We start from the raw sequence: 57,188 nt of genomic DNA, 5'->3' as shown, positions 1-57,188 counted from the left end.
CAACTCCTTCTGCAGGCGGTCCCAGATCTGGCGGCTGGTGACGTACTTGCCTTCGCGGCCGGCCAGCGGGCTGGTGTTGACGCAGAAGTTCATCGTCAGCGTCGGCTCGTCGACCTTCAGCATGGGCAGCGGCGCCGGGTTGAGCGGGTCGGTCACGGTCACGCCGATGCCGATGTCCTCGATGCCGTTGATCAGCACGATGTTGCCCGGGCCGGCTTCGGTGACCTGCACGCGGTCCAGGCCGTGGAAGGTCAGCACCTGGTTGATGCGGCCGTTGACGGTCTTGCCGTCCGGGCCTTCCATGACGGCGACCTGCATACCGGGCTTGATGGTGCCCTGGCTGATGCGGCCCACGCCGATGCGGCCGACGAAGGTGGAGAAGTCCAGCGCCGAGATCTGCAGCTGCAGCGGGGCGGCCGGGTCACCGGACTGGGCCGGCACGTGCTTCAGCACGGTGTCGAACAGCGCCGACATGTCGGGGCCCCACTGCTCGCCCGGCGCGCCTTCGGTCAGCGACGTCCAGCCATTGATGCCGGAGGCGTAGACGACCGGGAAGTCCAGCTGCTCGTCGGTGGCGCCCAGCTTGTCGAACAGGTCGAACGCGGCGTTGATGACGGCGTCGGGCTTGGCGCCCGGCTTGTCGACCTTGTTGACGACGACGATGGGCTTGAGGCCCAGGGCCAGCGCCTTCTTGGTCACGAAGCGCGTCTGCGGCATCGGGCCTTCCTGTGCGTCGATCAGCAGCACCACGCCGTCCACCATGGACAGCGCGCGCTCGACTTCACCGCCGAAGTCCGCGTGGCCGGGGGTGTCGACGATGTTGATGTGCGTGCCACCCCACGACACGGCGCAGTTCTTGGCCAGGATGGTGATGCCGCGCTCGCGCTCGATGGCGTTGCTGTCCATGACGGTGTCGACGACCTTTTCGTGGTCGGCGAAGGTACCGCTCTGGCGCAGCAGTTGGTCGACCATGGTGGTTTTGCCGTGGTCGACGTGGGCAATGATGGCAATGTTGCGGATCGGGGTGGTCATGGTGATGCTTTGGAAAAAACCGGTTCAGGCGGAGAGCAGAGCCTGGACCTCCGGCGGGGTCAACAGGCGGTCGGCGATCAACTCGCCAGAGGTGATGTGGGCGCTGCCGAGGAAGGCACGCGATTCGGGGCCGTAGACGCGCACGCGACCGGCATCGGGCGCGTCGACACGGCGGCGCAGCCCGGACAGGAAACGGGCCGCTTCAGCCGCGGGCAGGCGCAGTTCGGGCGCGTCGGCCAGCAGGCGGTCGGGCGAGGTCAGCAGCGCGGCGCGTTGCTCTTCGGGCATCGCCTCCAGGCCGCTGAGCGTGATGCTGCCGTCCAACGTCAGGCTGCCGGAGCCCGTGCGGCGCAGCGCGGCCAGCGACGCGCCCACGCCCAGCTTCGCGCCGATGTCTTCGGCCAGCGTGCGGATGTAGGTGCCTTTGGTGCAACGGACGTCGAGGGTCACGGTGCCAGCCTGCACGCTGACGATGTCGATGGCATGAATCGTCACGCGACGGCTCTTGCGTTCGATCTCGACGCCGGCGCGCGCGTATTCGTACAGCGCCTTGCCCTCGTGCTTCAGTGCCGAGTACATCGGCGGCATCTGGTCGATCTCGCCCGTGAAGGCGGCACAGGCGGCCGCGATCTGCTCGGGCGTGATGTGATCGGCGTCCAGGCGCTCCAGCACCTCGCCTTCGGCATCGCCGGTGGTCGTGCGGATACCCAAGGCCAGCGTCGCGAGGTAGCGCTTGTCTGCGTCCAGGCTCAATTGGCTGAACTTGGTCGCCGCGCCAAAGCACAGCGGCAGCAGGCCGGTCGCCAGCGGGTCCAGCGTGCCGGTGTGGCCGGCCTTCTCGGCGCGCAGCAGCCACTTGGCCTTCTGCAATGCGTCGTTGCTCGACAGGCCCAGCGGCTTGTCGAGCAACAACACGCCGTGCAGCGCGCGGCGTTGGATGCGTACCCGGGGCGGGCGCTGGAGCTCAGTCGTTGGGCTCATCGGCATCCAGCGCGCGCGTCGCGTTGGCCTTGTTGATCAGCGCACTCATCTCGGCCGCACGCTCGATGGTGCGGTCGAACTGGAAGTGCAGCGTCGGCACCGTGTGGATCTGCAGGCGCTTGAACAGCCCGTTGCGCAGGAAACCGGCCGCCTCGTTCAGCGCTTCCTGCGTCTCGGCCGGGTCGCCGATCAGCACGGAGAAGAACACCTTCGCGTGAGCGTAGTCCGGCGTGACTTCGATCGCATTGATCGTCGCCATGCCGATGCGCGGATCCTTGAGCTCGCGGATCAGCTCCGCCAGATCGCGCTGGATCTGGTCGGCGACGCGGAAGGCTCGGTTGGGGATGGCGCGTTTGTGTCTCATGGCAGGTTTCCTGAAAGAACAAACCCCGCCCCGAGGGGCGGGGTTAACCCTCGGGATTGGAGGTCAGAGCGTGCGGGCCACTTCCTTGATCTCGAAGAATTCGAGCTGATCACCTTCTTTGATGTCGCTGTAGTTCTTGAGCTTGATACCGCACTCGAAGCCTTCCTTGACTTCGCGGACGTCGTCCTTCTCCCGGCGCACCGAGTCCACCTCACCCGTGAAGATGACGGTGTTCTCACGCAGCAGGCGGAAGCGAGCACCACGACGCACCAGGCCGCTGGTGACCATGGAGCCGGCCACCGTGCCGATCTTGGAGGCGACGAACACGACGCGGATCTCGGCCGTGCCCAGCGCTTCTTCGCGCTGCTCAGGCGCCAGCATGCCGGACATCGCCTTGGTCACGTCATCCACAGCGTCGTAAATGATGCTGTAGTAACGCAGATCGACGGCGTTACCTTCGGCCAGCTTGCGCGCACCGGCGTCAGCCCGCACGTTGAAGCCGATGATGACGGCCTTGGAGGCGATGGCGAGGTTGATGTCGCTCTCGCTGATGCCGCCAACCGCCGCGTGGACGATCTGCACCTTGACCTCGGCGTTGCTGAGCTTGAGCAGCGAGGCGGCCAGCGCTTCCTGCGAACCCTGCACGTCGGACTTGATGATCAGCGGCAGCGTCTGCACGTCGCCGGCGCCCATCTCGCTGAACATGTTCTCCAGCTTGGCGGCCTGCTGCTTGGCCAGCTTGACGTCGCGGTACTTGCCTTGGCGGAAGGTCGCGACCTCGCGGGCGCGGCGCTCATCGCCCAGCACCATGAACTCGTCACCCGCCTGCGGCACTTCGGTCAGGCCCTGGATCTCGACCGGGATGGACGGGCCAGCCTCGGTACAGGCCTTGCCGTCTTCGTCCAGCATGGCGCGCACGCGGCCGAAGGTGGAACCCGCCAGCACGACGTCGCCACGCTTGAGCGTGCCGCTCTGCACCAGCACCGTGGCCACCGGGCCGCGGCCCTTGTCCAGCTTGGCTTCGATGACGATGCCCTTGGCCATGGACTCGACCGGCGCCTTCAGCTCCAGCACTTCGGCCTGCAGCAGCACCTGCTCCAGCAGTTCGTCCACGCCCTGGCCGGTCTTGGACGACACGCCGATGAACGGCGACTCGCCACCGAACTCTTCCGGCACGACCTGTTCGGCCACCAACTCGCTCTTGACGCGCTCGACGTTGGCGTCGGGCTTGTCGATCTTGGTCATCGCGACCACGATGGGCACGCCAGCGGCCTTCGCATGGTGGATGGCTTCCTTGGTCTGCGGCATGACGCCGTCGTCGGCCGCGCAAACCAGGATGACGATGTCCGTCGCCTTGGCGCCGCGGGCACGCATGGCCGTGAAGGCCGCGTGACCGGGAGTGTCCAGGAAGGTGATCATGCCGCGCGGCGTGTCGACGTGATAGGCGCCGATGTGCTGCGTGATGCCACCGGCTTCGCCCGCGGCCACACGGGCACGGCGGATGTAGTCCAGCAGCGAGGTCTTGCCGTGGTCGACGTGGCCCATGACGGTGACGACTGGGGCGCGCGACAGCGACTCGTGCTGCTGCTCGGTGATGCCTTCTTCTTCGAGGAAGGCGTCCGGATCGTCCAGCTTGGCGGGGAAGGCCTTGTGGCCCATTTCCTCGACCAGGATCATGGCCGTCTCTTGATCGAGCTGCTGATTGATCGTGACCATCTGGCCCAGCTTCATCAACTGCTTGATGACCTCGGCAGCCTTGACGGACATCTTGTGCGCCAGATCGGCCACGGAAATGGTCTCGGGCACGTGCACTTCCTGGATCTGCATCTCTGCAGGGGCCTGGAAGTTGGACGCATTGCCGCCATTGCGATCGCCGCGGCGGCCGCCGGCACCTCCACGCGCCGGAGCGCGCCAGTTGCCACCGCCACCCGGGCGGTTGGCGCCGGCGGGGCCGGCACCGATGGTCTTGAGGCCGCGCTTCTTGGCGGCGTCATCGGCCCAGCTGGACGACAGCTTCTCGGACTTGACCGACTTCTTGTCGCCCGGCTTGCCGGCACCGGCCGCCGGTGCGGCAGGTGCCGCGCCAGGCGCGCCGGCCTTCTTGTGGATAGTGCCCTTGATGCCAGCACCTTCGACGGGCTTGGGCTCTTCCTTCTTGGCCGCGATCAAGACCTTCTTGGGCGCGTTCATCATCGCGCGGATCTTGGCGGCCTCGTCCTCGGCAGCCTTGCGGCGACGAGCCAGATCGTCCTGCTTCTGCTTCTCTTCGGCAGCGGCGTCGACGGCCTTGACGACGCGCAGCGCCGGCTTGGCAGCCTCGACGGGTGTGGGCGGCGGCGGCGCGACGATTTCAGGCGCGGGCGGCGGCGGGGCCACGACCTCGGGGGCCTCGGGCACGGGCGCGGCCTTGGGCGCACGCTTGGCAGCGGCGGCCTTGTTGATGGCGGCGGCTTCGGCAGCGGCAGCGGCGGCGTTGCGCTGACGCGCCTCGACCTGCTCGCTGCTCTTTTCGGCGCCCTTCTCGGCACCCTTTTCCGCGGGCTTGGCGGCAGCGACAGCCGCAGCGGCTTCGGCTGCAGCCTTGGCGGCAGCTTCGGCGGCGGCCTGCTCCTCGGCACGGCGCTGCTCGGCAGCCTCGCGCGCAGCGCGCTCGGCTTCCTCGCGGGCCTTCACCTTGGCGGCGAGTTCCTCTTCCTGGGCGCGCAATGCGGCGGCCTGGGCCTGGGCTTCTTCCTCGCGGCGCAGCAGATCGGCATCGTCCGGACCGGCCGACGCCTCGTCGGAGGCGTCGTCACGCTTGACGAAGGTGCGCTTCTTGCGCACTTCGACCTGGATGGTGCGGGCCTTGCCACTGGCATCGGCCTGCTTGATCTCGGTGGTCGACTTCTTGACGAGCGTGATCTTCTTGCGATCGGTCGCGGCAGTGCCGTGAGAGAGGCGCAGGTGGTCGAGCAGGCGTTCCTTGTCGGACTCGCTCAGCGAGTCGTCAACGGAAGACTTCTTGACGCCCGCGGCTTGCAGCTGCTCCAGCAGCGTGCCCGCCGGCTTACTCAGCTCGGCGGCGAATTGGGCGACGGTAGTCACGGCCATGTGGGGATCCTTCAAATTACTTTTGGTGCGGCGCGGCGTGTCGAGATCGATCAATCGTTGAACCAGTGTTCACGGGCCTTCATGATCAGCGCACGTGCGCTGTCTTCGCCCAGTCCGGTCAAGTCGACCAATTCGTCCACGGCCAGGTCGGCCAGGTCATCGCGGGTATTGATGCCGCCCTCGGCGAGCTTGCTGAGCAGCTCGGGCGTGACGCCTTCGAGATCGCGCAGGTCTTGCGAGACCTCCTCGACCTTCTCTTCGCGGGCGATTTCCATCGTCAGCAGCGCGTCCTTGGCACGGGTGCGCAGCTCGTTGACCGTGTCCTCGTCAAAGGCCTCGATCTCCAGCATTTCCTGCATCGGCACGTAGGCGACTTCTTCCAGGCTGGTGAAGCCCTCGGCGATCAGGATGTCGGCGACTTCGGCGTCCACGTCGAGCTTGTCGACGAAGAGCTTGCGCACCGATTCGCTTTCCTGCTCGTGCTTGGCGGCCGATTCCTCGGCCGACATGATGTTGATGCGCCAGCCGGTCAGCTCGGACGCCAGGCGCACGTTCTGGCCGCCACGGCCGATCGCGATCGCGAGGTTTTCCTCGTCGACGACGACATCCATCGCATGGCGCTCTTCATCCACGACGATGGATTGCACGTTGGCCGGGGCCAGCGCGCCAATGACGAACTGAGCCGGGTCTTCGCTCCACAGCACGATGTCCACGCGCTCACCGGCCAGCTCGGTCGTCACGCCGTTGACGCGCGAACCGCGCACGCCGACGCACGTGCCGATGGGGTCGACACGGCGGTCATGGCTGACGACGGCGATCTTGGCGCGGCTGCCGCTGTCTCGGGCGCAGCTCTTGATCTCCAGCAGGCCTTGCTCAATTTCCGGCACTTCCTGCGCGAAGAGTTCCTTCATGAACTCGGGGCTGGAGCGCGACAGCATGATCTGCGGGCCGCGCTGCGTCGGGTCCACGCCGAGGATGACGGCGCGCACGCGGTCACCGGTGCGCAGGTTCTCTTTCGAGATCATCTCGCTGCGCTTCAGGCGGCCTTCGACGCGGCCGCTCTCGACAATGATGTCGCCCTTGTCCAGGCGCTTGACGGTACCGACGAAGATTCGCTCGCCGCGCGACATGAAGTCGTTCAGCAGCTGCTCGCGCTCGGCGTCACGGATCTTCTGCAGGATGACCTGCTTGGCGGCTTGCGCGCCGATGCGGCCGATCGGCACTGACTCGACCGGCTCCTCGATGTGGTCGTCCACCTCGATGTCGCCGATTTGCTCCTGCGCTTCGAACAGCAGGATCTCGGCATCGGCGTTCTGCAGGCCAGCCTCGTTCGGCACGACGTGCCAGCGGCGGAAGGTCTCGTACTCGCCGGATTCCCTATCCACGCTGACGCGGATGTCGGCCTCAGCGCCGTAAATCTTCTTGGTGGCCGATGCCAGCGCGGCTTCCACCGCACCGAACACAACATCGCGCTCCACGCTCTTCTCGCGCGAGATTGCGTCCACCAGCATCAACATTTCGCGGTTCATTGCTTGAGACCTCCGTCAACCTTGTCTTGGCCGGGCGCCGCCTGCTGGGGCTCGCCCGCTTGTTTCTTAGTCGCTGCCTTTTTCGGCTTGATGACACCACGCTGACCCGGCTTGCGGTCGGGCGCCGGCTCACCGCCGCGACCCTTGAAGCTGATCACCGGCACCAGGCGCGCTTCGCGCACCTCGTCAAGCGTGAAGTCCAACGCCTGCTCGGCTTCGCCGTCGTCAAAGACCAGACGCCAAGCCTGGTCGCTCGCCGCATCCGGCTGGGCGCTGACGACGCCGCGGTACTTCTTGCGGCCCTGGAAGGGCGTGCGCAGCGTGATGTCGATTTCCTGGCCGGCAAATCGCGCGTAATGCGCGGCATTTTTCAGCGGCCGATCCAGACCCGGCGAGGACACCTCAAGCCGGGAATATTCCAAACCCTCGACCTCCAGCACATACTGCAGCTGGCGCGTGACCTTTTCGCAGTCATCCACGTCGATCAGCTCACCGGCCAGCGCCTGCGCTGCCAGCTTGTCGATCATCACGCGCAGCGTTCCACCACTGGCACTGCGTTCGCAGTCCACGAGTTCGTAACCAAGACCGGTCACGGTCGTTTCCACAGCGGCTTGCCAACTCATGCGGGGATGGGCTTCGGGTCCAGAGAAAATCGAAAAAGCAAAAAAAATGGGCTGGATGAATCCGCCCAACTCGTTCACCAAGCCAGCCCCGGGGGATGTCGTCCGGGGCGGTTTTCAATTCTGGTGAAAGTCGGATTGTACTGTGCAAGTCTCATGCCGGCAAGGTGCCGGGGCGTGCGCGTGCCAGAATCTGAGGCTGTTTGAGACCTCACAGGAGACAAGAATGGGCTTTCTCGCCGGCAAGCGGCTGCTGATCACGGGCGTGCTGTCCAACCGCTCCATCGCCTACGGCATTGCCCGTGCCTGCCACCGCGAAGGCGCCGAGCTGGCGTTCAGCTACCAGGGCGAGCGCTTCAAGGAGCGCATCAGCGAGTTCGCCGCCGAATTCGGCTCGACGCTTATCTACGACTGCGACGTGAGCAGCGACGAGCAGATGGCCGCGCTGTTCGAGCAGCTCGGCGAGGTCTGGCCGGAGTTCGACGGCTTCGTCCATTCCATCGGTTTTGCGCCGCGCGAGGCCATTGCCGGTGATTTTCTCGACGGCATGACCCGCGAGAACTTCCGCATCGCCCACGATATTTCGGCCTACAGCTTCCCGGCCATGGCCAAACTGGCCGCGCCGCGGTTGCGTGCCAACGCCGCGCTGCTGACGCTGAGTTATCTCGGCGCGCTGCGCATCGTGCCCAACTACAACACCATGGGCCTGGCCAAGGCCAGCCTGGAAGCCAGCGTGCGCTACCTGGCCCAGGCGCTCGGCCCCAAGGGCGTGCGGGTCAACGGCATCTCGGCCGGCCCGATCAAGACGCTGGCGGCCTCCGGCATCAAGGACTTCGGCAAGCTGCTGGGCCAGTTCGCGGCCCAGGCGCCCATCCGCCGCAACGTGACCATCGACGACGTCGGCAACACCGCCGCCTTCCTGCTGTCCGACCTCGCGGCCGGCATCAGCGCCGAGATCACCTACGTCGACGGCGGCTTCAGCCAGACCGCGATGGCGATGGAGTCCTGAGGACCCCGGCGGCTGCCGCTCAGGCGCGGCGGCGCCGCCACATGGCCAGGCCCGCCGTGGCCAGGCCCAGCAGGCCCAGGCCCGCAGGTTCCGGCACGGCGGTCGTCTCACGCACGATGACGGCGCCGGCGGCGACCTCACCGTTGTCGCCCACCTCGCCGATGTAGAGGAAAAGGCCGGCCGTCGACGTGGCGCTGGTCAGGTTGAAATCGATCTGGCCGTTGTCGCCCATGCTCAGGAACCCGGCCGGGGTGACGGTTGAGGACTCGGCATCGAAAAGACCCAGCGTCGCCACCGAATTGTCGGCCGCGGTACCCGTGCCATCGGTGCCAAACAACTTGGCGTCGACCGGTGGGCGCTGCGTGCCGGGTGTGAAGAAGGTGCCCGACGAGAAGTCGAACACCGCGAGGCCTACGGCCGCCGCGGCGCACGCGGCGGTGGCGCAATCCGTCGTCGACAGCTTGATCGCATCGAGATCGAAGCCGGAGAACTGGCCGGTGGCGCCGCCCAGCAGGCCGCTGTTGTCACGGATGCCGATGGACAGGATGGTGGCCAGGCCGATGGTGGACAGGTCGGCCTTGAAGACCGCCGTGCCAGCCGCGGAGCCGCCCGTCAGACCGGTCAGCTCGGTCAGCGCGACCGGGACGGCGTGGGCCGCAGTGGCCGCAGCCAAGGCCGCCGCCGCGGCCAACATTCTGTAAGTGGATCTCATGGGGATGCTCCTGCACGGTGGTTGACAACACACCCGTTCGCATCGGCCGTGCCACGCACTCCCCCTAGATTGCGCAAGCCATTGATCCGTCATCGTTTTTTCATGCACGTGAAAATCAACTATGAGCGATCAATCAGAAATGGGTTCGCGACTGTCATTCCCGCCGACACCCTAGTTCTAGGCGGGCAGGAATGCGTCAGTTACGTGGCACACATGCAGTGACATTTGCAGGGATCGGACACCGCCACGGTCAGATCTGACACATCCCGTCAGGCGTGAACAAATAACGTCAGCCCGAAGGTCAAGCTGGCGGCATTTGCGACCTGCCGCGTCAGCTTTCGGCACGGATTGCCATGGCATGGGCGTTGCTGCTGCGGGTGTTCTCGACGTGGAGACTTCCCATGCCCGCTCACATTCCGTTGCGCCTGGCCGTGCTGACCCTGGCGGGCGGCCTCGGGGCCAGCCCGCTGGTCGCCCAGACCATCACCGTCTACAGCAGCGGCAGCCTGCCCATCGGCACCAGCCGCCAGCTGACAGCCTATGTGCCGCTGTCGCCCAACACCGTCAGCTGGACGGTCAACGGCATTCCGGGCGGCAACGCCAGCGTGGGCACCGTGGACGCGAGCGGGCGCTACACCGCCCCGCCCGCCGTGCCCACGGCCAACAACGTCGTCGTGACGGCGACCAGCACGGCCTACCCCGCCAAGGCCGGCAGTGTCACGTTGACGGTCACGCAGGTGCAGCCGCGGCTGTGGAGCGTCAGCCCCACCAGCGTGCCGGCCGGCGCATTCACGATCCGCCTCAACGGCGCGTCCTTCCCGGTCAACGTGGCCGTGAAGATCGGCGACGTGCAGGCGACGGTGACGCGGCTGTCGACGACGCAGTTGCAGGCGTCGGCTGTCGCGCCGAGCACCTGGCTGGGCAAGAGCCAGCCGGTGCAGGTCTGGGCCACGGGCGCAGGCGCCATCGGCTCGGGCATCGTCACGCTGGGCGTGGCGGCGCCCGCGCCCGCGCCCAGCCCGACACCCGCTCCCTCCCCTGCACCAGCACCAGCACCAGCACCGACGCCAGCACCGCCCTCCTCCCCGGCACCCGGCCCCGGCCAGGGCACGGCCAACGTGCCGGCCGCGCGAATGCTGGAGCAGTCGACGTTCGGCCCGAATGCCGCCGCCATCGCCCGCCTGCAGAGCCTGGGCACCGAAGCCTGGCTGAGCGAGCAATTCGCGCTGGCCGAGACGCCCATTGCCTTGCCGACCGACAACGGCATGTCCACCGTCTCGGCCCAGATGCTGAACCGGCTCACGGACGCCCCCGACCAGTTGCGCCAGCGCGTGGCCTATGCGCTGGCCCAGGTCCTCGTCGTCTCCGCCAACAAGAACATCTACCCCAATGAGCTGGTGCCGCACCTGCGCACGTTGAGCAAGCACGCCTTCGGCAACTACCGCGGCCTGCTGGAGGAGGTGGCGCGCAGCCCGCAGATGGGCAAGTACCTGGACCTCGCCAATAGCAACAAGCCCCTGGGCGGCTCGTCGGCGAACGAGAACTTCGCACGCGAACTGCTGCAGCTGTTCACCATCGGCCTCGTCAAGCTGAACGCCGACAGCAGCCCGCAACTGGATTTGTCCGGCCGCACGGTGCCGACCTATGACCAGGCGACCATCCAGCAGGTCGCGCTGGCGCTGACCGGCTGGACCTATGTCGGCACCGGCACCAACAACTGGGAGAACTTCAGCGGGCCGCTGGTCTCGCGCGAGATCAACCATGACCAGCGCGCAAAGAGCTTCCTGGGCTGCACGCTGCCTGCCAACCAAGGTGCCGACGCTGACCTGAAGGCCACGCTGGACTGCCTGTTCCAGCATCCCAACACGCCGCCCTTCGTCGCGCAGCGGCTGATCCGCCAACTGGTCAAGAGCAACCCCAGCCCGGCCTACGTGCAGCGCGTCGCCGCCGTGTTCATCAACAACGGCAGCGGCGTGCGCGGCGACCTGCGCGCCGTCGTGCGGGCCATCCTGCTCGATGCCGAGGCGCGCAATGACACGGCCGGCACGAACGACGGCCGGCTGCGCGACCCGCTGCAGCACATCGCCGCCACGTTGCGCGCGCTGAACGGCGGCTTCCAGCCCGGCAACAACCTCGGTTGGGAGATCGGCCGCACCGGCCAGACGCCACTGACGCCGCCGTCAGTCTTCGGCCACTACGCGCAGTTGTTCCGGCTGCCGCAGACGACGCTGGCCGCGCCCGAATTCCAGATCTACACGCCCACCGAGGCCACGCTGCGCGGCAACTTCCTGTGGAGCCTGCTGACCCAGCCGGGCAGCAACATGCGCATCAACCTGCAGCCCTTCACCGCCGTTGCGGGCGACACGACGGCGCTGATCAACGCGGTCGACCAGGCGCTGCTGTGGGGGCGCATGTCCAGCGCGATGCGCCAGAGCCTGGCCAATGCGATCAACGCCCAGCCCGACGCGACCCAGCGCGTGCAGACGGCGCTGTACCTGACGCTGCTGTCCGGCCAGCATGCCATCCAACATTGAGGAGCGCCCAGCGATGACCGCCCACAACACCACCCGCCGCGCGCTGCTGCGCGCCGCCTGCGCCCTCACCGCCGCACCGGCCCTGCCCAGCCTGGCGCAAGGGACCGAGGACTACCGCGCGCTGGTCTGCATCTTCCTGGCCGGCGGCTGCGACGGGCACAACGTGCTGGTCCCGCAGAGCACGGCGGCCTACGCGGCCTATCGCAGCCTGCGTGGCGGCCTGGCATTGCCCGACCAGTCCGCCAGCCTGCTGCCCATCACGACCACCGATGGCGTGACCTATGCGCTGAACTCCGGCCTGCAGACCATTCACCCGCTGTGGGCCCAGCGCAAGCTTGCGGCCATCGCCAACGTGGGCCCGCTGCTCGCACCGACCACGCGCTCGCAGATCCTGGCCGGCACGGCGACGCTGCCCGCCAACCTGTTCTCGCATTCCGACCAGATGCAGCAGACGCAGGCCGGCAACGGCAGCGGTGGCGGCACGGGCTGGGGCGGACGCACGGCCGACGCCATGGTGGCGCGCAACGGCACGTCGCGCTTCCCGGCCGCCGTGTCCATGGCCGGCGGCGCGCTGTTCGCGAACGGCGCGCAAGTGCCCAGCGCCAGCCTCGTGCCGGGCTTCAACCTGGACGTCAGCGGCATGAGCACCTGGCCGGCCTCGGCCACCACGGCGCGCAGCCAGGCGCTCAACGAGATCCTGGCGCTGGATGGCGGCGTGCGGCTGATCCAGGCCGCCAACCAGGTCAGGCGCGATGCGCTCAGCCTGGGCGCGCTGCTGCGCAGCAGCGGCGCAGGCACGGTCAACACGGTGTTCCCGGGCACCGACCTCGGCCGGCAACTGCAGCAGGTCGCGCGCGTCATCGCGCTGCGCGGCAGCGTCGGCGTGCGGCGGCAAGTGTTCTTGGTGCAGCTGGGTGGCTTTGACACGCACAGCGGCCAGAGCTGGCAGCAATGGGACTTGCTGCGCCAGCTGGGCGACGCGATGGGCGCCTTCTACAACGCGACAGTGGAGCTGGGCGTCGCGCCGCTGGTGACCAGCTTCACGCAGAGCGAGTTCGGCCGATCGCTGCAGCCCAGCGGCTCGGGCACGGACCATGGCTGGGGTAACCACCACCTCATCCTCGGCGGTGCGGTCAACGGCGGCCAGGTCTACGGCCGCTTCCCCTACCCGGCGCTGGGCGGCGCGGACGATGCCGGCAGCCGCGGCGCGCTGATCCCGAGCACGTCGCTGGAGCAGTTCGGCGCGACACTGGCGCGCTGGTTCGGCCTGGACGCCGCCGCACTCAACACGGCCTTCCCGGCGCTGGCCGCCTTCACGCCACAGGACCTTGGATTCATGAGCTGATGCCCTGCAGCCGCACCCAGTTGCTGCCGCCAAGCCTGGCGCTGGCGCCCTATGTCCAGGCGATCGCCGTGCGCCGGCCCAGCCTGCAGGGCCCGGCGCTGCCGGCGATGCAATGCTTTCCGGCCAACGCACTGGGCGCGCTGACGGTGCTGCACCGGGGCGACTGGCTGGACGCCGACAACGGCCGCTCACTCGGCCATCTGGAGCTTGCCGGCCCGCGGTTGAAGCCGGCCCGGCGCCGCTATGCCAACGACCCGGCCATCACGACGGTGCTGCTGCGCCCCGGCGTGCTGAACTGGTTGTTCGGCATGTCGGCGCCGGACTGGGTGGCGCAGCGGCGGCCCGCGCAAGCGGTGATCGGCGCCGCACCGGCGCGCGAGTTGTCGTGCCGCCTGCAACGCGCCGAAGGCACGGCGGCCCAGGTCTGGGTCATCGAGCAGCAACTGCAGGCCTGGGTCGATCAGGCCCTGGCTCGCGAGCCCTGGGCGCCACCACCCGATGTGCCGGCTGCCGACAGCGTCGGCGACTGGGCCGACGCGGCGCTTTGGAGCGCGCGGCACCTTCAGCGCCTCGTCAGCAGCCGACTGGGCTTGCCGCCCAAAGCCCTGCTGCGCATTGAACGGCTGCAGCAGAGCCTCGCGCAACTGGCCGGCGGCGCGCCGCTGGCCGACGTGGCCGCGGGCTGCGGTTTCAGCCATGCGGCCCACATGGTGCGCGAGTTCCGCGCGCTCACGGGCCTGAGCCCCGCTGGCGTGCGCCGCGACCTGGCCCGCCACGAAGGCCTGCCTTGGCGCCTGGGCAACCGCCTCGCCTGACCCGCGCACGCGCCCAGGGCTGGCCCGCTGCGGCGGCGCCTTGAAAGCGCTTACATTGCGGCCGACTCTAGCGAGGAGACTTCATGAAGACGGCCATCTTCTACGCCGCCGGCCTGCTGGCCCTTTCATCGCTGACCGCCCGGGCCGAGCCGGCGACACCGCCACTGTCGGTGGCCGCTGCCGACACCGTGCCCTGGCAGCCCGCGGCCGTCATCGCGCTGGCAGAGAAGGTGGGCCGCTGGCAGTTGCAGGCGCTCGAACGCGGCGAGCATCCGCGCTCGGTCAAGTCCATGCCCGACCCCAGGGGCTGGGAACAAGGCGCGCTCTTTGTCGGCCTCGTTGCGCTGGCCGACCACAGCAAACGGCCCGAGTTCGCCCAGGCCATCCAGCAACGCGGCAAGGACGCCGGCTATCAGCCCGGCAGCCGCCTCTATCACGCCGACGACCACACCATCGGCACGGCCTATCTGTGGGCGGCGCGCCATGGGGCAGGCGCCGCAGCGATGGCGCCGCTGCGCGAGCGCTTCGACGAGATCCTGGCGCGCCCCAGCGACGTTGACCTGCACTTCGTCGAACTGGCCGACCGCAGCGTCCCCTCCGTGGATCGCTGGTCCTGGTGCGACGCGCTCTTCATGGCACCGGCCGTGTGGCGCGAGATGGCCAAGCTGACCGGCGAGGCCAAGTACGCCGACTTCGCCAAGAAGGAGTTCTGGGCGACGACGGCGCTGCTCTACGACAGGGACGAGCATCTCTACTACCGCGACAGCCGCTTCTTCGAACGCCGCGACATCAACGGCCGCAAGGTCTTCTGGTCACGCGGCAACGGCTGGGTCTTCGCCGGCCTGGCGCGCATGCTGGCACTGCTGCCGAAGAGCGACCCCGACCACGCCCGAATCGCCGCCATCTTCCGGGACATGGCCGCCAAGCTGAAGGCCATCCAGAAGCCCGACGGTTTCTGGGCGCCGTCACTGCTGGGCGACCCCGAGACGGCACTGCCCGAGTCGAGCGGCACGGGCTTCTACACACACGGCTTCGCCTGGGGCATCAAGGCCGGGCTGCTGGACCGCAAGACCTACGAACCCGTCGTGCGCCTGGGCTGGGCGGCACTGACGCGCGCGGTGCGCGCCGATGGCAGGGTCGGCTATGTGCAGCCGATCGGCGACCGCCCGGACGCCGTCGAGTACGACGACACCCAGCACTACGGCGTCGGCGCCTTCCTGCTGGCCGCCACCGCGGTCGCCGACCTGAACCTGGCGCCTTGACCCAGGCCATCCTCAACGGTCGCGATGGCGGCACGCTGCAGGGCAAGGCCTTCAAGGGCGGTGTGTTCCATCTCCGCAAGGACTATCAGGTGCCGGCCGGGGCACACCGGCAGTCCGAACAGGCCGGCCGCGGCTGGGCCATCTCGCCACCTGCTCGATGGCTTGAACCACCCGGTCCGCGTCCTGCCCGCGGACCGGAAGAGGTAAAGCCGCTCAGGCCTTCACGCAGTCCACGTAGTAGTGGCCGCGGCCGGTCTCTTCGTCGATCTCGTGCACGAGGCCGTGCACGTCGGTCGCAAAGCCCGGGAACTTGGCGTTGAAGCTGCGCGTGAACTTCAGGTAGTCGACGATCTTCTTGTTGAAGCCTTCGCCCGGGATCAGCAGCGGGATGCCGGGCGGGTAAGGCGTCAGCAGCGAAGTCGTGATGCGGCCTTCGAGGTCGTCGATGCCTACGCGCTCGGTCTTGCGCTGCGCGATGTGGGCGTAGGCGTCCGTGGGCGTCATCAGCGGCTGCAGGTTGGACAGGTACATGTCCGTCGTCAGGCGCGCGATGTCGCCCTCGGCGTAGGCCTGGTGGATGCTCTGGCACAGGTCACGCAGGCCCATGCGCTCGTACTTCGGGAACTTCGCGCAGAACTCCGGCAGGATGCGCCACAGCGGCGCGTTCTTGTCGTAGTCGTCCTTGAACTGCTGCAGCGCGGTCAGCAGCGTGTTCCAGCGGCCCTTGGTGATGCCGATGGTGAACATGATGAAGAACGAGTAGAGGCCCGTCTTCTCGACGACGACGCCATGCTCGACCAGGAACTTGGTCACCACCGACGCCGGGATGCCCGTCGCGTCGAAGCGGCCGTCCATGTCCAGCCCGGGCGTGATGATGGTGGACTTGATCGGGTCCAGCATGTTGAAGCCTTCGGCGAGACCGCCGAAGCCATGCCAGTCCTCATCGGCATGCAGCATCCAGTCGGCCGACACGGGCTCGCTGCCCTCCTCGGCCCGCAGGTAGTCCGGCCCCCAGACCTTGAACCACCAGTCGTCGCCGTAGTCGCCCTCGACCTTGCGCATCGCGCGGCGGAAGTCCAGCGACTCGCGGATGCTCTCCTCCACCAGCGCCGTGCCGCCAGGCGGCTCCATCATCGCGGCGGCCACGTCGCAGCTCGCAATGATGGAGTACTGTGGGCTGGTGCTGGTGTGCATCAGGTATGCCTCGTTGAAGAGGTGCTTGTCGAGCTTGACGCTCTGCGAGTCCTGCACGAGCACCTGCGAGGCCTGCGAGATGCCGGCCAGCAGCTTGTGCGTGGACTGGGTCGCGTAGACCATCGCCTCCTTGGGGCGCACGCGGTTCTTGCCCATCGCGTGGAACTGGCCGTAGAAGTCGTGGAAGGCCGCGTGCGGCAGCCAGGCCTCGTCGAAATGCAGCGTCGGGATGTAGCCGTCCAGCTTCTTCTTGATGGTCTCGGTGTTGTAGAGCACGCCGTCGTAGGTGCTTTGCGTCAGCGTGACGATGGCGGGCCTGACAGTCGCGGGGTCGACGTGCGCCAGCAGCGGGTTGGCGGCGATCTTGGCGCGGATGGCCTCGGGGCTGAACTCGCTCTCCGGGATGGGGCCGATGATGCCGTAGTGGTTGCGCGTCGGCGTCATGAAGACGGGAATGGCGCCGCACATGATGATGGCGTGCAGGTTGCTCTTGTGGCAGTTGCGGTCGATGACGACCACGTCGCCCGGCGCCACCGTGTGGTGCCAGACCATCTTGTTGGACGTGGACGTGCCGTTGGTGACGAAGAAGCAGTGGTCCGCATTGAAGATGCGCGCCGCATTCTTCTCGCTGGCCGCGACCGGACCGGTGTGGTCCAGCAACTGGCCGAGTTCCTCGACGGCGTTGCACACGTCGGCGCGCAGCATGTTCTCGCCGAAGAACTGGTGGAACATCTGGCCGACCGGGCTCTTCAGGAAGGCGACGCCGCCCGAATGGCCGGGGCAGTGCCACGAATACGAGCCGTCCTGCGCGTAGTCCATCAACGCCTTGAAGAACGGCGGCGCCAGGCCGTCGAGGTAGCTCTTGGCCTCGCGGATGATGTGGCGGGCCACGAACTCCGGCGTGTCCTCGAACATGTGGATGAAGCCGTGCAGCTCACGCAGCACGTCGTTAGGCAGATGCTGGCTGGTGCGCGTCTCGCCGTAGACGTAGATGGGGATGTCCGGGTTGCGGTTGCGGATCTCCTGGATGAACTTGCGCAGGTTCAGCACCACCGGGTCCATCTCGGGACCGGCCGTGAACTCCTCGTCGTCGATGGACAGGATGAACGCCGAGGCACGGCTCTGCTGCTGGGCGAACTGCGACAGGTCGCCGTAGCTCGTCACACCCAGCACTTCCATGCCCTCTTTCTGAATGGCCTCGGCCAGCGCGCGTATGCCCAGACCCGAGGTGTTCTCTGAACGGTAGTCCTCGTCAATGATGACTATCGGGAAATGGAAACGGATCATCGGGGCCTCCAGCGGGCGGGCATCAAAAACGAAGCGGCGAAGTGTAGGGCCGCAGCGTGTCCTCGCCATGTCGCTGCGGCCCTCCGCTGCGCTCTAAACTGACCCACAGCCAAGACAGGGAGGCAAGATGGATTGGAACTGGACCACCCTCTGGTGGATTGCGGCGGGCGTGCTGATCGCGGCCGAGCTGGCGACCGGCACCTTCTATCTGCTCATGCTGGCCGTGGGCGCGGCTGCAGGTGCCCTCGCGGCTCATCTGGGGCTGTCGCCCACCGGGCAGATGCTGACGGCGGCCCTCGTCGGCGGCGCGGCCATCGTCGCCTGGCACAGCCGCCGCAGCCGGGCGCCTCAAGCGGCGCCGGCCTCGCGCAACCCCGATGTCAATCTCGACATCGGCCAGCAGGTGCAGGTCGACGCCTGGTCGGCCGACGGCCTGGCACAGGTGCACTACCGCGGCGCGGCCTGGCAGGCCCGCTTCATCGGCAGCGCGCCGGCACAGAGTGGCCGCCATGTGATCCGCGCGGTCGAAGGCAGCTGCCTGCTGCTGGACTGTTGAACGCCTCATCTCAAGATTCGGAGCCCTGCTCATGGAATTTCCCATCGCACTCGTCATCCTGGCCATCGCGGCCATCTTCGTGGTCCGCTCGATCAAGGTCGTGCCCCAGCAGAACGCCTGGGTCGTCGAGCGGCTTGGCAAGTACCACGCCACGCTGACGCCGGGCCTGAATTTCCTCGTGCCGTTTGTCGACCGGCTGGCCTACAAGCATTCGCTGAAGGAAATCCCGCTGGATGTGCCCAGCCAGGTCTGCATCACCAAGGACAACACGCAGCTGACCGTCGATGGCATCCTCTACTTCCAGGTCACCGACCCGACGCGCGCCAGCTACGGCGCGAGCAACTACGTCGTCGCGATCACGCAGCTGGCGCAGACGACGCTGCGCTCGGTCATCGGCCGCATGGAGCTGGACCGCACCTTCGAGGAGCGCGCGGTCATCAACACCTCGGTCGTCGAGGCGCTGGACGAAGCCGCGCTGAACTGGGGCGTCAAGGTGCTGCGCTATGAGATCAAGGACCTGACACCGCCGCCGGCGATCCTGCATTCCATGCAAGCCCAGATCACGGCCGAGCGCGAGAAGCGCGCGCTGATCGCGGCCTCCGAAGGCCGCCGCCAGGAGCAGATCAACATCGCCACCGGCGAGCGCGAGGCGGCGATTGCCCGCTCAGAGGGCGAGAAGCAGGCCGACATCAACCAGGCCCAGGGCGAGGCCGCTGCCATCACCGCGGTGGCCGATGCCACGGCCGACGCCATCCGCAAGATCGCCGCGGCGATCCAGCAGCCGGGCGGCGACCAGGCCGTGCAGCTCAAGGTCGCCGAGAAGGCCGTCGAGGCCTATGCCCAGCTCGCCCAGAAGAACAACACCATGATCGTGCCGGGCAACATGACCGAAGTCGCCGGCTTGATCGGCACGGCGATGGGCCTGATCAAGGGCGGTAGCAAGGCCTGACTGCGCAAAAACAAAAAAGCCCGCGAGGGCCCTGAATCAGGGCGGTCGCGGGCGCAAGACGTCCGGGGGGCGCCGAACGAAAGCGATGGAGGAGTCGCTTTTCCTGATGACCTCCTCGGATGGATCGGCTCAGCCGCCCGTGAACGGAAAGCCAAACAGTTCAGCGACGACTTCCCAAAACGAGACTTTTTCCATTTGCGCCATCCATCCAGCGGTGTTGAGATGACACGCAGTTTGGAGGAGGCGGGAATTCTGGAGAACTACAAACCCTGGTAGTGGCGGCCAGCCGAAGGGTCAGAGCAGGCCCAGCTCCATCGCTTTCAGCACCGCATGGTGCTTGGTCGAGACGTCGAGCTTCTGGAACAGTTGCTTGAGGTGATAGTTCACCGTGTTCTCGCTGATACCCAACAGGCTGCCAACGACCCAGGCACTCTTGCCCTCCATCGTCAGCTTCAGGATTTCCAACTGCCGAGCCGGCAGCTTGGGTCGGGTATCTGCCCCTTTCTTGGACAACAGCAGTCGCGCTGCCGCATCCTGCGCATGCACCGCCAGCAACTGCAGGTCCGCGATCATGCGATTGAGCTTGACCGGATCCTTGGGCAAAGGATCCTCGCGATCCATACCCAGCAACAGCCTGCGATAGCCCGGCATATGAACGCCGACGGCAACGCCCGTCCTGTAGCCAAAGGGCGCAACCATTTCCCAGAGCTCGCCCGCACCGGCTTCGACGTAGAAGCTCTGGTCGTAGATGAGTGGCGTCGATTGCCGCATCAATCTCTGGTGCACCGGGTCGCGCCTGGCGAAGTCGGGATCCCTGGACGCGTCAACAAATTTTTGAGGCGTGTTGCCCACCGAGATGTACTCGGTCTGGGCGCCAGGTCCGCGATGCTCGATGGCCAGCACGCCGACCACCAGACCAAAGTCCAGGTCGTGCGCGAAGTCGATCAGCCCCTGTCGGAAAGATGAGAGATCTTCCGCATGACTGACTTGTTCGTATCGCTGCAGGTTCATCGGGCACCGGGGCGCTACTAGGGTTGGTAGGCGCAGCCCGACGTCAACGAACGCAAACTGCAAACCATCCAAATGACTGGAGACCCGAATGCAGATAGCAGCGTGGCAACTGATGGCCTGCGAAACGGTCGTTAAGACTGTAAACGAGTTTGAATTGGCGACCCATGAGCTGCGGCAGGTCGGCAGCAGCGTCAGAGTGGAGGATGCACGCACGGGCCTGCATTCGGGCCAGGAAGTCTGGGCCACCGACATCAATGGCGAGCCCATCCAGATCGCCTGGGAGTGGACCGAGATTCAGCCCGATGTCATCGCGCTGTTCGACCCGATGAACATTCTCTGCAACGTGTCGCTGATCGACGGACAAGGCCACGCACTGGCGCGCTCGCGACGCATGCTGCATCTGAACAATGTCGTCCATCAGCTCAATTGGCGCCCAATGCTCGGTGGGCGCCGCAGCGGCCGAGGTGGCGCCAGCTTGGCCGCATGAGCGCCGCAATAGGCTATGATGGCAGGCTTGCAGGAGAGGTGGATGAGCGGTTTAAGTCGCACGCCTGGAAAGCGTGTGTGGGCTAATACCCACCGCGGGTTCGAATCCCGCCCTCTCCGCCAAGAACGCATGATCGGGCCCTCTGGGGCCCTTTTTGCGTTTTGGCCCGCCCTCGACGGCGCCTTGCCGTCCGCAATTCATCCCCCGGAAAGCGCAATTCGTCGCGCGGCACTGGTCCGGCACAGCCGCTTGCTGAACACTTCCATCGGTGCCTTGCCGTCCGCGAGGCTGGAGCCAGAGATGTTGCGACTGCGAAAGGGATGGATGGGGTTGAGTCTGGCGCTGGGCCTGTTGGCCGGCGGGATGCCGGCCGAGGCCAGCGAGGTGGTCAAGCTGGCTCGCCTCGTCGTCAGCGGCAAGCGCGGCCCCAACGAAGCGCCGCGCACGACGCCACCCGAGACCCGTCCCGCTGGCGCCGGCCCGCAGGCCCACGGCAGCGGCGGCAACGATGACGCGGGCACCGCACCGGCACCGTCGCGCGGCGTCTCCTGAACACCCCAAAACAAAATGCGCCGAACCCGCAAGGGTTTCGGCGCATTTGCTATTTTGGCGGAGTGGACGGGGCTCGAACCCGCGACCCCCGGCGTGACAGGCCGGTATTCTAACCAACTGAACTACCACTCCATGTGGGATGCATTCCGAGTATCTTTCGATACTCGCAAGCCACATCAAACTTGTGCGTCATGCGACGCAACTACCAATCGGATTCCCGTCTTGCGACGAGATTGCCAATAACTTGGCGTCCCCTAGGGGATTCGAACCCCTGTAATCACCGTGAAAGGGTGGTGTCCTAGGCCTCTAGACGAAGGGGACAAACTTGCAAATCAAACTCAAAAAACAAACGGCCAACGAATTGGCCGTTTGCGTATCGGGCGACCCAACAGTGGGATCATCCGATGGAATCCTTGGCGGAGTGGACGGGGCTCGAACCCGCGACCCCCGGCGTGACAGGCCGGTATTCTAACCAACTGAACTACCACTCCGCGTGGGATGAATTCGGCACTGTCTTTCGACAACGCCCAAGCTCATCAAACTTGGCGTCCCCTAGGGGATTCGAACCCCTGTAATCACCGTGAAAGGGTGGTGTCCTAGGCCTCTAGACGAAGGGGACTAAACCTTCGCGACTTGAACTGCGCGCCACTCAAAAACCCTTTTCAGGAAATTTGGTGGAGGTAAGCGGGATCGAACCGCTGACCTCTTGCATGCCATGCAAGCGCTCTCCCAGCTGAGCTATACCCCCGTTTTGATTTTCGATTTAGTCGTTACCGACTTTGTCGCCAATCGCTTCGTTTGCGGCGCTGTTCAAGCGAGACCAAGAGTATATGACGAATTTCAGACCGATTGCAAGCGTTCGAGCACTTTTTTCTGATCGAAGTGCTCGAGCACCGCATCCAGCGACGGTGTTTGTGCGCGACCGCACACGATGACACGCACGGGCACGGCCAGTTGCGGCATCTTCAAACCCGTTGCTGCCAGCGTTTCCTTCAAGGCTTGCTGGATACCGGCCTTGTTCCAATCCGCCAGCGCCGCCAGCCGCTCGGCCAGTGCAGTCAGCGCCGGGCGCACGGCGTCTGTGACATGCGCCGCCAGATCCTCTGCGGAAGGCGTGACCGGCACGAAGTACATCGCCAGCCAATCGGCCAGCGCGGCGACGGTCGCGCAGCGGTCCTTGAAGAGGCCGACCTTGGGCTGGATCTGTTCCACCGTCACGGTGATGTCCTTGGCGGCGAGTTGCGCGACCACGAGAGCGGCCAGGCGGGCCTCGTCGATGTGCTTCACGTAGTGGCCATTGACCCAGTCCAGCTTGGCCGGGTCCCACTGGGCCGGGCTCTTGGACAGGTGGGCGCCGTCGAACCACGACACCATCTGCTCGGCCGAGAACAGCTCGTCGTCGCCGTGGCTCCAGCCCAGGCGGGCCAGGTAGTTCAGCATCGCCTCGGGCAGGTAGCCGTTGGCGGCGTAGTCCATCACGCTGACGGCGCCGCGGCGCTTGGAAAGCTTCAGGCCGTCATCGCCCAGGATGATGGGCAGGTGGCCGAAGGCCGGCAGCGGTGCGCCCAGCGCGTTGAAGATGTTGATCTGCCAGGGCGTGTTGTTGACGTGCTCGTCGCCGCGGAAGACGTGGCTGATGCGCATGTCCCAATCGTCGACGACGACGGCGAAGTTGTACGTCGGCACGCCATCCGTGCGGGCGATGATGAGGTCGTCGATCTCGCGGTTGTTGATCGTGATCGGGCCCTTGACGAGGTCGGTCCAGGTCACGTCGCCGGCCACGGGGTTGGCGAAGCGCACGACCGGCTTCACGCCCTCGGGCGGCGCCGGCAGCGTCTTGCCGGGCTCCGGCCGCCAGCGGCGGTCGTAGAGCGTCTTCTCGCCGCGGGCACGCTGCGCTTCACGCATCGCGTCCAGCTCCTCGGGCGTCGCGTAGCAGCGGTAGGCCTTGCCAGCCGCGATCAACTGCTCGATGACGGCCGTGTAGCGCTCCAGGCGCTGCATCTGGTAGATCGGGCCTTCGTCGTAGCTCAGGCCCAGCCAGTTCATCGCCGCGATGATTTGGTCGACCGAGTCCTGCGTCGAACGCGCGACATCGGTGTCCTCGATGCGCAGCACGAACTCGCCACCGTGGTGGCGGGCATAGGCCCAGGAGTACAGCGCCGTGCGGGCCGTGCCCAGGTGCAGGAAGCCGGTCGGCGACGGCGCGATGCGCGTGCGGATCTTGTCGAAGGAACTCATCGGATGGTCAAGGTGGAGAGGCCGCGCAGCAGGTCGTCGGTGATGTCGTCGACATGCTCAAGGCCGACGGCCAGACGGATCAGGCCCTGGCCGATGCCGGCGGCCTGGCGCTGGGCCTCGGTGAGGCGGCCGTGCGAGGTGGTCGCCGGGTGGGTGATGATGGACTTGGTGTCGCCCAGGTTCGTCGCGATCGACAGCACGCGCGTGCTGTCGATGACGTGGAAGGCGGCAGCGCGGGCGGCTTCGGGGGAGTCGGCGCGCAGGTCAAAGGACAGCACCGCCCCGCCCTGCCCCGACTGCTGGCGCATGGCCAGGTCGTGCTGCGGGTGCGAGGCGAGCGATGGGTAGTAGACCTGGTCGACCTCGGGCTGCGCCTGAAGCCAGAGCGCGACGGCCAGCGCCTGTTCGCTTTGCGCCTTCATGCGCAGCGACAGCGTCTCCAAGCCCTTCAGCACGACCCAGGCATTGAACGGCGCCAGCGTCATGCCCACCGTGCGCAGGATGGGGCCGAAGACGTCGCGAATGAGCTTGTTCGGCCCGCAAAGCGCGCCGGCCATCACGCGGCCCTGGCCGTCCATGTACTTGGTGGCCGAGTGCATGACGATGTCGGCACCCATCTCGGCGGGGCGCTGCAGCGCCGGTGTCGAGTAGGTGTTGTCGACGGCCAGGATGGCGCCGGCATCGTGGGCCAAGTCGGCCAGCGCGCGGATGTCGCAGACCTCGGTCAGCGGGTTGGTGGGCGTCTCGGCGAAGAACAGCTTGGTCGTGGGACGGATGGCCGCGCGCCATTCAGCCAGGTCGGTCTGCGACACGAAGCTGGTCTCGACGCCGAACTTGCCGAACTCCTTGGCGAACAGGTTGATCGTCGAACCGAACACGGAGCGCGAGCAGACGACGTGGTCGCCGGCCTTCAGCACGCCCATGCCCAGCAGCAGGATGGCGCTCATGCCGGTGGACGTGGCGATGGCGCCTTCCGTGCCTTCCATCGCCGCCAGACGCGCCTCCAGGCTGCGCACGGTCGGGTTGCTGGTGCGCGAGTAGGTGAAGTCGTCGGAGTTCGCGAAGCGCTCGGCCGACGTCTGCGCGTCGGGCTGCACGTAGGCGCTGGTCAGGAACAGCGCCTCGGAGTTCTCGCCATGCTGACTGGGCGCCAGTGCGGTGCGCACGGCCAGCGTCTCGGGGCGCAGGCCCTCGGGCAGCGTGGCGCGGGCGATGCGGCGGGCTTCCTCGCTCATGCGCTCAACCCTCGTTGCCGCTCTGCAGCGCCAGGCGGCTGCGTGAGTCCGCGTCTTCATCGCCCGGCTGGCTGGCACGCTGCGCACGCAGCGTGGCGAAGTCTTCCAGGCTGACGTCGCCGGTCACGTAATGGCCGTCGAAGCAGCTGGCCTCGAAGCCGGCGAGACCCGGGCGCAGCGCCGCGACGACGCGTTTCATCGCGTCCACGTCCTGGTAGATCAGCGCGTCGGCGCCGATGTACTGACGGATCTCCTCGATCGTGCGGTTGTGCGCGATCAGCTCCTCGGCTGTCGGCATGTCGATGCCGTAGACGTTGGGGTAGCGCACCGGCGGCGCGGCGGAGGCCAGGTAGACCTTGCGCGCACCGGCCTCGCGGGCCATCTGCACGATCTCCTTGGACGTCGTGCCGCGCACGATGGAGTCGTCCACCAGCAGCACGTTGCGGTCCTTGAACTCGACGCCGATGGCGTTGAGCTTCTGGCGCACGCTCTTCTTGCGCGCGCCCTGCCCCGGCATGATGAAGGTGCGGCCGACGTAGCGGTTCTTCACGAAACCCTCGCGGTAGGGCTTGCCGATGCGGTGGGCCAGCTGCATCGCCGAGGGGCGGCTGCTCTCCGGGATGGGGATGACGACGTCGATGTCGCTGGGCGGCATCGTCGAGATCACGCGCTGGGCCAGCGTCTCGCCCATGTTCAGCCGCGCCTGGTAGACGGAGATGCCGTCCATCACCGAATCCGGCCGCGCCAGGTAGACGAACTCAAACATGCAGGGGTTCAAGGTCGGGTTGTCGTTGCACTGCTCGGTGTGCAGCTTGCCGTCCATGTCGATGAAGAGGGCCTCGCCGGGCGCCACGTCGCGCTCCACCTGGTGGCCCGTGCCTTCCAGCGCCACGCTTTCGCTGGCGACCATGAACTCGCCGTTGTTGGAGCGACCAAAGCAAAGCGGCCGGATGCCGAAGGGGTCGCGGAAGGCCAGCAGGCCGTAGCCGGCGATCAGTGCGATGACGGCGTAGCTGCCCTTGATGCGCTTTTGCACGGCGCGCACGGCGGCGAAGATCTCCTTGGGCGTCAGCGGCAGGTCGCGGGCGGCCATCTCCAGCTCGTGCGCCAGCACGTTGATCAGCACCTCGGTGTCGCTCTCGGTGTTGATGTGGCGGCGGTCGATGGCGAACAGCTCGTCCTTCAGCGCATGCGCGTTGGTCAGGTTGCCGTTGTGCACCAGCACGATGCCGAACGGCGCGTTGACGTAGAAGGGCTGGGCCTCTTCCTCGCTGTAGGCGTTGCCGGCGGTCGGGTAACGCACTTGGCCCAGGCCGATGTTGCCGGGCAGCGCGCGCATGTTGCGGGTGCGGAAGACGTCGCGCACCATGCCGCGGGCCTTGTGCATGAAGCACTTCTGGCCCTGCATGGTGACGATGCCGGCGGCGTCCTGGCCGCGGTGCTGCAGCAGCAGCAGCGCGTCATAGATGAGCTGGTTGACGGGAGAGGCCGCGAGCGTACCGACGATGCCACACATGGCGGGGTTCCTTAATCAGGCGAATCCGCTTCAGATGGGGTCATCGAGCGGGAAACAAAACGGGCAAGGGGTTCAGGCAGCAGCGGCGTGACGTCGCGCAGCACGTCGCCCAGCACGGGCGCGGCCCGCGAGGCCTGCCAGGTGGCGGACTGCGCCAGCGGCGAGGCACCAATGATGAGCACCAGCAGCAGCGCGATGAAGACGCCGCGCAGCGCACCGAAGCCGGCGCCGCCCAGGCGGTCCACCACGGACAGCGGCGTGGCGTGGATCAGCATCTTGACCAGGCGCGACGCCAGGCTCCAGACGATGAGCACGAAGAAGAAGGCGATGGCCAGCGCGACGACATGCAGCGTCGCGGGGCCGAACTTGCTGGTCATGCCGTCGGGCAGCAGGCCCTCGACGACCGGCGCCAAGGGCGGCGCGGCGAAATAGGCCACGATCCAGCCCGCCAGCGACATCACCTCGAAGACCAGGCCGCGCCACAGGCCCAACCCGACCGAGATCAGCAGCACCGCCGCAAATGCGAGGTCAACCCAGCTGAGCGCGATGTCCATGACGGGCCTAGAGCGTCAGGATGGCGCCGGGCAGGCCAGCACCCTTGAGCTTGGCGGATGCGCGCTCGGCCTCATCGCGGCTGGCGAACGGGCCCAGGCGCACGCGAATGCGGCGGCCGTCGGCCGTGTCGACGGCCTGGGCATAGGTCTTGAGGCCCAGCTTCTCGACCTTGGCGCGCACGTCCTGCGCCGTCTTGTTCTCGCCATAGGCACCCACCTGGACGATGAAGCGCGCGGCCGCCGCCGTCGTCTCCTTGCCTTCGAGCAGGGCTTGGGCGCGGGCGCCGTCGGTGGCGTGGGGCTTGGGCTTGTCGGCGGGCTTCTCCGCTGGCTTGTCCGGCGCCTTCTCGGCGACCTTGACAGCCGGCCTGTCGACCGGTTTTTCAGCCGGCTTGTCCGCCGGCTTCTCTGGCGTCTTGTCGACGGGCTTCTCCGCCAGCTTCTCCACCGGCTTGGCCTCGACGGGCGGCGGTGCGACCTCGGGCTGCGAAGCCACGTCGGCCTGGGCCAGCGGCGCGCGCGCGGGCACGACCAGCGGCGGCGCGCCGTCCTTGCGCGGGATGTCGATCGGCAGGTCGACCGGGATCGGCCGCGGCTGCGTTTCGAAGATCAGCGGGAAGCCGACCACGCCAGCGGCCACCAACACGGCCGCGCCGATCAGGCGCCGGCGGGCGCGGATGCGCAGCACCTGCACGTCGTCGGCGGCCGAAGCCTTGGCGCCGGACTTTCCGGCCGACTTCTTGGGCGCCGCCGCGGCGGCGTCGTCGCGTTTGAGGAAGGAAAACAGGCCCATCGGCGGCGTCTGGCTCAGTGGAGAGTGGGAGGCTTGGGCTCGGCAGCGCCGGCCGTCACGCGCGGCAGGCCCTGCTGGAGCACCCCGCCCACGGTGTAGAAGGAACCGAAGACGAGGATTCTATCGGCCGTGGTCGCCCCGGCCGCCGCGGCTTGCAGCGCTTGCAGAGGGTTGATGTGCACATGCGTCTGAACGTCGGGCGGCGTCTTCAGCCCAGCGGCCAGAAAGGCGGCCTGCAATTGCTCGGCCGTCGCGGCGCGCGGCATCGGAAGGTCGGTGAAGTGCCAGACGTCCACCAGTGGCGCGATGCGCGCGAGGATGCCGGCCAGGTCCTTGTCTGCCATCGCGCCGAAGACGGCGTGGGTGCGCGGGAAGAAACCCATCTGGTCGAGGTTCTGCGCCAGCGCGGCCACGGCGTGCGGGTTGTGCGCCACGTCCAGCACGACGGCGGGCTGGCCGGCCAGCACCTGGAAGCGCCCCGGCAGCTCGACCAGCGCCAGGCCTGTGCGCACGGCCTGGGCGCTGACGGGCAGGCGGTCGGACAGCGCCTCCAGCGCGGCCAGCACGCCAGCGGCATTGAGCAACTGGTTCACGCCCCGCAGCGCCGGGTAGGCCATGCCCGAGAAGCGTTTGCCGCGGCCGGCCCATTGCCACTGCGTGCGGTCGCCGCTGAAGGTGAAGTCGCGGCCCAGCTGGCGCAGGTCGGCGCCCAGCTCCGCGGCCCGCGCGGCCAGCGACGCCGGCGGCACCGGGTCGCTGACGACGACAGGGCGGCCGGCGCGCATGATGCCGGCCTTCTCGCGGCCGACGCTCTCGCGGTCGCTGCCCAGGAACTCGGTGTGGTCCAGGTCGATGCTGGTGATGACGGCGCAGTCGGCGTCGATGACGTTGACCGCGTCCAGCCGGCCGCCCAGCCCCACTTCCAGGATGACCAGGTCCAGCGGCTCGTGCTGCAGGCGGCGCATGATGGCCAGCGTCGTGAACTCGAAGTAGGTCAGCGTGATGTCGCCGCGGGCAGCTTCGACGGCCTCGAAATGGGGTTCCAGCGACTCGGCCGTCACCGGCGCGCCGCCGACGCGGCAGCGCTCCTGGAAATGCACCAGGTGGGGCTTGATGTAGAGCCCTACACGGTAGCCGGCGTGCAGCGCGATGGACTCCAGCATCGCGCAGGTCGAGCCCTTGCCGTTGGTGCCTGCGACGACGACGGTCGGACAGTCGAAGGCGAGCCCCAAGCGCTCACGCACGGTCGCGACGCGCTCCAGCGTCATGTCGATGGTCTTGGGGTGCAGTCGCTCGCAGTGGGCGAGCCAGTCATCGAGCGTCATGGTCAAGCGTCATGGCGAAAAAACAAAAGCCAGGCACGGGGCCTGGCTCCGAACTCTGCGGGCGACGTTCAGGCGACGGCGTCCGCGCTCTGGCGCTGCAGCATCGCGAGCTGGCGCGCGATGGTCTCGCGCAGCTGGCGGCGGTCCACGATCATGTCGACGGCGCCCTTCTCCATCAGGAACTCGGCGCGCTGGAAGCCGGCAGGCAGCTTCTCGCGCACGGTGTTCTCGATGACGCGCGGGCCGGCAAAACCGATCAGCGCCTTGGGCTCGGCCAGCACGATGTCACCGACGAACGCGAACGAGGCCGACACGCCGCCCATGGTCGGGTCGGTCAGCACGCTGATGTAGGGCAACTTGGCCTTGGCCAAACGCGTCAGTGACGCATTGGTCTTGGCCATCTGCATCAGGCTCAGCAAGCCTTCCTGCATGCGCGCGCCGCCAGTGGCGGTGAAGCAGATGAAGGGCGTCTTCTGCTCGATGGCCGTCTCGACGCCGCGCACGAAGCGCTCGCCGACGACGGAGCCCATGGAACCGCCCATGAAGTCGAACTCAAAGCAGGCCGCGACCACAGGCACGCTCATGACGGCGCCGCCGATGACGACGAGCGCATCGGTCTCGCCGGTGTTCTCCAGCGCTTCCTTCAGGCGGTCGGGGTACTTCTTGCTGTCCTTGAACTTCAGCGCGTCAACCGGCAGCACTTCCTGGCCAATCTCGTAGCGACCTTCGCCGTCGAGGAAGGCATCCAGGCGCGCGCGCGCGCCGATGCGGTGGTGGTGCGAGCACTTGGGGCAGACGTTGATGTTCTGCTCCAGGTCGGTCTTGTAGAGCACCGTCTCGCAGCTCGGGCACTTGATCCACAGGCCTTCGGGGACCGTGCGGCGGTCCGCGGGGTCACCTTGCTGGATCTTGGGCGGGAGCAGTTTGTCGAGCCAACTCATGTCTCAATCCTTGTCGAGTGCGGCACGGATTTCACGGATGAAGGCCGCACCAGTCAAGGCGACATTATCGGCTGGCTGGCGCTCCAGCAATTCGACCAGCTTGGAGCCGATGACGACCGCGTCGGAAACGTCGGCCACCGCCCGCGCCGTCGCGCCGTCGCGGATGCCGAAGCCCACGCCCACCGGGGTGCTGACGTGCCGGCGGATGCGCGGCACGGCCTCGGCGACGGCGGCCGTGTTCAGGTGGCCGGCGCCGGTCACGCCCTTCAGCGACACGTAGTAGACATAGCCGCTGGCCAGCCTGCCGACCTGGGCCATGCGGGCCTCGGTGGACGTGGGCGCAAGCAGGAAGATCGCGTCCATGTCGGCCGCGCGCAGCTTGGCTGCGAACTCTTCGCACTCCTCGGGCGGGTAGTCGACGATGAGGATGCCGTCGACGCCGGCATCCCTGGCATCGGCCACGAAGGCGTCCAGCCCGTAGCGCTCGACGGGGTTGGCATAGCCCATCAGCACCATGGGCGTGGTCGCGTTGCGGGCGCGGAACTCGCGCACGAAACCCAGCACCTTGCGCAGGCCGATGCCGTGTTTCAACGCGCGCTCGCCGGCGCGCTGGATGACGGGGCCGTCGGCCATCGGGTCGGAGAACGGCACGCCCAGTTCGATGACATCGGCACCGGCCTCGGCCATCGCGACGAGCAGGTCGACGGTGGCCTCGGGGTAGGGATCACCGGCGGTGACAAAGGGGATCAGCGCCTTGCGGCCGTCGGCCTTGAGCTGGTTGAAGGTCGTCGTGATGCGGCTCATTGCGCACCTCCCTTGACGACCTGGCCGCGGCAAGAGGGGCGGCAGTAGAAGTCGGCCTTGGACAGGTCGGCCACCGTGCCGATGTCCTTGTCGCCACGGCCCGATAGGTTGACCAGCAGCACCTGCTCCTTGGCCATCGTCGGCGCGATCTTCATCGCATGGGCCACGGCATGGCTGGATTCCAGCGCCGGGATGATGCCCTCGGTGCGGCACAGCCGGTGGAAGGCCTCGATGGCCTCGGCATCGGTCGCGCCCACGTACTCGGCCCGGCCGATGTCCTTCAGGTGGGCATGCTCGGGGCCGACACCGGGATAGTCCAGGCCGGCGGAGATGGAATGGGTCTCGATGATCTGGCCATCCGCATCCTGCAGCAGGTAGGTGCGGTTGCCATGCAGCACGCCAGGGCTGCCGGCCGACAGCGTGGCCGCGTGCTTGCCGCTGGCGATGCCCTCCCCGGCCGCCTCGACGCCGATCAGGCGCGTGCCCTCGTGCTGGATGTAGGGATAGAAGATGCCGATGGCATTGCTGCCGCCGCCCACGCAGGCAATGACGGCGTCCGGCTGGCGGCCGACCATGTCGGGCATCTGCACCAGGCATTCGTCGCCGATGACGCGCTGGAAGTCGCGCACCATCATCGGGTAGGGGTGCGGACCCGCCACGGTGCCGATGATGTAGAAGGTGTTCTCGACGTTGGTGACCCAGTCGCGCATCGCCTCGTTGAGCGCGTCCTTCAGCGTCTTGCTGCCGGACTCGACGGGCACGACGGTCGCGCCGAGCAGCTTCATGCGGTAGACGTTGGGCGACTGGCGCTTGACATCCTCGCTGCCCATGTAGACCACGCATTCCAGGCCGTAGCGCGCGCAGATCGTGGCCGTGGCCACGCCGTGCTGGCCGGCACCCGTCTCCGCAATGACGCGCGGCTTGCCCATGCGCTTGGCCAGCATGGCCTGGCCGATGACGTTGTTGATCTTGTGGGCGCCGGTGTGGTTGAGGTCCTCGCGCTTGAGGTAGATCTGCGCGCCACCCAGCTCACGGCTGAGGCGCTCGGCGTGATAGATCGGGCTGGGTCGGCCGACGAAATGCTTGAGCTCGCGCTGGTACTCGGCAATGAAGTCCGGGTCGTTGCGGTAGTGCGCGTAGGCGTCCTTGAGCTCATCGAGCGCGTGGACGAGGGTCTCGGAGACAAAGCTGCCGCCAAAGGTGGCCGCACCGGCATGGCGGAAATGCCCGGTCGCGTCGGGCTGGTCGTACTTGAACATGGTCTTCCCCTATCGGGTCAGTTCTGCGTCGGCGCGCTTCACCGCGCGGCAGAACTCGTGCATCAGGTCGGCGCTCTTGATGCCCTTGGACACCTCGACGCCGGAACTCACATCAACGGCCCAGGGCCGCACCTGGCGGATGCCATCGGCGACGTTTGCTGCATTCAACCCACCAGACAAAACGAGGCGAGAGCTGACGCTTGGAGGAATGAGTGACCAATCGAAGACCTTGCCGCCACCGCCGTAACCGTCGACGTGGGCGTCGAGCAGGATGGCCTGGGCATTGGAAAACTGTGCCGCGAAGTCTAGCAAATCGACGCCCGGCGCCATGCGGGCGGCGCGCAGATAGGGTCGCCTCACGCGATCGCAGTCGGCCGCCGTCTCGTCACCATGGAACTGGACGAGCATGTTGGGCAAGGCCTCGAAACCCGCCTGCAGCTCGGCGTCGGTCGCGTTGACGAACAGGCCCACCGGCGTCACGAAGGGCGGCAGCAACTGGGCAAGCGCCCTCGCCCGCTGCGGCGTGACGGCGCGCGGGCTCTTGGCGTAGAAGACGAAACCGATGGCATCGGCACCCGCTTCAATGGCCGCTTCCACATCGGCTTCGCGGGTCAGGCCGCAGATCTTGATTCGGGTCATGGCAGCCAGTCGAGCGCGGCGACCTGCCGCGGGATGTCCAACTCGGCATCGTAGGTCGGGCCGAGGAAATAGAGGCCGTCAGGGGCAAAAGTGGGCGCCGCCACCTTGCGGTCGCGCGCGGCCAGCACGTCCGACACCCAGTCCGGCGAGCGCGTGCCGCTGCCGACGGCGAGCAGGCAGCCCATCAGGTTGCGCACCATGTGGTGCAGGAAGGCGCTGGCCTCGAACTCGAAGCGCCAGTACGCACCGCGCCGCTGCACGCGGATCTCGCGCAACGTCTTGATGGGCGACGCCGCCTGGCATTCGGACGAGCGGAAGGACGAGAAGTCGTGCTCGCCGATCAGCCGCTCGGCGGCGGCCTCCAGCGCGGCCTGGTCCAGCGGGCGGAACACCCAGCCACACTGGCCGGACTCGATGGCAGGCCGCACGGCGGACTCCAGCAGCAGGTACGCATAACGCCGGCCCCGCGCCGAGTTGCGGGCATGGAAGGCGTCGCCCGGGAAGCGGCACCACTGGATGGCGATGTCGGCCGGCAGATAGCGGTTGCTGCCGCGCACCCAGGAAAACAGCTCGCGTTCGACCTCGGTGTCGAAATGCACGACCTGGTTGATGCCGTGCACGCCGGCATCGGTGCGGCCGGCGCAGATCGTGCGGATGGGCTGGGCTGCGAAAGCGGACAAGCCCTTTTCAAGCGCGTCCTGCACGGTGCGGCCGTCGGGCTGGCTCTGCCAGCCGTTGTAGCCGCCCCCGCGGTAGCTGACTCCTAGTGCGACTCTCATGGGCTCCAAAGTAAAAACGCCCGGCCAAGGCCGGGCGTCGAAGTATCGCGGTTGAGGCTCAGCGAAGCTCGTTCAGCATGGTTTGCGCACGGTCGCGCAGCGAGCCGCTGGCGCGCTGGATCAGCTCCTGCAGCACCTCGCGGGCGCCTTCGGTGTCGCCGATCTGGCGGAACTCGTCGGCCAGCTCCAGCTGACGCAGCAGCGGGTCGCCGTCATCATCACCCAGCGCGTCCAGCGCTTCGGCAAGGCGGTCCGGATCGGTTTCACCGGGCAGGGTCGGCTCGCCCAGGTCGAAGTCCAGGTCGGCCGGCGCGGTGGCCGGCACGGCGGGGGACGGCGCCATCACCGGCAGGTCACCCATGCCGCTCAGGTCGAAGTTCAGATCCGGCGCGGGCGGCGCGGTGCGCGTGCCGCGGCCCGAGATGTCGAAATCCATCGTCAACGGGGCTTGCTCGACCGAGGCCGGCATGGCCTGGGTCGCGGCCATGGCCGTCGGCGAAACGGGCTCGGGCGCATCGAGGTCCAGGTCCAGCGCCAGGTCGAAACCGCTGACGGGGCCAGTGTCCGGGCCGCCACGCGACATCGCATCGGTCCCGAGATGAGCCGCGGCGGTATTCACACCGCTGGGCAGCGCCGTTTGCGGCAGCGTGCTGGCGTTCATGGGCTCGGGGCGCAGTTCGGGGCCGTCCTCGACATGCGCAGGCGCGCCGCCGGGCTGGTAGAGCGGGTTGTCCGGGTCGATGCCGCGGCCCAGTTCCTGCGCCTTGGCCCAGTCTTCGCCGTTGCCGCGGGTCTCGGCGTACAGCTGCACGGCCAGTTGCTCAAAGCCCTTGGTGTCACGGCGCTTGGCGTAGACCTCCAGCAGCTTCAGGCGGATGGCCAGGCGCGTCGGGTTGGCGCGCAGGGCTTCCTTCAGGATTTCCTCGGCCTGCAGGTCGCGGCCATAGGCCAGGTAGACGTCGGCCTCGGCGACCGGGTCCACATCGCCGATGGCGTCGAGCTGACTCAGCGAGTAGCTCATGGACGATTGGCCGCTGTTCTGCGCGTCGCGCGTGTCGACGCGTTGGCCACCGGTGCCGCCAAAGAAGGAGTCGGGCTGCAGGCGGCTTTCGTGGAAGCCGGTCTCGGCTGCATTGACCGGGCGGCGCGAACGCAGCCGGTACAGGCCCAGGCCGCCCAGCACGGCCACCAGCACGCCGGCCAACGGCAGCACGATGGGGCTGTCGAGCAGTTGTTCGATGAAGCCGGGCGGCTCGGCAGCGGGCGGCGGCGCAAGCGGCGCACTGGCGCGTGCCAGCGGCTTGGACGCGGCGACGCTGGCAGCGGCCACAGGCGCCGGCGCGGCGGCCGAAGCAGCCTCGACGGCAGCCACCACCGGGGCGGGCAAGGTCGGCGTGGCCGGCGCCGGCGCCGGCGCCACGGAGGCACCCGGCGCAGCGGGCTTGGCTGCGCTGGAGAGCTTCTTCAGCTCCTCGACATTGCGGGTCAGCTCAGCAACGCGGGCGGCGGCGTCTTTCTTCTCGGTGTCCTTGGACAGCTTGGTCTCGGCCGCGGTAGAGGCAGCGCCACCGGCCTTGCTGAGCGTGAGCTTGTCGGGCGTCGTCGCGGCTGCGGGCTTGCGGTCCTCGACGGCGGCCTGCACCTGACCCTTGGACTGGCGCTCGCTCTCGGTGTTCTCCAGCGTCGGCGCGGCGGACGCGAGGCGCTGGCGGTAGGCGGAGAAGTCGGCGCTCTGGGCCAGGATGATGCGGCGCGCTTCCGGTGCGGGCACGGTGGCCAGCGAATCGCTGGACGGCACCTGCAACACGGCACCCGACTTCAGCAGGTTCATGTTGCCGTCGATGAAGGCGTCGGGGTTGTTGCGGAACAGGCCCACCAGCATCTGGTCCAGCGAGATGCCACTGACCTGGGTGCGCGAGGCGACCTTGGACAACGAGTCGCCCGGGCGCACGGTGTATTCGGACGCCGCGGTGACGGGCGGGCGCACGGGCGCCGGAGCCGGCGTGCGGGCGGCGGCGACCGGGGCCGGGGCAGGCGACGACGCGGAACCATTGCGCGGCAGCGCGGTCGTCACGGCCGGGGCAGGCGCGGGTACGGCCTCGCTGGAGGCGGCTGTGGCGGGTGCGGGCGCGGCTGCAACGGCCGGAGGCGCAGTGATGATGGGCGCGGGCTTGGGCAGGCTGGGCGGATCGAACAGCAGCGTGTATTCGCGCACCAGGCGGCCGCTCGACCAGGTCAGCTCGAGGATGACGTCGACGAAGGGTTCCTGAACGGCTCGGTCGCTGCTGACGCGCAACACGGTGCGACCGTTCTGGCGGGTGATCTGGACCTGCGTCGAGGTCAGCACGGGGTTGTAGTCGACCCCGGTGCTGCGGTAGGACTCGGGCGGTGCGACGCGCACCTTGAGCGTGGCAGCCTCTTCGGGCGTCAGGCTGGTGACGTCGATCTCGGCGCGCATGGTCTCGCCGAGAGCCGACTGCACGTTGAGCTTGCCCAGCCCCAGCGCATGCACGCCACCGCTGGCCATGAGCAAAGCGGCGGCAAGGGCGAGGTGGTGGCGAGCAAAGCCCATCGGTCTAACTCCCTCGAATGCGTCGCGGATGTGGTCTTTCAAGGCATTCCCCAAAGCAACAAGGCGGGGCATGAGGCCCCGCCTGTCTCGATCTTCAGCACGCGCTGCACGAACCTGGTCTGAACGCTGGTTTGCACGTCATGGCCTGCGTCGAGTCTCGAATCAAAAACACAACGGCATCAAGCATATACGCTGAAATGCTCAAGGGGTACCTGATGTGTCGCTTGGTTTCAATATCGACGCCCGGGTGAACCCTAGGTCAAGGCGTAAAAGACCGTAAGCGAATTCAACGCTCGAGCAGGATGCGCAGCATGCGACGCAGCGGCTCCGCCGCGCCCCACAGCAGCTGGTCGCCGATGGTGAAGGCGCCGAGGTACTCGGGACCCATCGCCAGCTTGCGCAGGCGACCGACGGGAATCGTCATCGTGCCGGTGACGGCCACCGGCGTCAGGCCACGGATGGTGGCCTCGCGCGTGTTCGGCACGACCTTCACCCATTCGTTGTCGGCGGCGATCATGGCCTCGATGTCGGCCAGCGGCACGTCCTTCTTCAGCTTGAAGGTCAGCGCCTGGCTGTGGCAACGCATGGCACCCACGCGCACGCAGAAGCCGTCGACGGGGATGGCGCCCGAGCCGAGGATCTTGTTGGTCTCGGCCATGCCCTTCCACTCTTCCTTGGACATGCCATTGCCCAGGTCCTTGTCGATCCACGGGATCAGCGAGCCGCCCAGCGGCACGCCGAAGTTGGCGGTTTCCTCGGCCGACAGCGAGCGCTGCTTGGCGATGACCTGGCGGTCGATTTCGAGGATGGCGCTCTTGGGGTCGTCCAGCAGCGGCTTGACGGCGGCGTTCAGCGTGCCGTACTGCGTCAGCAGCTCGCGCATGTGCTGAGCGCCGCCACCCGAAGCGGCCTGGTAGGTCTGCGTGGACATCCACTCGACGAGGCCGGCCTTGTACAGCGCGCCCACGCCCATCAGCATGCAGCTGACGGTGCAGTTGCCGCCGATCCAGTTCTTGCCGCCGTTGCTCAGCGCCTGGTCGATGACGGGGCGGTTCACGGGGTCGAGGATGATGACCGCGTCATCCGCCATGCGCAGCGTGGAGGCCGCGTCGATCCAGTGGCCGTTCCAGCCCGAGGCGCGCAGCTTGGGGTAGACCTCGGTCGTGTAATCGCCGCCCTGCGCGGTGATGATGATGTCGCAGCGCTTGAGCTGTTCGAGGTCGAAAGCGTTCTGCAGCTTCGTCTCGCTCTTGGCCTGGGCCGGAGCAGCGCCGCCGGCATTGGACGTCGAGAAGAACAGCGGCTCGATCAGGTCGAAATCGCGTTCAGCGGTCATGCGCTCCATGAGCACCGAGCCCACCATGCCGCGCCAGCCTACGAGGCCTACCAAGGTCGTCATCATCTTTCCTTTCGTTCACCAAACCCCATCCACTTCGGGCCCCGGCTCGTTCGCCGGGTTTGGAGGGGCGAGACGAGACGGAGCGTTAGCTCTTGATGGTTTTCGTGGTCGTGATGGCTTTGACGACAGCGTCGCCCATCTCGATGGTCGTAACCTTCGAGGTGCCTTCACTCCAGATGTCGGCGGTACGCAAGCCCTGAGCCAGCACCGACTGCACGGCCGACTCGATACGAGCGGCAGCGTCGGCTTGGTTGAGGGAGAACTTGAGCATCATGGCAGCGGAGAGGATTGTAGCCAGAGGGTTGGCAATTCCCTTGCCCGCGATGTCCGGCGCGCTGCCGTGGCTGGGTTCGTAGAGGCCCTTGTTGTTCGCGTCCAACGAAGCGGACGGCAGCATGCCGATGGAGCCGGTCAGCATCGCGGCCTCGTCGGACAGGATGTCACCGAACATGTTGCCGGTCACGACGACGTCGAACTTCTTCGGCGCCTTGACGAGCTGCATCGCGGCGTTGTCCACGTACATGTGGTCCAGCTCGACGTCGGGGTAGCTCTTGTGGACTTCGATGACGATGTCCTTCCAGAACTGCGAGGTCTCCAGCACGTTGGCCTTGTCGACACTGGTCAGGCGCTTGCCACGCTTGCGGGCGGCCTGGAAGGCGACGTGGGCGATGCGCTCGATCTCGGGGCGCGAGTAGCGCATCGTGTCGAAAGCCTCGTCAGCGCCGGGGAAGTGGCCATCCACGGCCGTGCGGCGGCCGCGCGGTTGGCCGAAGTAGATGTCGCCGGTCAGTTCGCGGATCAGCAGGATGTCCAGGCCTGCCACCAGTTCGGGCTTCAACGACGAGGCATGCGTGAGCTGCTCGTAGCAAATGGCCGGACGGAAGTTGGCGAACAGGCCCAAGGCCTTGCGCAGGCCGAGGATGGCCTGCTCAGGGCGCAGCGCACGCTCCAGCTTGTCGTACTTCCAGTCACCCACGGCGCCGAACAGCACGGCGTCGGCTTCCTGCGCCAGTTTCAGCGTGGCGGGCGGCAGCGGGTGGCCGCTGGTCTCGTAGGCCTTGCCGCCGACGTCGGCCCAGTCGAGCTGCAAAGGCAGGTCGAGTGCGTTCAAGACCTTGACCGCCTCGGCCATGATCTCGGGACCGATGCCGTCGCCCGGCAGCACTGCAATCTTCTTCATCTCAAATCACTCTGTTGTTCAGCCAGGGTTTGGCGGCGATGCGTTGCGCCTCGTAAGCGCGGATCTTGTCGGTGTGCTGCAGCGTCAGGCCGATCTCGTCGAGGCCACCGATCAGGCATTCCTTGCGGAACGGCTCGATGTCGAACGGCAGCTCGGCGCCGTCGGGCTTGACGACGACCTGGCGCGGCAGGTCGACGACCAACTGATAGCCCGGGAACGCATAGACCTCGTCGAACAGGCGCGCAATTGCTGACTCCGGCAACACGACGGGCAGCAAGCCGTTCTTGAAGCAGTTGTTGAAGAAGATGTCGGCGAAGCTGGGCGCCAGGATGGTGCGGAAACCGTACTGCTGCAGCGCCCAGGGCGCGTGCTCGCGGCTGGAGCCGCAGCCGAAGTTGCTGCGCGCGATCAGCACGCTGGCCCCTTGGTAGCGCGGCTGGTTCAGCACGAAGTCCGGGTTGGGCTTGCGGCTGGCCGGGTCCTGGCCGGGCTCGCCGTGGTCCAGGTAACGCCATTCGTCGAACAGGTTGGGGCCGAAGCCGCTGCGCTTGATCGACTTCAGGAACTGCTTGGGAATGATGGCGTCGGTGTCGACGTTGTCGCGGTCCATGGGCGCGACGAGGCCCTTGTGGATGGTGAACTTGTCCATGGCTCTCAGCTCAACGTGCGGACGTCAACGAAATGGCCGGTCATGGCCGCAGCAGCGGCCATGGCCGGGCTGACCAGGTGGGTGCGACCACCCGCGCCCTGGCGGCCTTCGAAGTTGCGGTTGCTGGTGGACGCGCAGCGCTCGCCAGGCTCCAGACGGTCGGCGTTCATCGCCAGGCACATGGAGCAGCCCGGCTCGCGCCATTCGAAACCCGCGCCCTTGAAGACCTGGTCCAGCCCTTCGGCCTCGGCCTGCGCCTTGACCAAGCCGGAGCCCGGCACGACCAGCGCCAGCTTGATGTTCTTGGCCACGCGGCCGCCGACGCGGCGCACGATGGCCGCGGCCTCGCGCATGTCCTCGATGCGGCTGTTGGTGCAGGAGCCGATGAAGACCTTGTCGACATGGATGTCGTTGATGGCCTTGTTGGGCTCGAGCGCCATGTAGGTCAGCGCGCGCTCGATGGCGCCGCGCTTGATGGCATCGCGCTCCTTGTCGGGATCGGGCACGCGGTCGTCGATGGACAGCACCATCTCGGGGGACGTGCCCCAGGTGACTTGCGGGCGGATCTGCGCGGCGTCGATCTCGACGACCTTGTCGAAGTGCGCGCCGGCGTCCGTGTGCAGCGTGCGCCAGTAGGCGACGGCTTGGTCCCATTCCACGCCTTGCGGCGAGAAAGGGCGGCCCTTCACGTAATTGATCGTCGTGTCATCCACGCCGATCAGGCCAGCGCGGGCGCCGGCTTCGATGGCCATGTTGCAGACGGTCATGCGACCTTCCATCGAGAGTGAGCGGATGGCCGCGCCCGCGAACTCGATGGTGTAGCCGTTGCCGCCGGCCGTGCCGATCTTGCCGATGATGGCCAGCACGATGTCCTTGGCGCCCACGCCCTTGGGGCATTGGCCCTCGACCTTGACGAGCAGGTTCTTGGCCTTCTTGGCCGACAGCGTCTGCGTGGCCAGCACATGCTCGACCTCGCTGGTGCCGATGCCATGCGCCAGCGCGCCGAAGGCGCCGTGCGTGGACGTGTGGCTGTCACCGCAGACGACGGTCATGCCGGGCAGCGTGGCGCCCTGCTCCGGGCCGATGACGTGCACGATGCCCTGGCGCTTGTCGCTCATCTTGAACTGCGTGATGCCGACACGGTCGCAGTTGGCGTCCAGCGTGTCGACCTGCAGGCGCGAGATCGGGTCGGCGATGCCTTGGCTTCGGTCCGTCGTCGGCACGTTGTGGTCGCTGACGGCCAGGTTGGCACTCAGGCGCCAGACCTTGCGAGCGGCCAGATCCAGGCCTTCGAAGGCCTGCGGACTGGTCACCTCGTGCACGAGATGGCGGTCGATGTAGAGCAGTGCCGTGCCGTCCGGCTCGGAGTGCACGACGTGCTCATCCCAGAGCTTGTCGTAAAGAGTTCTAGCGGTCATTGCTTTTCTCGGGGAATGAGGGTGTCCACGAAGCGTTGCACCACGGTGGGCAAGCGCTGTTGGCGCAGCACACCCAAGTAATAGTCGCGCTCGGCCCAGGTTTCATCCAGGCGCAGGCAGCGCACGCCGAAAACGCGGGTGAAGCGTTCGGCCGGAGCCTCGGGCAGCACGGCCACGCCCAGGCCGGACTCGACCAACTGCGCGATGCCGTCGAAACCACGCACCTGCAGGCGCGCGTTCAAGGTCTGGCCCAGCGCTGCGGCTTGCTCGCGCATCAGTTCCTGCGCGCTGGCACCGGCATGCAGGCCGATGAGGTCATAGGCCAGCAACTCGTTGAAGGTCACCGACTCGCGGTTGGCCAGCGGGTGCTTGAGCGGTACCAGCGCGGCCAGACGGCCGCGCGCGAACACCCAGGTCTGCACCCGGTTGTCCAGCAGCGGGCCGGCAAAGATGCCAACGTCCGCGCGGCCTTCGGCTACCGCGGCCTGCACCTCGGCGCTGGTCAGGTCTTCCAGGCTGATGCGGATCTGCCCATGCGCCTGAGAGAACTCGACCAGATACGGCGGCAGGCATTCGGCGATCGCGCTGGTGTTGGACGCGATGCGCAGATGACCCTTGATGCCGCGCGAAAACTCCATGACCTCGGTTTCGAGCGCATAGAGCGACGCGTGCAGCGAGCGGATGTGACGCACCAGCGCCCGCCCCGCCTCGGTCGGCTCGACACCCCGGGCGCGACGCTCGAAGAGCTGCACGCCGAGGCGGCTTTCCAGGTCCGAGAGTCGCTTGCTGGCAGCGGCCAGGGCCAGGTGTTCCTGGGCCGCACCGCGGGTGATCGAGCGGGTCTGCTCGATGGCCAGCACGAGGTTGAGGGTGGTGAGGTCGTGGCGCATGTTTGTCTCTGACTCCAGCATAGCCTTCGTGAAGAAGGCAATTCTGCGCCAAAAAGCGACGCCGGCTTCGTCAATGGCGAAATTCAGCGCACCACTGAAGCTGCCTGCTTCAGCAGGCCGCGCAGCGCATTGCGGCTGTGCGCGCCGAAGTGGCCCAGAAGCTCCGCGATCGCCTGGTGCAGTGCATCGCGCTGGCCCTGCATGTCGCGCGCCAGCTCCGGGCCGAGAGTCGCCTCGTTGGCGGCGAAATCGAAATTGGGGTCAGTGACGAATTTCGCCGGCGCACCGACGACGACCGCCGAATCCGTCGCGGGCCCGGCGGCGAAGGCTTCCGCCGCGACGACATCACGCACATAGCTCACGCTCCAGGCGGGGTAGCGCGCGTCACGGCCGGCATCGCGCAGCGCCGTCTCCAGCGGCCCGTCGCTGCGCTGGCGGGCGTTGTCGATGATCCAGCGCGTCTGGAACTGCTCCAGCACGAAATGCCGGTTGCTCTGCAGCACGACCAGGCCTTGCCGGTCCGCCGGCGCGCCGAGCTGGGCCTTCAGGTTGACCCACATCATGTGGCCCAGCGTGGCGCCCGGCGCGGCGCTGGCGTGATAGGGCTGGGTCAGGTCCTCGACATGGTGCAGCGCCAGGCCGGCAAAGCGCCAGCCCCAGTAAGCATGGCCGGTCTGCCAGGCCAGCACGGCCAGGCCGCCGTACTGCTGCACGCGCAGTTCGGTGAAGGTGCGCGCAAAGCTGGGCGCCAGCGTGTTGAAGACGGCGCCCTGATGGAAGAAGCCCATGTGGAAGGGCGCCTGCGAACCGATGGCGACGGCCGGGTTGCCAAAGGGCTGTTTGCCGAAGCCATAGGACGGGTTCGCCGGGCTACCGGGGTTGTCGTCGAACAGGTTGAGGTCGTGGCCGTAGTCGGGCTCGTCGCACGCGGAGGCCAGCACGGCCAGTGGCGCCACCGCCTCGCCGGGCTGCAAGGCGGCGAAGCGCTGCGTGGCGCCCTTGCTCGGCGTGACGGCACTGACGACGTTGGCATCGATGGCCGGCCGCGTCGATTCGCCGTCGCGCGGATCGGCCTGCAGATAAAGCGCCAGCCGGGACTGCGGCGAGAGGCGCAAGGCCCGCAGGAAGGCGGCGCGGCGGTCGGCATCGCTGCGCTTGGCATCGATCGCAAAGCGCAAGGCGTCTGGCCGCGGCGCATGGCCCTTCAGATGCTCGCGGGCCTGGGCCTCCTGCGCATCCAGCGTGCGGGCGATAGCAGCTTCCTGGTCACGCAGGAAATCGACGAGGGGTTCGGCCTTCACCGCGGCCGCGTTCGCGACCTCGGGCATGCGCTCGAAGGCGCGATAGCACATGGGCGTGTGGTTGCCCCAGGCCTGCGCCAGCGTGGGCAGCAGCAGGGCAAGCAGGGCGAGCGGGGCGACAACGGGGCGCATCGGCGACAGCGGCGTGGGAAAGCCGGCATTCTGGCCCGCGTCAAAGCAAAGCCTTGCGACCGAACCCGCAGAACAGCTCGTGGCCACTCCGCCTCCCGGTGTGCCACGGGCCGGTGAGCCCAGCGCAGCACGCGCAAGTTTTGCTGCCTGCAGGTTACGGACGGGTACGGTTTCGCAGAAGCGGTGATTCGGGAACCGCCGCTTCGCAGCCAGCGAACCGCTTCGCGGCGACGCAAGCGTGGCTTGCCTCGCTGGAGGCTGCCACGGCGCTGCAGCGCCGCTACGGCCTGGAAGACAAGCTCAACCCAAGGCCGCAATGACCTCGGCCGGCGCCTGCACCAGTTCGATCAGCACGCCCTCGCCGCCGAACGGGAACTGGTCGTTGCCCTTGGGGTGAACGAAGCAGATGTCATGGCCCGCCGCGCCGCGGCGGATGCCGCCCGGCGCGAAGCGCAGGCCCTGCGACTCCAGCCACTGCACGGCCACGGGCAGGTCGTCCACCCACAGGCCGATGTGGTTCAGCGGCGTGGCGTACACGGCGGGCTTCTTGTCCGGGTCCAGCGGCTGCATCAGGTCCACCTCCACCGCATGGGCGCCCTGCCCCAGCGTGCAGATGTCTTCGTCGACGTTCTCCCGCTCGCTCCTGAAGTTGCCGGTCACCGGCACGCCCAGCAGATCCACCCACAGGTGGCGCAGCTTGGCTTTGTCCAGGCCGCCGATGGCGATCTGTTGCAGGCCGAGGACTCGGAACGGGCGTGTGGTGTTGATGCTCATGGTCGTCGTCACAGTTTGAGTCGCCCCCACAGCCAGCCGGTCTTGACGCCGGCCAGCGTGGCGATGGATTGTTGATGGATGTAGGGCAGCCGCCCACCCCAGCCGAAGAAGCGGTCGCGCAGCCAGGGCGCGATGACCGCGTGGGACTGAAACATCGGCGTCAGGCCCTTGCTGGCCTGGCCGTAGAAGCGCAGGTGGGCGCGGCGACGGCGGGTGTAGCGCTGAAAAACGCCGGACCAATCGCCACCGATCTCGGCGGCCAGCTCATGCGCATCGATGAGCGCCATGTTGGCGCCCTGCCCCAGCTGCGGGCTCATGCCGTGCGCGCAGTCGCCGATGGCGAGCACGCGGCGGTCATGCCAGCGGGACATCCAGACGTCGGCGTAGCGCGCCTCGCGCAGCTGCGTGGCGTCCCGCAAACCGGCCAGCAGCGGCGCGACGTCGGGGAACAGCGCCGTCATCTGCTGCTTGAGCCGGTCCAGACCGATGCGCTCTTGCCAGCCCTCAAGTTCAACGACGGGCAGGCTCCAGAACAGGTTGATGCCATGCTCGGCGTCATCGGCATGGGCCTTGCCGACCGGCATCAGCCCGATCATCTGCGACGCCGAGCGGAAGCGCTGGCGCAGTTCGATCTGCGGGAAGCCGAGCGGCGCGGGCAGCACGGTCCAGACGGCACCCCAGGGAAAAGGCTGCGCATGCTGGCCGACCTTCATGCCCTCGCGCAGCCTGGAGAAGCTGCCGTTCGCAAGGATCAGCGCGGCATGCCGCTGGGCCTCGCGGTGGGCCAAGCGCAGCGTGACACCCGCCTCGTCCTGCTCGAAGCCATCGACCACCGCGCCGCAATGCCAGCGAATGCCCAATTCGCGCACGCGCCGCCACAGCAAGCCCATCAGCGCGCCGCGCTGGATGCCCAGGCCGTAGGCGGCGGGGTCGAAGCGCCGGTAGCTCATGTCCAGCACCGCGCGACCCGTGGGCGTGTCGCCGAACAGCCGGTCCACGCGCGTGCCCAGCGTCAGCGCCTCGTTCAGCAGGCCCATGGCCGCCAGCACGCGCTGCCCGGTGGGTTGCAACAACAGTCCGGCGCCGATGGGCTGGGGTTGCGGGACAGCCTCATACAGGTCGACCGGCACGCCACGCTCCGCCAGGCGGATGGCCGCGGCTGCGCCGGCGACACCCGCGCCGACGATGGCGACCGTCGGTTCAGGCAAAGCGCAGGATGGGCTGATCGACGGAAAGACTTTCGCCCGGCTTGGCCAGCACCTCGGCCACCGTCACGTCCTGGCTGGCGCTGAGGATGTTCTCCATCTTCATCGCCTCGATGACCGCCAGGCGCTCGCCGGCCTGCACGGTCTGGCCGACCTGGGCGGCCAGGTGCACCAGCAGCCCCGGCATGGGCGACAGCAGCAGCTTGGATGTGTCGGGCGGCGCCTTGTAGGGCATCAGCTTTTGCAGTTCGGCCGCGCGCGGGCTCAGCACGGTCAGCTCGACGGAGCGGCCACCATGCTGGATGCGGTAGGCCAGCGGGTTCCTGGCCATGCCGCGTTCGGCCTGGGCCGTGAAGGCCAGGCCGTTGACGGTGCCGGTGATGCGCACGTCGTTCAGGCGCGAGCTGGAGACGATGCGGTAGTCCTTGCCGCCCACCTGCACGCGGGCTTCGCCCAGCGCGCCGGCGAACTCCGAGATGTGCATCTCGTGGCGCTCGGCCTGGCCGGCGCCGAGGTTCACGACGGCCACATAGTCGTGCTCAATCTGCACCTCATGGCCGCGCATCTGGCCGCTGATGCCGGCCTCGCGCTCGCGCGCCTTGCGGCGGATGAAGCCGGCCAGCGCGACAAGGAACAGCGGGTCGGCATGTGGCACATCGTCCGACTTGAAGCCGCCGGCGTAGTGCTGCGCGATGAAGCCGGTGTTGAAGTTGCCGGTCGCAAAGTCCGCATGCCCCAGCAGCGCGGCCTGGAAGGGGATGTTGCTGGACACGCCGCGGATGACGAAGCCGTTCAGCGCCTCGCGCATCATGCGAATAGCGTCGGCACGGTCGCGGCCGTGCACGATGAGCTTGGCGATCATCGAGTCGTAGAACATCGGGATCTCGCCGCCCTCGTAGACGCCGGTGTCCACGCGCACGCCGAAGCGCTGCGGCTCGGCCTGCGCCATCATCGTCTCCGGCGGCTGGTAGCGCACCAGGCGGCCGGTGGAGGGCAGGAAGTTGCGGAACGGGTCTTCCGCGTTGATGCGGCACTCGATGGCCCAGCCTTCGCGCTTGATGTCGGCCTGCGTGACCGCCAGTGGCTCGCCGGCGGCGACGCGGATCATCTGCTCGACCAGGTCCAGCCCGGTGATGCACTCGGTGACCGGGTGCTCCACCTGCAGCCGCGTGTTCATCTCCAGGAAGTAAAAAGACTGGTCCTTGCCGACGACGAACTCCACCGTGCCGGCGCTCTGGTAGTTGACGGCCTTGGCCAGCGCCACGGCCTGTTCGCCCATCGCGCGGCGCGTGGCCTCGCTGATGAAGGGCGACGGCGCCTCCTCGATGACCTTCTGGTGTCGGCGCTGGATGGAGCACTCACGCTCCCACAGGTAGACGACCTGGCCTTGCGAATCGCCCAGCACCTGGATCTCGATGTGGCGCGGCTCCTCGACGAACTTCTCGATGAAGACGCGGTCGTCACCGAAGCTGTTGCGCGCCTCGTTGCGGCAGGACGTGAAGCCCTCGAAGGCCTCCTTGTCGTTGAAGGCGACCCGCAGGCCCTTGCCGCCGCCGCCGGCGCTGGCCTTGATCATGACCGGGTAGCCGATCTTGGCGGCGATGCCGACGGCCTCTTCAGCCGACAGGATGGGCTCGTTGTGGCCCGGGATGGTGTTGACGCCGGCCGCGGTCGCCAGCTTCTTGGACGCGATCTTGTCGCCCATCGCCGCGATGCTGCCGTGCTTGGGGCCGATGAAGACCAGGCCTTCTTCCTCGACGCGGCGGGCGAACTCCTCGTTCTCGCTGAGGAAGCCGTAGCCGGGGTGGATGGCCTGCGCGCCGGTGCTCTTGGCCGCGGCAATGATCTTGTCGGCGACCAAATAGCTCTCGCGCGACGGCGCCGGGCCCAGCAGCACGGCCTCGTCGGCCAGCTCCACGTGGCGCGCGTCCTTGTCGGCTTCCGAGTAGACGGCGACGGTCTTGATGCCCATCTTCCGGGCGGTCGCGATGACGCGGCAGGCGATCTCACCGCGGTTGGCAATCAGGATCTTGGTGAACATGCTGAGCCTCGTTCGTTATTTCGTTTTGCCGAGCAGCTTCTTGCGCTGCTCGGTGAAGTGCCACCATGGCTGGGCAGGGCCGCCGTTCATGAAATCGTGCGCGGCCATGAAGGTGTCCAGCACGCAGGGGTCGTGGCGCTGGCCCATGGGATCGCGCAGGCGGTCGTAGGTCTTCATCGGGTCCATGCGCTTCACGTCCGCTGGCGTCGTGATCCCCAGGCCGACCAGGTCCGCGGCCATCGCCTTGCCGATGTTGGGGATGTCGGTGAGGCGCCTGGCCTCGGCCGCGCAAGTGGCTTTGCTCATGGCATCACAGCGGAATGTTCCCGTGCTTGCGCCACGGGTTCTCCAGCTTCTTGTCCTTCAGCATCGACAGGCTGCGGCAGATGCGCTTGCGCGTCTCGTGCGGCTGGATGACGTCGTCGATGAAGCCCCGGCTGCCGGCGATGAAGGGGTTGGCGAAGCGGGCCTTGTATTCGGCCTCGCGCGCGGCCAGCTTGGCCGGGTCGCCCTTGTCCTCGCGGAAGATGATCTCCACCGCGCCCTTGGCGCCCATGACGGCGATTTCGGCGTTGGGCCAGGCGAAGTTGACGTCGCCGCGCAGGTGCTTGGAGGCCATCACGTCGTAGGCGCCGCCATAGGCCTTGCGGGTGATCACGGTGATCTTGGGCACCGTCGCCTCGGCGTAGGCATAGAGCAGCTTGGCGCCGTGTTTGATGATGCCGCCGTATTCCTGCGAAGTGCCGGGCATGAAGCCGGGCACGTCGACGAAGGTGACGACCGGGATGTTGAACGCGTCGCAGAAGCGCACGAAGCGCGCGGCCTTGATGCTGCTCTTGATGTCCAGGCAACCGGCCAGCACCAGCGGCTGGTTGGCGACGATGCCCACCGTCTGGCCTTCCATGCGGGCGAAGCCGGTGACGATGTTCTTCGCGTAGTCGGGTTGCAGCTCGAAGAAGTCGCCGTCGTCCACGACCTTGAGGATCAGTTCCTTGATGTCGTAGGGCTTGTTGGGGTTGTCGGGCACCAGCGTGTCCAGCGACAGGTCCAGCCGGTTGGCCGGGTCATCGCTGGGCCGGCAAGGCGCCTTCTCGCGGTTGGACAGCGGCAGGTAATTGAAGAAGCGGCGCAGCATCAACAGCGCCTCGACATCGTTCTCGAAGGCCAGGTCGGCCACGCCGCTGCGGCTGTTGTGCGTGGTCGCGCCGCCCAGTTCCTCGGCGGTCACTTCCTCGTGCGTCACGGTCTTCACGACCTCGGGGCCGGTGACGAACATGTAGCTGCTGTCCTTCACCATGAAGATGAAGTCCGTCATCGCCGGCGAGTACACCGCGCCGCCGGCGCAGGGGCCCATGATCATGCTGATCTGCGGCACGACGCCCGAGGCCATGACGTTGCGCTGGAACACGTCGGCATAACCGCCCAAGCTGGCGACACCTTCCTGGATGCGCGCACCGCCCGAGTCGTTCAGACCGATGACCGGCGCGCCGACCTTCATGGCCTGGTCCATCACCTTGCAGATCTTCTCGGCATGGGCTTCAGAGAGCGCACCGCCGAAGACGGTGAAGTCCTGGCTGAAGGCGAAGGCCAGGCGGCCGTTGATCATGCCGTAGCCGGTCACGACGCCGTCGCCCGGGATCTTGTTGTCCTGCATGCCGAAGTCCACGCAGCGGTGCTCGACGAACATGTCCCATTCCTCGAAGCTGCCTTCGTCGAACAGCAGCTCCAGCCGTTCGCGCGCGGTCAGCTTGCCCTTGGCGTGCTGGGCAGCGATGCGCTTCTCGCCACCGCCGAGCCGCGCGAGTGCGCGCTTGGCTTCGAGTGCTTGCAGGATGTCATGCATGGGGATCAGCCCTCAAACGGGAAATTGATTTCGACGCCGTTGCCGGCGGGGTCTTGCAGGAAGAACTGGTGCTGGCCGGTCAGCTCGGAACGCGACTCGCGGAAGGACACGCCCATCGCGGCCAGGTGGGCGGCCATCGCCCGGAAGTGCGTGCCGGCAAACGCCGTGTGATCGAAGGTGCTGGCCGCGGCGGGATTGACCGGGCCGCGCCGCGGTTCGTGCGGCCGTTGCTCGGACAGGTGCAGCACCGGGTGCCCGCCGGCATAGAGCCAGAAGCCCGGGCTGTCGAAGTCCGGCCGCGGCCCGACCGTCAGGCCCAGCACGTCACGGTAGAAGTCGCGCAGCGTGGCCAGCAGCTCGGCCGGTGCGCGCAGGTTGATGTGATGCAGGCCGGTGATCATGGGGTGCTCCTGAATGTCGCCAGCAACTGGCGGGCCGCGGTGGAGGCCGGCGTGCGGCCCTCGCGCACGGCCGCGGTGGCAGCGTCGAGTTGGCCGCGCACGGCGGTGTGCGAGACGAAGGCCTGTTTCAAGCCGGACTGGATGCGCTCCCACATCCACGCCAGCGACTGCTCGCGGCGCTTGGCCGCCCACGCGCCACGGGCTTCGCTTACCGCGCGCAGGGCCGTCAGCGCATCCCACACCGGCGCGATGCCATCGGACTTCAGCGCACTGACCTTCATCACGCGCTGCGTGGCGTGCGCATGCGTGGGCAGCAGCCGCAGCGCGGAGGTGATCTGCGCCTGCGCGCGCGTGGCGGCCCGGTCGTCCAGGTCGGCCTTGTTGATGACGACGAGGTCGGCCAACTCCATGACGCCCTTCTTGATGGCCTGCAGGTCGTCGCCCGCGTTGGGCAGCTGCAGCAGCAGGTAGAGGTCGGTCATGCCGGCCACGGCCGTTTCGCTCTGGCCGACGCCCACGGTCTCGACGATGACGACGTCATAGCCCGCCGCCTCGCACAGCAGCATGGCCTCGCGCGTCTTCTCGGCCACGCCGCCCAGCGTGCCGCTGCTGGGGCTGGGGCGGATGAAGGCGCGCTGGTCCATGGAGAGCTTTTCCATGCGCGTCTTGTCGCCCAGGATGGCGCCACCCGACAGCGTGCTGGACGGGTCCACCGTCAGCACTGCGACGCGGTGGCCGCGTTCCAGCAGAAACAGGCCGAAGGCCTCGATGAAGGTGCTCTTGCCCACGCCCGGCACGCCGGAGATGCCCAGCCGCAGCGCGCCGCCGGTGGCCGGCATCAACGCGGTCAGCAGCGCATCGGCCTGCTCGCGGTGGTCGGCCCGGGTGGACTCGATCAGCGTGATGGCCTTGGCCAGCGCACGGCGGTCACCGGCTTGCAGAAGGGCCGCCAGGTTCACGCCGTGGCCTCCCAGCGGTACTCGATGTCGAAGTCCTGTTCCTCGACGACCTTGAAGCCGTGGCGCAGATAGAAATGGTTCGCGCGGCTCTCACGCAGCGCGGCCAACGAGATGGGCAGGCCCCGTGACTTGACCTGGTCGATGACCCAGGCGCCGATACCCTGCCCTTGCGCATCGGGCCGCAGGTACAGGTGGTGCAGGCGCATTTCGCCGTCGCGCGGCTCGACGGTGAAGTAGCCGACGCGCTCGCCGCCCACGACCAGGTGCTGCATCCACTCGGGCCGGAACTGGCTCCGCAGCCGCGCCCGCGCGACCTTAGGGTCGAAGCGGCCCAGCCGCTCCAGGCTTTCGCGCAGCGCCTCGATGCGCAAGGCCAGCATGGCTTCGAAGTCCGCGTCGGCGACGGGCGCCAGCGTCGGTGTCATCAGGCGGCCACCTGCAACCGGATCTGCTCCAGCACGTCCTTGGCGCTGGCCGGGATGGGCGTGCCCGGACCGTAGATGCCCTTGACGCCCGCTGCGTACAGCATGTCGTAGTCCTGCGCCGGAATGACGCCGCCGACGAACACGATGATGTCGTCGGCGCCCTGCTGCTTCAGCTCGGCAATGATGGCCGGCACCAGCGTCTTGTGGCCGGCCGCCAGCGTGGAGATGCCCACCGCGTGGACGTCGTTCTCGATGGCCTGGCGGGCGCATTCCTCGGGCGTCTGGAACAGCGGGCCGATGTCGACGTCGAAGCCCAGGTCGGCGAAGGCGGTGGCGACCACCTTGGCACCGCGGTCATGGCCGTCCTGGCCCAGCTTGGCGATCATCACGCGCGGGCGGCGGCCTTGTTCGTCGCCGAAGGCGGCGATCTCGCCCTGCAGCTTGGCCCAGCCCTCGGCCGAGTCGTAGGCCGCCGCGTAGACGCCGCTGACCTTGTGCGTGTCGGCGCGATGGCGGCCGAACACGGCTTCCAGCGCATCGGACACCTCGCCCACCGTGGCGCGCAGGCGCACAGCCTTGATGGCCAGGTCCAGCAGATTGCCTTCGCCCGTCTCGGCGGCCTGCGTCAGCGCGGCCAGCGCGCTTTGCACCGCGCCGGTGTCGCGCGTCGCCTTGATGCGGTTGAGCCGCGCGATCTGTCCGTCGCGCACCTTGACGTTGTCCACGTCCAGGATGTCGATGGGGTCTTCCTTCGCCAGCTTGTATTTGTTGACGCCGACGATGACGTCAGCGCCGGAGTCGATGCGCGCCTGCTTCTCGGCCGCGCTGGCCTCGATCTTCAGCTTGGCCCAGCCCGAGTCCACCGCCTTGATCATGCCGCCCTGGGCGTTGACCTCTTCGATGATCTCCCAGGCCTTGTCGGCCATGTCCTGGGTGAGCTTCTCCATCATGTAGCTGCCGGCCCAGGGGTCGACGACGCTGGTGATGTGGGTCTCTTCCTGGATGATGAGCTGGGTGTTGCGCGCGATGCGGCTGCTGAACTCGGTGGGCAGCGCGATGGCTTCGTCCAGCGAGTTGGTGTGCAGGCTCTGCGTGCCGCCGAACACGGCGGCCATGGCTTCGATGGTGGTGCGCACCACGTTGTTGTACGGGTCCTGGGCCGTCAGGCTCCATCCCGAGGTCTGGCAGTGGGTGCGCAGCATCAGGCTCTTCGGGCTGGTCGCGCCGAAGCCTTTCATGATGCGTGTCCACAAGAGCCGCGCCGCGCGCATCTTGGCGATCTCGAGATAGAAGTTCATCCCGATGGCCCAGAAGAACGACAGCCGCGGCGCGAACTCGTCCACCGTCAAGCCCTTGGCCGTTGCCGTCTTCACATACTCCTGGCCGTCGGCCAGCGTGAAGGCCAGCTCCAGCGCCTGGTTCGCGCCCGCCTCCTGCATGTGATAGCCGGAGATGCTGATGGAGTTGAATTTGGGCATCTCCCGCGCCGTGTATTCAATGATGTCGCCGACGATGCGCATTGACGGCTCGGGCGGGTAGATGTAGGTGTTGCGGACCATGAACTCCTTGAGGATGTCGTTCTGGATGGTCCCGGCCAGCTTGTCCTGCGACACGCCCTGCTCTTCCGCCGCCACCACGTAGCCGGCCAGCACCGGCAGCACGGCGCCGTTCATCGTCATGGAGACCGACACCTTGTCCAGCGGGATGCCGTCGAACAGGATCTTCATGTCCTCCACCGAGTCGATGGCCACGCCGGCCTTGCCGACGTCGCCGGTCACGCGCGGGTGGTCGCTGTCATAGCCGCGATGGGTGGCCAGGTCAAAGGCGACGGACACGCCCTGGCCGCCGGCGGCAAGCGCCTTTCTATAGAACGCGTTGCTCTCTTCGGCGGTCGAGAAGCCGGCGTACTGGCGGATGGTCCAGGGCCGGGCGGCGTACATCGTCGCCTGCGGCCCACGCAGGAAGGGCTCAAAGCCAGGCAGCGTGTCGGCGTGCGGCAGGTCAGCCACGTCGGCGGCGGTGTACAGCGGCTTGACCGTCAGCCCCTCCGGCGTGACCCAGTTCAGCGCGGCCACGTCGCCGCCCGGGGCGGACTTGGCGGCGGCCTTGGTCCACTGCTCCAGCGTGGCGGTCTTGAACTCCGGGGCGTCCCCGGCGCGGCTGGCGTCCGACATCGAAACTCTCCTGTAACTGGCTGGGCATCTTAGCTGATGCGTTATTCATAATTATGAATTCAGATTCCTCTACACTCGGCCCATGCCCGCAGCCGGTTCGCTCGACCACGCCGCTTCAACCGCCCCGCTCGCCAGCCTCGCGCTGTACGAACAGGTGGCCGACCGGCTGCGCCAGCAGATCCTGGCGCGGGAGCTGGAACCGGGGTCGTGGATCGACGAGTTGAAGCTGTGCGGCGAGCTGGGCATCAGCCGCACGCCGCTGCGCGAGGCGCTGAAGGTGCTGGCGGCCGAAGGCCTGGTGACGATGAAGCTGCGCCGCGGCGCCTACGTGACCGAAATGAGCGAGCGGGATGTGCGGGAAGCCTACCAACTGCTCTCTCTTCTAGAAAGTGACGCCGCCGCCGAAGTCGCCAGCCGGGCCACCGACAGCGAGCTGAACGAACTGGGCGAATTGCACCGCGCGCTGGAAGAAGCCTTGCCCGACCGGGACGCCTTCTTCGCCGCCAACGAGCGCTTTCACCTGCGCGTGCTGGAGATCGACGGCAACCGCTGGCGGCTGCAGATCGTCGGCGACCTGCGTCGGCTGATGAAGCTCAACCGCCACCATTCGCTGTTCCGGGAGGGACGGCTGGCGGAGTCGCTGGAGGAGCACCGCGCTATCGTCAAGGCGCTGCTTTCGCGGGATGCGGAAGCCTGCCGGCAACTTGTCACGGCTCATTTTTGTAACGGCTTGAGCGCGACTCAGACGGCTTGCTGAAAGCAATTCGGGCCGCCGTGAACTGCCACCGAAAGCGCGCGCTTATCAAAGCGTGAATCGGGCGAAGCCTCACTAGCATGGCTGTCAGTGGGTAAACCACCCCCGGTCTGAGTGATCAGCGGCCGGGTGGGGTACCCGAATTCGCACCGTTTCGGCTCGATTCGAGAACTTGTTCCTCAAGTCAAGCCGACCCGGCCCGATAACCGACTGAAGCTCAAAAAACTTTGGGTTACGTGTGCGCCGCCGCGGCGCACGGGTAGCCGAAGCCGACGAGCAGCCCTCACGCGTCGAGGGCAGGTTTGATTCGACGCAGCGCCGCCGCCTGATCACAGCCGGCGGCCGACAGCACAAACAGCAGGTAACCCGCCATGGCAACAGTCGTTCCGTTCATTCCCGTTTCGCGCATTCCTGGCCTGACGACGGCCACGATTCGGGATTTCACGACCGAAGACTGGGCTGCCTTCAGCACCGACCAGCTCGTCGCACTGACGACTTCGCAGATGCCGGCGATCACATCGGCCGGCTTTGCCGCGCTGAGCACCGCCCAGTTGCGCGTGTTGCAGACCGAAGACCTGCGCGCCGTCACCACGGCAGCCATTGCGGCACTGGATTCGGACCAGGTCTTCGCGCTGAAGACTGACCAGATCGCCGCGCTGACCACCGGCCACATTGCTTCGCTGACGACCGACCAGCTCAAGGGTCTGAACACCGCCGACATGGTGGCGCTGTCGTCCGCCCAGGTCGCCGTGCTGCGCACGGAGCAGGTGGTGGCGTTGAACAGCGACCAGCTGCGCGCCATCGAGACCGCCGACGTGAAGGCGCTGACCAGCGCCGACATCCGCGCGCTGACCTCCGACCAGCTCAACAGCCTGACCTCCGACCAGCTGCGCGCGCTGACCAGCAGCCAGATCACGAGCCTGAAGACCGATCAGGTCCAGAGCTTGTCGACCGGCAACCTGAACGCGCTGACGACAGAAGAGCTGTCGCGCTTCACGACGGCCCAGGTCAAGGTGCTGACCACCGACCAGATCCAGAACCTGACGACGGCCAACCTTGACGCGCTGGGCACCGGCCAGTTCGCTGCCATGGGCTCCGACCAGCTGGCCGCCATGACGACGGCCCAGGTCCGCAACCTGGAAACCGCCGACCTGCGCGCCGTGACCACGGCCGCGCTGCGCGGCCTGAACTCCGACCAGATCAAGGCCCTCACGACCGACGAAGCCGGCGTGCTGACGACGGCCCAGGTCGCCTCGCTGACGACCGACCAGCTGCTGGGCCTGACCACGGCCAACGTCGTGGCTCTGTCGTCTTCGCAGGTCGCCGCCATGGGCTCAGCCCAGGTGGCCTCGCTGAACACCGACCAGCTGCGCGCCATCGAGACCGCCGACGTCAAGGCGCTGACCACCGGTGACGTCCGTGCACTGAACTCCGACCAGCTCAACGCGCTGACGACCGACCAGCTGCGTGCGCTGACCAGCGGCCAGATCACCGCGCTGACGACCGACCAGGTCCAGACGCTGTCCACCGCCAACCTGAACGCGCTGACGACGGAAGAGCTGACGCGCTTCACGACGGGCCAGGTCAAGGCCCTGACCACGGACCAGGTCCACAACCTGACGACGGCCAACCTGGATGCGCTGGGCACCGGCCAGTTCGCGGCGATGAACTCCGACCAGTTGGCCGCCATGACGACGGCCCAGGTCCGCAACCTGGAGACCGCCGACCTGCGCGCCGTGTCCACGGCCGCGCTGCGCGGCTTGAACTCCGACCAGGTCAAGGCGCTGAGCACCGATGAAGCCGGCGCACTGACCACCGGCCAGGTCGCGTCGCTGACGACCGACCAGCTGCTGGGCCTGACCACGGCCAACGTCGTGGCCTTGTCGTCCGGCCAGATCGGCGCCATGGGCTCGGCCCAGGTTGCGTCGCTGAACAGCGACCAGCTGCGCGCCATCGAGACCGCCGACGTCAAGGCGCTGACCACCGGTGACGTCCGCGCACTGAACTCCGACCAGCTGAACGCGCTGACCAGCGACCAGTTGCGCGCGCTGACCAGCGCCCAGATCACCGCGCTGACGACCGACCAGGTCCAGACGCTATCCACCGCCAACCTGAACGCGCTGACGACAGAGGAGCTGAGCCGCTTCTCCACCGGCCAGGTCAAGGTGCTGACGACCGACCAGATCCAGAACCTGACGACGGCCAACCTGGACGCGCTGGGCACGGGCCAGTTCGCCGGCATGAGCTCCGACCAGCTCGCCGCGATGACCACCGCCCAGGTGCGCAACCTGGAGACGGCCGACCTGCGCGCCGTCACGACCGCCGCGCTGCGTGGCCTGAACTCCGACCAGATCAAGGCGCTGACGACCGATGAAGTCGTGGCCCTCAGCACCGGCCAGGTTGCCTCGCTGACGACCGACCAACTGGTGGGCCTGACGACGGCCGATGTCGTCGCGCTGTCGTCCGCCCAGGTGGGCGCCATGGGCTCGGCCCAGGTCGCCTCGCTGAACAGCGACCAGCTGCGCGCCATCGAGACGGCCGACGTCAAGGCACTGACCACCGGCGATATCCGCGCGCTGAACTCCGACCAGCTGAACGCGCTGACGACCGACCAGCTGCGCGCCCTGACCAGTGCGCAGATCACGGCCCTGACGACCGACCAGGTCCAGACGCTGTCCACCGCCAACCTGAACGCGCTGACCACCGAGGAGCTGAGCCGCTTCTCCACGGCTCAGGTCAAGGTGCTGACCACCGACCAGATCCAGAACCTGACGACGGCCAACCTGGACGCGCTGGGCACCGGTCAGTTCGCCGCGATGAACTCCGACCAGCTGGCCGCCATGACGACGGCCCAGGTCCGCAACCTGGAGACCGCCGACCTGCGCTCGGTCTCGACCGCCGCGCTGCGCGGCCTGAACTCGGACCAGATCAAGGCCCTCACGACTGACGAAGCCGGCGTGCTGACGACCGGCCAGGTCGCCTCGCTGACGACCGACCAGCTGCTGGGCCTGACCACCGCGAATGTGGTCGCGCTGTCGTCCGCCCAGATCGGCGCCATGGGCTCGGCCCAGGTCGCGTCGCTGAACAGCGACCAGCTGCGTGCCATCGAGACCGCCGACGTCAAGGCGCTGACCACCGGGGACATCCGCGCGCTGAACTCCGACCAGCTCAACAGCCTGACGACCGACCAGCTGCGTGCGCTGACCAGCGCCCAGATCACCGCGCTGACGACTGACCAGGTCCAGACGCTGTCCACCGCCAACCTGAACGCGCTGACCACCGAGGAGCTGAGCCGCTTCTCGACCGCCCAGGTCAAGGTGCTGACGACCGACCAAATCCACAACCTGACGACGGCGAACCTGGATGCCCTGGGCACCGGCCAGTTCGCCGCGATGAACTCCGACCAGCTGGCCGCCATGACGACGGCCCAGGTCCGCAACCTGGAGACCGCCGACCTGCGTGCCGTCACGACCGGCGCGCTGCAAGGCCTGAACTCCGACCAGATCAAGGCGCTGAGCACGGACGAAGTCGTTGCGCTGAGCACCGGCCAGGTCTCGTCGCTGAACACCGACCAGCTCAAGGGCCTGACCACCGCCGACGTCGTCGCGCTGTCGTCCGCCCAGGTGGGTGCGCTGCGCTCCGAGCAGGCCGTGTCG

General features: G+C 67.4%; 46 protein-coding genes, 6 tRNA genes and 1 pseudogene (2 of these 53 only partly in view). 12 read left to right on the top strand and 41 right to left on the bottom strand.

The window, feature by feature from the left end; translation table 11 throughout:
* The 6 genes and pseudogenes from typA to rimP all read right to left on the bottom strand — a co-directional run.
* Window positions 1–1,032, bottom strand: partial view of a translational GTPase TypA gene (typA, locus tag AC1D29_RS05305; RefSeq protein ID WP_477894890.1) — the 5' portion only. Its footprint begins 792 nt before the window's first position; 1,032 of the gene's 1,824 nt are visible here — the first part of the coding sequence; the start codon lies at window positions 1,030–1,032; its stop codon lies beyond the left edge, outside the window.
* A gap of 24 nt (window positions 1,033–1,056) precedes the next feature.
* Window positions 1,057–2,013: a tRNA pseudouridine(55) synthase TruB gene (truB, locus tag AC1D29_RS05300; RefSeq protein WP_477894888.1), complete on the bottom strand. Its 957-nt coding sequence runs from the start codon at window positions 2,011–2,013 to the stop codon at window positions 1,057–1,059.
* Window positions 1,997–2,377 (bottom strand): 30S ribosome-binding factor RbfA, encoded by a 381-nt coding sequence (gene rbfA / locus AC1D29_RS05295; protein WP_477894886.1) that lies wholly within the window; start codon window positions 2,375–2,377, stop codon window positions 1,997–1,999. The genes truB and rbfA overlap by 17 nt, the downstream gene beginning before the upstream one ends.
* Window positions 2,378–2,440: 63 nt before the next feature.
* Window positions 2,441–5,467 (bottom strand): translation initiation factor IF-2, encoded by a 3,027-nt coding sequence (gene infB / locus AC1D29_RS05290; RefSeq protein WP_477894885.1) that lies wholly within the window; start codon window positions 5,465–5,467, stop codon window positions 2,441–2,443.
* A gap of 50 nt (window positions 5,468–5,517) precedes the next feature.
* Complete coding sequence (gene nusA, locus AC1D29_RS05285) at window positions 5,518–6,996, bottom strand: transcription termination factor NusA (protein WP_477894883.1); 1,479 nt, start codon at window positions 6,994–6,996, stop codon at window positions 5,518–5,520.
* Between the two features lie 116 nt (window positions 6,997–7,112).
* A pseudogene (rimP, locus tag AC1D29_RS05280) lies at window positions 7,113–7,619 on the bottom strand (ribosome maturation factor RimP); the annotation flags it as partial.
* A gap of 223 nt (window positions 7,620–7,842) precedes the next feature.
* Between rimP and fabI the strand changes: the two are divergent.
* Complete coding sequence (gene fabI / locus AC1D29_RS05275) at window positions 7,843–8,625, top strand: enoyl-ACP reductase FabI (RefSeq protein WP_477894881.1); 783 nt, start codon at window positions 7,843–7,845, stop codon at window positions 8,623–8,625.
* A gap of 19 nt (window positions 8,626–8,644) precedes the next feature.
* On the opposite strand, the gene AC1D29_RS05270 is transcribed toward fabI, so the two are convergent.
* Entirely contained in the window at window positions 8,645–9,337 is a 693-nt protein-coding gene (locus AC1D29_RS05270; protein ID WP_477894879.1) for a PEP-CTERM sorting domain-containing protein, read from the bottom strand.
* A 401-nt stretch (window positions 9,338–9,738) separates the two neighbouring features.
* Here AC1D29_RS05270 and AC1D29_RS05265 point away from each other — a divergent pair, with 401 nt between their 5' ends.
* The 4 genes from AC1D29_RS05265 to AC1D29_RS05250 all read left to right on the top strand — a co-directional run bounded on the left by AC1D29_RS05265 (window position 9,739) and on the right by AC1D29_RS05250 (window position 15,293).
* Window positions 9,739–11,871 carry a DUF1800 domain-containing protein gene (locus tag AC1D29_RS05265; RefSeq protein WP_477894877.1) on the top strand — a complete coding sequence of 711 codons (2,133 nt, stop codon included), beginning with the start codon at window positions 9,739–9,741 and terminating at the stop codon, window positions 11,869–11,871.
* 13 nt (window positions 11,872–11,884) lie between these two features.
* Window positions 11,885–13,216 (top strand): DUF1501 domain-containing protein, encoded by a 1,332-nt coding sequence (locus tag AC1D29_RS05260; RefSeq protein WP_477894875.1) that lies wholly within the window; start codon window positions 11,885–11,887, stop codon window positions 13,214–13,216.
* Complete coding sequence (locus tag AC1D29_RS05255) at window positions 13,216–14,031, top strand: AraC family transcriptional regulator (protein WP_477894873.1); 816 nt, start codon at window positions 13,216–13,218, stop codon at window positions 14,029–14,031. Before AC1D29_RS05260 ends, AC1D29_RS05255 begins: the two co-directional genes overlap by 1 nt.
* Before the next feature lie 83 nt (window positions 14,032–14,114).
* Window positions 14,115–15,293: a glycoside hydrolase family 88/105 protein gene (locus AC1D29_RS05250; protein WP_477894871.1), complete on the top strand. Its 1,179-nt coding sequence runs from the start codon at window positions 14,115–14,117 to the stop codon at window positions 15,291–15,293.
* Between the two features lie 213 nt (window positions 15,294–15,506).
* On the opposite strand, the gene AC1D29_RS05245 is transcribed toward AC1D29_RS05250, so the two are convergent.
* Window positions 15,507–17,774, bottom strand: coding sequence for an Orn/Lys/Arg family decarboxylase (locus tag AC1D29_RS05245; RefSeq protein WP_477894869.1), 2,268 nt, complete (start codon window positions 17,772–17,774; stop codon window positions 15,507–15,509).
* Window positions 17,775–17,901: 127 nt separating this feature from the next.
* Between AC1D29_RS05245 and AC1D29_RS05240 the strand changes: the two genes are divergently transcribed.
* The gene (locus AC1D29_RS05240; protein ID WP_477894867.1) at window positions 17,902–18,330 is read left to right on the top strand and encodes an NfeD family protein; all 429 of its coding nucleotides are present in this window, start codon (window positions 17,902–17,904) and stop codon (window positions 18,328–18,330) included.
* A gap of 31 nt (window positions 18,331–18,361) precedes the next feature.
* Window positions 18,362–19,279, top strand: a complete 918-nt coding sequence (locus AC1D29_RS05235; protein WP_477894865.1) for an SPFH domain-containing protein — start codon at window positions 18,362–18,364, stop codon at window positions 19,277–19,279.
* Between the two features lie 294 nt (window positions 19,280–19,573).
* Here the strand turns inward: AC1D29_RS05235 and AC1D29_RS05230 are convergent, their stop codons facing one another.
* Entirely contained in the window at window positions 19,574–20,290 is a 717-nt protein-coding gene (locus AC1D29_RS05230) for a helix-turn-helix transcriptional regulator (protein ID WP_477894863.1), read from the bottom strand.
* 88 nt (window positions 20,291–20,378) lie between these two features.
* Here AC1D29_RS05230 and AC1D29_RS05225 point away from each other — a divergent pair, with 88 nt between their 5' ends.
* The 3 genes from AC1D29_RS05225 to AC1D29_RS05215 all read left to right on the top strand — a co-directional run bounded on the left by AC1D29_RS05225 (window position 20,379) and on the right by AC1D29_RS05215 (window position 21,329).
* On the top strand, window positions 20,379–20,777 hold the full coding sequence (locus AC1D29_RS05225; protein WP_477894861.1) for a hypothetical protein: 399 nt from the start codon (window positions 20,379–20,381) through the stop codon (window positions 20,775–20,777).
* 32 nt (window positions 20,778–20,809) lie between these two features.
* Window positions 20,810–20,899 (top strand) — tRNA-Ser (locus tag AC1D29_RS05220).
* Between the two features lie 178 nt (window positions 20,900–21,077).
* Window positions 21,078–21,329 (top strand): hypothetical protein, encoded by a 252-nt coding sequence (locus AC1D29_RS05215; RefSeq protein ID WP_477894859.1) that lies wholly within the window; start codon window positions 21,078–21,080, stop codon window positions 21,327–21,329.
* 55 nt (window positions 21,330–21,384) lie between these two features.
* On the opposite strand, the gene AC1D29_RS05210 is transcribed toward AC1D29_RS05215, so the two are convergent.
* The 32 genes from AC1D29_RS05210 to scpA form a co-directional block, all read right to left on the bottom strand.
* Window positions 21,385–21,461 (bottom strand) — tRNA-Asp (locus AC1D29_RS05210).
* A gap of 113 nt (window positions 21,462–21,574) precedes the next feature.
* Window positions 21,575–21,650 (bottom strand) — tRNA-Glu (locus AC1D29_RS05205).
* Between the two features lie 93 nt (window positions 21,651–21,743).
* Window positions 21,744–21,820 (bottom strand) — tRNA-Asp (locus tag AC1D29_RS05200).
* 52 nt (window positions 21,821–21,872) lie between these two features.
* Window positions 21,873–21,948 (bottom strand) — tRNA-Glu (locus AC1D29_RS05195).
* A gap of 53 nt (window positions 21,949–22,001) precedes the next feature.
* Window positions 22,002–22,077 (bottom strand) — tRNA-Ala (locus AC1D29_RS05190).
* A 92-nt stretch (window positions 22,078–22,169) separates the two neighbouring features.
* Window positions 22,170–23,570: a glutamate--tRNA ligase gene (gltX, locus tag AC1D29_RS05185; RefSeq protein ID WP_477894857.1), complete on the bottom strand. Its 1,401-nt coding sequence runs from the start codon at window positions 23,568–23,570 to the stop codon at window positions 22,170–22,172.
* Window positions 23,567–24,805 carry an O-succinylhomoserine sulfhydrylase gene (locus AC1D29_RS05180; RefSeq protein ID WP_477894855.1) on the bottom strand — a complete coding sequence of 413 codons (1,239 nt, stop codon included), beginning with the start codon at window positions 24,803–24,805 and terminating at the stop codon, window positions 23,567–23,569. The genes gltX and AC1D29_RS05180 overlap by 4 nt, the downstream gene beginning before the upstream one ends.
* 4 nt (window positions 24,806–24,809) lie before the next feature.
* Window positions 24,810–26,321, bottom strand: a complete 1,512-nt coding sequence (purF, locus tag AC1D29_RS05175; protein WP_477894853.1) for an amidophosphoribosyltransferase — start codon at window positions 26,319–26,321, stop codon at window positions 24,810–24,812.
* An 11-nt stretch (window positions 26,322–26,332) separates the two neighbouring features.
* Entirely contained in the window at window positions 26,333–26,875 is a 543-nt protein-coding gene (locus tag AC1D29_RS05170; protein WP_477894851.1) for a CvpA family protein, read from the bottom strand.
* Between the two features lie 7 nt (window positions 26,876–26,882).
* Complete coding sequence (locus tag AC1D29_RS05165; RefSeq protein WP_477894849.1) at window positions 26,883–27,668, bottom strand: SPOR domain-containing protein; 786 nt, start codon at window positions 27,666–27,668, stop codon at window positions 26,883–26,885.
* Window positions 27,669–27,682: 14 nt separating this feature from the next.
* On the bottom strand, window positions 27,683–28,993 hold the full coding sequence (folC, locus tag AC1D29_RS05160; RefSeq protein WP_477894847.1) for a bifunctional tetrahydrofolate synthase/dihydrofolate synthase: 1,311 nt from the start codon (window positions 28,991–28,993) through the stop codon (window positions 27,683–27,685).
* A gap of 68 nt (window positions 28,994–29,061) precedes the next feature.
* Entirely contained in the window at window positions 29,062–29,934 is an 873-nt protein-coding gene (accD, locus tag AC1D29_RS05155; protein WP_477894845.1) for an acetyl-CoA carboxylase, carboxyltransferase subunit beta, read from the bottom strand.
* Window positions 29,935–29,937: 3 nt separating this feature from the next.
* Window positions 29,938–30,738 (bottom strand): tryptophan synthase subunit alpha, encoded by an 801-nt coding sequence (gene trpA / locus AC1D29_RS05150; RefSeq protein WP_477894843.1) that lies wholly within the window; start codon window positions 30,736–30,738, stop codon window positions 29,938–29,940.
* Entirely contained in the window at window positions 30,735–31,997 is a 1,263-nt protein-coding gene (gene trpB, locus AC1D29_RS05145) for a tryptophan synthase subunit beta (protein WP_477894841.1), read from the bottom strand. The genes trpA and trpB overlap by 4 nt, the downstream gene beginning before the upstream one ends.
* 9 nt (window positions 31,998–32,006) lie before the next feature.
* A complete protein-coding gene (locus tag AC1D29_RS05140; protein ID WP_477894839.1) occupies window positions 32,007–32,636 on the bottom strand; it encodes a phosphoribosylanthranilate isomerase in 630 nt (209 codons plus the stop codon).
* Window positions 32,633–33,415, bottom strand: coding sequence for a tRNA pseudouridine(38-40) synthase TruA (gene truA / locus AC1D29_RS05135; protein WP_477894837.1), 783 nt, complete (start codon window positions 33,413–33,415; stop codon window positions 32,633–32,635). The genes AC1D29_RS05140 and truA overlap by 4 nt, the downstream gene beginning before the upstream one ends.
* A gap of 58 nt (window positions 33,416–33,473) precedes the next feature.
* Window positions 33,474–35,987 (bottom strand): motility hub landmark protein FimV, encoded by a 2,514-nt coding sequence (locus AC1D29_RS05130; protein WP_477894835.1) that lies wholly within the window; start codon window positions 35,985–35,987, stop codon window positions 33,474–33,476.
* A gap of 286 nt (window positions 35,988–36,273) precedes the next feature.
* Window positions 36,274–37,386 carry an aspartate-semialdehyde dehydrogenase gene (gene asd / locus AC1D29_RS05125; RefSeq protein ID WP_477894833.1) on the bottom strand — a complete coding sequence of 371 codons (1,113 nt, stop codon included), beginning with the start codon at window positions 37,384–37,386 and terminating at the stop codon, window positions 36,274–36,276.
* An 85-nt stretch (window positions 37,387–37,471) separates the two neighbouring features.
* The gene (gene leuB / locus AC1D29_RS05120; protein ID WP_477894831.1) at window positions 37,472–38,566 is read right to left on the bottom strand and encodes a 3-isopropylmalate dehydrogenase; all 1,095 of its coding nucleotides are present in this window, start codon (window positions 38,564–38,566) and stop codon (window positions 37,472–37,474) included.
* Window position 38,567: 1 nt separating this feature from the next.
* Window positions 38,568–39,215, bottom strand: a complete 648-nt coding sequence (leuD, locus tag AC1D29_RS05115) for a 3-isopropylmalate dehydratase small subunit (protein WP_477894829.1) — start codon at window positions 39,213–39,215, stop codon at window positions 38,568–38,570.
* Window positions 39,216–39,220: 5 nt separating this feature from the next.
* The gene (gene leuC / locus AC1D29_RS05110; RefSeq protein WP_477894827.1) at window positions 39,221–40,633 is read right to left on the bottom strand and encodes a 3-isopropylmalate dehydratase large subunit; all 1,413 of its coding nucleotides are present in this window, start codon (window positions 40,631–40,633) and stop codon (window positions 39,221–39,223) included.
* Window positions 40,630–41,523: a LysR substrate-binding domain-containing protein gene (locus tag AC1D29_RS05105; protein ID WP_477894825.1), complete on the bottom strand. Its 894-nt coding sequence runs from the start codon at window positions 41,521–41,523 to the stop codon at window positions 40,630–40,632. The genes leuC and AC1D29_RS05105 overlap by 4 nt, the downstream gene beginning before the upstream one ends.
* Before the next feature lie 83 nt (window positions 41,524–41,606).
* The gene (locus AC1D29_RS05100) at window positions 41,607–42,956 is read right to left on the bottom strand and encodes a hypothetical protein (protein WP_477894823.1); all 1,350 of its coding nucleotides are present in this window, start codon (window positions 42,954–42,956) and stop codon (window positions 41,607–41,609) included.
* A gap of 300 nt (window positions 42,957–43,256) precedes the next feature.
* Window positions 43,257–43,730 (bottom strand): VOC family protein, encoded by a 474-nt coding sequence (locus AC1D29_RS05095; protein ID WP_477894821.1) that lies wholly within the window; start codon window positions 43,728–43,730, stop codon window positions 43,257–43,259.
* Window positions 43,731–43,738: 8 nt separating this feature from the next.
* A complete protein-coding gene (locus AC1D29_RS05090; protein ID WP_477894819.1) occupies window positions 43,739–44,938 on the bottom strand; it encodes an FAD-dependent oxidoreductase in 1,200 nt (399 codons plus the stop codon).
* Window positions 44,931–46,976 carry an acetyl-CoA carboxylase biotin carboxylase subunit gene (locus AC1D29_RS05085; protein ID WP_477894817.1) on the bottom strand — a complete coding sequence of 682 codons (2,046 nt, stop codon included), beginning with the start codon at window positions 46,974–46,976 and terminating at the stop codon, window positions 44,931–44,933. Before AC1D29_RS05085 ends, AC1D29_RS05090 begins: the two co-directional genes overlap by 8 nt.
* 15 nt (window positions 46,977–46,991) lie before the next feature.
* A complete protein-coding gene (locus AC1D29_RS05080) occupies window positions 46,992–47,282 on the bottom strand; it encodes a helix-hairpin-helix domain-containing protein (protein ID WP_477894815.1) in 291 nt (96 codons plus the stop codon).
* Between the two features lie 4 nt (window positions 47,283–47,286).
* Window positions 47,287–48,819 carry an acyl-CoA carboxylase subunit beta gene (locus tag AC1D29_RS05075; protein WP_477894813.1) on the bottom strand — a complete coding sequence of 511 codons (1,533 nt, stop codon included), beginning with the start codon at window positions 48,817–48,819 and terminating at the stop codon, window positions 47,287–47,289.
* Between the two features lie 5 nt (window positions 48,820–48,824).
* Window positions 48,825–49,220, bottom strand: coding sequence for a VOC family protein (locus tag AC1D29_RS05070; protein WP_477894811.1), 396 nt, complete (start codon window positions 49,218–49,220; stop codon window positions 48,825–48,827).
* On the bottom strand, window positions 49,217–50,179 hold the full coding sequence (gene meaB / locus AC1D29_RS05065; protein ID WP_477894809.1) for a methylmalonyl Co-A mutase-associated GTPase MeaB: 963 nt from the start codon (window positions 50,177–50,179) through the stop codon (window positions 49,217–49,219). The genes AC1D29_RS05070 and meaB overlap by 4 nt, the downstream gene beginning before the upstream one ends.
* Window positions 50,176–50,604, bottom strand: coding sequence for a GNAT family N-acetyltransferase (locus AC1D29_RS05060; RefSeq protein WP_477894808.1), 429 nt, complete (start codon window positions 50,602–50,604; stop codon window positions 50,176–50,178). Before AC1D29_RS05060 ends, meaB begins: the two co-directional genes overlap by 4 nt.
* Window positions 50,604–52,778: a methylmalonyl-CoA mutase gene (gene scpA, locus AC1D29_RS05055; RefSeq protein WP_477894807.1), complete on the bottom strand. Its 2,175-nt coding sequence runs from the start codon at window positions 52,776–52,778 to the stop codon at window positions 50,604–50,606. Before scpA ends, AC1D29_RS05060 begins: the two co-directional genes overlap by 1 nt.
* A gap of 82 nt (window positions 52,779–52,860) precedes the next feature.
* Here scpA and AC1D29_RS05050 point away from each other — a divergent pair, with 82 nt between their 5' ends.
* Both AC1D29_RS05050 and AC1D29_RS05045 read left to right on the top strand, forming a co-directional pair.
* A complete protein-coding gene (locus AC1D29_RS05050) occupies window positions 52,861–53,535 on the top strand; it encodes a GntR family transcriptional regulator (protein WP_477894806.1) in 675 nt (224 codons plus the stop codon).
* 368 nt (window positions 53,536–53,903) lie between these two features.
* Window positions 53,904–57,188, top strand: partial view of a hypothetical protein gene (locus AC1D29_RS05045; protein WP_477894805.1) — the 5' portion only. It continues 7,611 nt past the right edge of the window; 3,285 of the gene's 10,896 nt are visible here — the first part of the coding sequence; the start codon lies at window positions 53,904–53,906; its stop codon lies off the right edge, out of view.

This window comes from Roseateles sp. P1_C6, assembly GCF_056406315.1.
Note: the sequence above shows the minus strand (reverse complement) of the source record. Positions and strands in the feature narration are given on the sequence as shown.

Excerpts from the sequence above, each read along its gene's own strand:
- truB (WP_477894888.1), bottom strand. The coding sequence starts at position 2,013 with ATGAGCCCAACGACTGAGCTCCAGCGCCCGCCCCGGGTACGCATCCAA.
- rbfA (WP_477894886.1), bottom strand. The coding sequence starts at position 2,377 with ATGAGACACAAACGCGCCATCCCCAACCGAGCCTTCCGCGTCGCCGAC.
- infB (WP_477894885.1), bottom strand. The coding sequence starts at position 5,467 with ATGGCCGTGACTACCGTCGCCCAATTCGCCGCCGAGCTGAGTAAGCCG.
- nusA (WP_477894883.1), bottom strand. The coding sequence starts at position 6,996 with ATGAACCGCGAAATGTTGATGCTGGTGGACGCAATCTCGCGCGAGAAG.
- fabI (WP_477894881.1), top strand. The coding sequence starts at position 7,843 with ATGGGCTTTCTCGCCGGCAAGCGGCTGCTGATCACGGGCGTGCTGTCC.
- AC1D29_RS05270 (WP_477894879.1), bottom strand. The coding sequence starts at position 9,337 with ATGAGATCCACTTACAGAATGTTGGCCGCGGCGGCGGCCTTGGCTGCG.
- AC1D29_RS05265 (WP_477894877.1), top strand. The coding sequence starts at position 9,739 with ATGCCCGCTCACATTCCGTTGCGCCTGGCCGTGCTGACCCTGGCGGGC.
- AC1D29_RS05260 (WP_477894875.1), top strand. The coding sequence starts at position 11,885 with ATGACCGCCCACAACACCACCCGCCGCGCGCTGCTGCGCGCCGCCTGC.
- AC1D29_RS05255 (WP_477894873.1), top strand. The coding sequence starts at position 13,216 with ATGCCCTGCAGCCGCACCCAGTTGCTGCCGCCAAGCCTGGCGCTGGCG.
- AC1D29_RS05250 (WP_477894871.1), top strand. The coding sequence starts at position 14,115 with ATGAAGACGGCCATCTTCTACGCCGCCGGCCTGCTGGCCCTTTCATCG.
- AC1D29_RS05245 (WP_477894869.1), bottom strand. The coding sequence starts at position 17,774 with ATGATCCGTTTCCATTTCCCGATAGTCATCATTGACGAGGACTACCGT.
- AC1D29_RS05240 (WP_477894867.1), top strand. The coding sequence starts at position 17,902 with ATGGATTGGAACTGGACCACCCTCTGGTGGATTGCGGCGGGCGTGCTG.
- AC1D29_RS05235 (WP_477894865.1), top strand. The coding sequence starts at position 18,362 with ATGGAATTTCCCATCGCACTCGTCATCCTGGCCATCGCGGCCATCTTC.
- AC1D29_RS05230 (WP_477894863.1), bottom strand. The coding sequence starts at position 20,290 with ATGAACCTGCAGCGATACGAACAAGTCAGTCATGCGGAAGATCTCTCA.
- AC1D29_RS05225 (WP_477894861.1), top strand. The coding sequence starts at position 20,379 with ATGCAGATAGCAGCGTGGCAACTGATGGCCTGCGAAACGGTCGTTAAG.
- AC1D29_RS05215 (WP_477894859.1), top strand. The coding sequence starts at position 21,078 with ATGTTGCGACTGCGAAAGGGATGGATGGGGTTGAGTCTGGCGCTGGGC.
- gltX (WP_477894857.1), bottom strand. The coding sequence starts at position 23,570 with ATGAGTTCCTTCGACAAGATCCGCACGCGCATCGCGCCGTCGCCGACC.
- AC1D29_RS05180 (WP_477894855.1), bottom strand. The coding sequence starts at position 24,805 with ATGAGCGAGGAAGCCCGCCGCATCGCCCGCGCCACGCTGCCCGAGGGC.
- purF (WP_477894853.1), bottom strand. The coding sequence starts at position 26,321 with ATGTGTGGCATCGTCGGTACGCTCGCGGCCTCTCCCGTCAACCAGCTC.
- AC1D29_RS05170 (WP_477894851.1), bottom strand. The coding sequence starts at position 26,875 with ATGGACATCGCGCTCAGCTGGGTTGACCTCGCATTTGCGGCGGTGCTG.
- AC1D29_RS05165 (WP_477894849.1), bottom strand. The coding sequence starts at position 27,668 with ATGGGCCTGTTTTCCTTCCTCAAACGCGACGACGCCGCCGCGGCGGCG.
- folC (WP_477894847.1), bottom strand. The coding sequence starts at position 28,993 with ATGACGCTCGATGACTGGCTCGCCCACTGCGAGCGACTGCACCCCAAG.
- accD (WP_477894845.1), bottom strand. The coding sequence starts at position 29,934 with ATGAGTTGGCTCGACAAACTGCTCCCGCCCAAGATCCAGCAAGGTGAC.
- trpA (WP_477894843.1), bottom strand. The coding sequence starts at position 30,738 with ATGAGCCGCATCACGACGACCTTCAACCAGCTCAAGGCCGACGGCCGC.
- trpB (WP_477894841.1), bottom strand. The coding sequence starts at position 31,997 with ATGTTCAAGTACGACCAGCCCGACGCGACCGGGCATTTCCGCCATGCC.
- AC1D29_RS05140 (WP_477894839.1), bottom strand. The coding sequence starts at position 32,636 with ATGACCCGAATCAAGATCTGCGGCCTGACCCGCGAAGCCGATGTGGAA.
- truA (WP_477894837.1), bottom strand. The coding sequence starts at position 33,415 with ATGAGAGTCGCACTAGGAGTCAGCTACCGCGGGGGCGGCTACAACGGC.
- AC1D29_RS05130 (WP_477894835.1), bottom strand. The coding sequence starts at position 35,987 with ATGGGCTTTGCTCGCCACCACCTCGCCCTTGCCGCCGCTTTGCTCATG.
- asd (WP_477894833.1), bottom strand. The coding sequence starts at position 37,386 with ATGACGACCTTGGTAGGCCTCGTAGGCTGGCGCGGCATGGTGGGCTCG.
- leuB (WP_477894831.1), bottom strand. The coding sequence starts at position 38,566 with ATGAAGAAGATTGCAGTGCTGCCGGGCGACGGCATCGGTCCCGAGATC.
- leuD (WP_477894829.1), bottom strand. The coding sequence starts at position 39,215 with ATGGACAAGTTCACCATCCACAAGGGCCTCGTCGCGCCCATGGACCGC.
- leuC (WP_477894827.1), bottom strand. The coding sequence starts at position 40,633 with ATGACCGCTAGAACTCTTTACGACAAGCTCTGGGATGAGCACGTCGTG.
- AC1D29_RS05105 (WP_477894825.1), bottom strand. The coding sequence starts at position 41,523 with ATGCGCCACGACCTCACCACCCTCAACCTCGTGCTGGCCATCGAGCAG.
- AC1D29_RS05100 (WP_477894823.1), bottom strand. The coding sequence starts at position 42,956 with ATGCGCCCCGTTGTCGCCCCGCTCGCCCTGCTTGCCCTGCTGCTGCCC.
- AC1D29_RS05095 (WP_477894821.1), bottom strand. The coding sequence starts at position 43,730 with ATGAGCATCAACACCACACGCCCGTTCCGAGTCCTCGGCCTGCAACAG.
- AC1D29_RS05085 (WP_477894817.1), bottom strand. The coding sequence starts at position 46,976 with ATGTTCACCAAGATCCTGATTGCCAACCGCGGTGAGATCGCCTGCCGC.
- AC1D29_RS05080 (WP_477894815.1), bottom strand. The coding sequence starts at position 47,282 with ATGAGCAAAGCCACTTGCGCGGCCGAGGCCAGGCGCCTCACCGACATC.
- AC1D29_RS05075 (WP_477894813.1), bottom strand. The coding sequence starts at position 48,819 with ATGCATGACATCCTGCAAGCACTCGAAGCCAAGCGCGCACTCGCGCGG.
- AC1D29_RS05070 (WP_477894811.1), bottom strand. The coding sequence starts at position 49,220 with ATGATCACCGGCCTGCATCACATCAACCTGCGCGCACCGGCCGAGCTG.
- AC1D29_RS05060 (WP_477894808.1), bottom strand. The coding sequence starts at position 50,604 with ATGACACCGACGCTGGCGCCCGTCGCCGACGCGGACTTCGAAGCCATG.
- scpA (WP_477894807.1), bottom strand. The coding sequence starts at position 52,778 with ATGTCGGACGCCAGCCGCGCCGGGGACGCCCCGGAGTTCAAGACCGCC.
- AC1D29_RS05050 (WP_477894806.1), top strand. The coding sequence starts at position 52,861 with ATGCCCGCAGCCGGTTCGCTCGACCACGCCGCTTCAACCGCCCCGCTC.